The organism is Granulicella aggregans (genome assembly GCF_025685565.1).
Lineage (GTDB): Bacteria > Acidobacteriota > Terriglobia > Terriglobales > Acidobacteriaceae > Edaphobacter > Edaphobacter aggregans_B.
This window is the reverse complement of record NZ_JAGSYE010000006.1, coordinates 1-57,671: the sequence shown is the minus strand read 5'-3', so window position 1 is coordinate 57,671 and position 57,671 is coordinate 1. Positions and strand designations below refer to the sequence as shown.

The following is a 57,671-nucleotide window of genomic DNA, read 5'->3' as shown; positions in this document are numbered from 1 at the left end:
TTTTGGTTTTGATTGGCGGGCTGGTCTATGTAGCTGTGCTGACACATGTGGCTTCGCACTGGATTATCGCGATGGTGATTATTCTGGTCGGGGCGGGGTTGATGGCTGCGGTGAATAACACGAAGCAGCGGGATCCTCGGTAGATCCTGCCACTGACGTTGGTAGCGAGACCCACGCATCGCGTATTGCCGCGATGCATGGGGCAAAGTTTCTTCAAGTACCGATGGGCGATCGCGGGATTTACACTTGAGGGGTGGATACCTCAACGATCGTCATTCTTGATTTTGGTTCGCAATACACGCAGTTAATCGCACGGCGGATACGGGAGTTCAACGTCTTCTCAGTGGTGCTTCCTTGCACGGCTTCACTCGAAAAGATAAAGGCGCTTTCGCCGAAGGGGATCATTCTTTCGGGCGGGCCTTACAGCGTCTACGATGCGGACGCACCCGCGGCTGACCCCGCAGTGCTGGCAATGGGTGCGCCCGTGCTCGGCATCTGCTATGGGCTGCAGTTCATTACGCATCATCTTGGGGGCAAGGTGGTGTCTGCGGCCGCTCGGGAGTATGGGCACGCTGAGGTGAATGTAGTGGCAGAGACGCCGCTTTTCACGGGGCTTCCGGCGACGTTGAATGTATGGATGTCGCACGGCGACCATGCGCAGACGCTGCCAGAGGGTTTTCGGCTGACGGCGGAGACTTCGAATGCCGTGGCGGGCATTGAGGACGCTTCGCGTTCGATCTATGCGGTGCAGTTTCATCCTGAGGTCGCGCACACGCGGGAAGGAATGGAGCTGCTGAAGAACTTCGTGATCGGGATCTGCGGGGCAACCGCGGACTGGACGCCCGAGCACTTTATTCAGGGCACGGTGGAACGGGTGCGGGCGCAGGTCGGTAACGGACACGCGATCTGCGGGCTGAGCGGAGGCGTGGACTCTTCGGTCGCCGCAGTGTTGGTGGCAAAGGCGATTGGCGACCGTTTGACCTGCATCTTTGTGAACAACGGCGTGCTGCGCAAGGACGAGTTTGCTAAGGTGCAGACGACGATGCGCGAGCAGCTTGGTTTGAACGTCGTTGCTGTGGATTCGAGCGAACGGTTTCTATTGAAGCTGGCGGGCGTGACCGATCCTGAGAAGAAGCGGAAGGTGATTGGGAACGAGTTCATCGCGGTGTTTGACGATGAGGCCAAGAAGATCTTTGAAGCTGAGAAGAGCGCGGGCGAGGAGGTTGCATGGCTGGTGCAGGGGACGCTGTATCCGGACGTAATCGAGTCCTCGAGCGTGCATGGGCCTTCGCATACGATCAAGAGCCACCACAACGTTGGCGGCCTGCCTGAGGACATGAAGCTGAAGCTGATTGAGCCGCTGCGCGACCTCTTCAAGGATGAAGTCCGGCGGATTGGGCGGGACCTCGGGATGCCGGACGAGATCATCGAGCGGCAGCCGTTTCCGGGACCTGGCCTGGCCGTAAGAATTCTGGGTGAGGTGACTGCGGACCGCGTAGCCATGCTGCAGGAGGCCGACCAGATTGTGGTCGATGAGATCAAGAAGGCGGGGCTTTATCGCAAGGTCTGGCAGAGCTTCGCGGTGTTGCTGCCGGTGAAGTCGGTCGGCGTGATGGGCGACCAGCGGACCTATGCGAACACCTGTGCGGTGCGGGCTGTGGAGAGCGAGGATGGCATGACGGCCGATTGGGCTCCGCTGCCTTATGAGGTGCTACGGACGATCTCGAGCCGGATTGTGAGCGAGGTGCGGGGGATCAATCGCGTGGTTTATGACATTACGAGTAAGCCGCCGGGGACGATTGAGTGGGAGTAGGCTGGTGCTTAGAAGTCATATATTGGGGGTTGTAAGTGGATATCGAAGAGATTAGCCGCCGTCTTATCGACATAGAAGACTCCCAAACCGAAAGGAAGGAGTCAATATCAGACCTTGATCGAATCAGGGAAGCTATTTGTGCTTTTGCTAACGACATCGACTCTTCACGACGTACCGGGCTGGTCTTTGTTGGCATCCGCGATAATGGAAGTTGTGCTGGAATCGAAGTTACAGACGACCTGATAAAGCGGTTAGCTCAACTACGGCTAGACGGGAAAATTCAGCCCATTCCAACAATTTCCATCAATGCTACAGAGGTGGATGGATGTCGGTTTGTCGTCATCGAAGTTCCTCCTAGCGATATCCCTCCTGTTCGAGTGAACGGTGTTTGCTGGATACGAACGGGCTCAAGCCGAACTCGTGCAACTCCACAAGACGAACGTGTATTAATCGAACGCAGACGGTCGCTGCATCCGTCTTTTGATGCAGAGCCACTTACTGGTTCTACCGTGTCCGATCTCGACCTCACCCGTTTTACCCAAGAGTACCTGCCGGGTGCAGTCTCGTTAGCTACCCGAAGAGAGAACGGGAGATCGATCGAGCATCAGCTTTCCTCATTACGATTAGCGGCACCTGACGGAATACCAACCGTTGCAGGGATGTTGCTTCTGGGCCTTGATTTGCGATTTTGGATAGCTGGAGCGTATATCCAATTCATACGAGTGCAGGGAGAATCACTGACAACTCCAATACTGGATCAGCGAGAGTTTTCAGGAAGTGTCCTCGATCAGCTCCGAGAGATTGAAACGCTGATTTCTCTGCACAACACACGTTCGTTGTCACTCGCGAATGAAACCCACGCGCAAGATGAGGAGTATCCGATTGAGGCCCTCCGACAACTCGTGCGAAATGGAGTGCTTCACCGCCGATACGATGGAGGAAACGCTCCACTACGGGTTACATGGTTTTCCAATAGAGTAGAGATAATCAGTCCTGGCGGGGCTTTCGGCATTCCTCCGGAGCGTTTCGGCGAGCCAGGATATACGAGCTATCGGAATCCGGTTCTTGCTGAGGGGCTAAAAGCATTCGGGTTTGTCGAGCGCTTCGGTTTCGGTATTCAAATTGCAAAAGAGACTCTGCAGCAGAATGGGCACCCACCTCTCGAACTGAGATTTGAAGGCGACTTCGCATTTGTTTGCGTTAGGAGAAGAAGATGAAGGTTCTTGCCTTTTTCAATAACAAGGGTGGCGTAGGCAAGACAACCCTCGCCTATCACTTCGCAAATATGCTTTCCATTCAAGGAATCAAGACTTTAGTTCTTGACCTCGACCCCCAGGCGAACCTAACGAGTATGTTCTTGAAGGACGAGTCTATTGAGCGCTTGTTGGATGAGGAAAACGGAACAATATACAAGGCGATCCTTCCCGTCATAGAAGGACAGGGGCCAGTTGTCTTGCCCAAGTTGCAACAAATTAGGTCGAATTTACGCCTCATCTCGGGTGATCTATCTCTGTCGGAGATCGAAGATACGCTTTCGATCGAATGGGCGAGGGGTAACGATTCGAACCCAACGACATTCAGACGGTCTATTTCGGTTACCACGATTTTCTGGCAGGTCATCCAGGCTGCAAATGGCCCAAACGACGACATCGTGATCTTAGACGTTGGGCCTAATCTTGGCGCGATCAATCGTCTTGCACTTCTTTGCAGCGATTATGTGGTTGTTCCTTTGGCACCTGATTTATTTTCCCTCAAAGGTCTCAGTAACATGGGGCCGAAGATTGCAGAGTGGCAGTTGGATTGGACATCTCGTAGAGAAAAGGCTGAGCGAATCGGTTTAAACGTTCCGAGCGGAACAATGCAGCCAATTGGATATGTGCTCTCCCGATTTTCGGTGCGAGCTGATAGGCCGGCAAAAGCTTTTGCTCGGTGGAGCGCTCGAATCCCGCAAGAATTTCTCAGATTATTGAGGCAGGCGAGTGAATCGGCACCGTCGCTGGACGCCGATCCTTACCGTCTTGCGACAATGAAAGATTATCGGTCTCTGATGCCAATGGCGATGGAGGCGCACAAGCCGATGTTCTCTCTCACTCCCGCCGATGGTGCCATTGGCGGGCATCAGAAGGCTGTCGAAGCGTGTTATGCGGACTATGAAAATCTGGTAACCGCCGTACGGTTCAAGATGGCCACGGATGAGGCGAGCCGTATTTTTGTCGCGAGCTAAGGTGTCCTATCAGTTAGTGGGGCGTGGTTCCTGCTCCTGCGAAGGTGAGGATCAGTTCGACGGTGTGGGCGTCGGGGTCGGCGACGGTCTTGAAGGCTGCGGAGAGTCCTTCGAGACTGCGAACCGCCGAGTTGTTCTTGAGGAAGTCGGTTACATAGCTCTCGTTGTAGATGTCGCCGGGTTTCAAGGTCCAGGCTTTGTCGAAGTCTGCCTTCTGGGTGGGATTCAAGTTGACTGTCGAGACTGCGCTCAGCTTGTAGACTTCGCCCGGAATAACGGCAACTGCGAAGGTGACGGTATGGGCCGTGGTGTCGAGCTGCGGGGTGGAGGTCACGACGACGTCCATGTAGCCCTTGCGGCGGTAAGCAGCTTCGAGCTTACCGAGCGACTGGAGGAGTGTCTTCTGCGAGGCGACGTCGCCGGGATGGAGGTCGGCTTCGGCGTTGAAGGCTTCGGTGCTCATCATGGGCGAGCCGGCCCAGTCGAGTTTTGAGAGACGGTAGACGTCGCCTTCCTCGATGTTGACGGAGACGTCTACGTCGGTGGTTGTGTCGCTCGAAGAGGCGATGGTACGGGTGAGGGAGGTCACCTTGGCGGCCTGGAATCCTGCGTTCTTATACACGTTGAGGAGAACGCTCTGCAGGCTCTTGGGGAGCAGGCCCTCGTTGTAGGCCTTGCCGGTGAGTACCTGCACAAGCTTGTCCTTAGCAGACGCGAAGTTGGGGCGCATGCCATCGACTTTCAGGGAGTGAATGCGGACGGCTGGTTTGGTGAGCCGGAACTCGAGGACGCGAAGGGGTTGGCTCGACGAAGGGGCTACGGACTCTACGGAGATGGAACCGCCGGTGACTCCTTTCGAAGACAGCAATTGCTTGAGAGCGCCAACGATGGCGTCCTGCTCGTTGCCGGCTTCGGGGACAGTGCCATCGAAGAGGGGGACGGTCTTCTGAATCTCGGTAGCAAGCTCTGCGGGTTGATACCAGACGAAGTTGTCGAAGCTGGCGGTGAGGATTCGCGCGGGGTCTTGAGGCTTGACCTTGAAGATGACGGTGATCGACTTGGCGGGGCCGTCGACGGTCGACGACAGGTCGGCGAAGGCTCCGGTGTCGATGAGCTTTTGTGAGGCTGCCTGGAGCTGATCCTTCGAGAGGGTATCGCCGGGCTTGATGCCGGAGGCGGCTTCGAGCGCGGCCTGGGAGTAAGGCATCTTGCCGTCGAAGACGATGTTCTTTACGGTGTACTGCTGGGACAGGGCCGGGGTGGCGGCAAGGCAAAGGAGTGCAAAGGGGCTTAGGAATCTCAGGATGGGCATGTGGATTTACGGTAGAGCAACCTCGCATTGTGGGCAAGTGAAAACGAGTGCCGGTTGGTGCGAAGCCGATGATAGGCTCTAAGGCAATGCGCCTCCGTCGAGCTCTTCCTGTCGCCCTTCTATTGGTATCTGCCGTGCAACTGATGGCGGCTACTTATGCTCCCAAAAAGCTTGTTTTCACTGGTGCAGACCAGTACAAAGCGGCCGACCTGACGACGGTGACTGGGCTGACTCCAGGCAAGCTGGTGACGACGGAAGAGGTCGAAGCTGCGATGCAGAAGCTGGTCGATACAGGGCTGTTTAGCGATATGCGCTACACCGTGAACGATCAGGCGCTGACTTTCATGCTGACTCCTGTAGCTGGTGACCAACTGCTACAGGCGCGCTATAAGAACTTTGTCTGGTGGAGCGATGAAGAACTGAATGCGCTGGTGCATGGTCGCATCCCACTCTTCAACGGTCAGGTCCCTGTAACCGGGACGATGAAGGACGGCGTGGCCAGCGCGCTGACTGAGATTCTGGCCAGTAAGTCGGTGAAGGCTTCGGTGAGCTCGGTCAACTCCGCGAACCTTGGAGGCAAGGTTGGGGGAACGCTCTTCGCGATCGACGATCCGCTGGTCGAGGTCGGAGAGGTGCGAGTCGATCAGGTTTCGGCTGGTGCGGCGGCAAGCATCGCAGACGTGAAGAAGCGCTTCACCGGGCAGGATTACGACGCTTATAGCAGTGGGCCTTCGCTTCGGCAGAACGTTCAAAACGCCTATCTCGATCTGGGCTACCTCGACATCGCTGTCGACCCGCCGGTGCGTGGAACGCCGGATTTGGGACAACCTGCGATTCGTGTCTCGTTGACCACTGCTGCTCATGAGGGATCTACCTACCATGTGTCGAAGATGGAGTGGCCTGAGTCGCAGATTGTGTCGAAGTCAACGTTTGCTGAGGCCTCGCAGTTGAAGAGCGGCGATCTGGCTTCGCGAATGGTGCTGATGAGGACGGAGAACGCTGAGGCGGCGCGATTCCAGGCAGTCGGCTACCTCGATGCCAAGGTATCGTCACAAGGCAAGAAGGATGAGGCGAAGCACGAGATTGCTTATGTCTTTGAGGCAATGCCCGGAGAGCAATATAAGGTCGCGAGCATAAAGACGCCGGGGCTGTCGGCGGATCAGCAGGCGGAGTTCGATAAGGTGTGGAAGCTTGCGCCGGGGCAGTTCTATAACTCTGAACCTATCGGCACGGCGTTGCAGAAACTGGCATCGAATAAGGCGTTTCAGGGGCTTGTGGCGAGGCCCGAGTTGCAGAAGATTCTGCAGACGCACACGGTGGTGTTGACGATCTCGTTTGTGAAGAAGGCGCGGTCCTAGCGCGAACGCGGCCCAAAAACAACACCGCGGCCCTCAATAGCCGCGGTGTTGTCTTGATCGTGAGGTGGCGGTAAGTGACTAGCCCAGTTCGGCGAGGCTGCTTGCGCCGTACTTCAGGTACCAGGGGCTGGCGGCTTGGAGGGCCATGTTGACGTTCTGGATGTTTTCAACGCCGGTGGTTTCCAGCCACTCGCGGAAGGCTTCGGAGCCCTTCTTCGCGTAGATCTCGATGCCGTCGTACCAGGTGGCGCGGCCGCAGAGGACGCCGTTGAACTTGGTGCCGGACTCGCCCGCAAGCTCGAGGGTCTCGATGAAGATGGGGTTGGTGACTCCGGCCGAGAGGTAGATGAAGGGTTTATGTGTGGTGCTCTCGGCGTCGCGGAAGTGCTGGAGCGCTTCGGCGCGGGTGTAGGCCTGTTCGCCCTTGAAGGCGCGGGTGCCAGCGACGTGGGTCATCTCGATAGGAACTTCGACCTTGAGGACATCGACGTTATAGCGGGCCTTGCCGAACTCGGCCATGCAGCCGGAGACGACGGACGGCTTCAGCTTGGCGTACGCAAGGGACTTTTCGCCGACGCCGGAGACGTCGTAGCCGACGAACTCGAGGAAGAAGGGGATGTCGTGCGCGAGGCACTCGTCGCCGATGCGCTCGATCCATGCCTGCTTGAGGTCGTTGATCGAGGACTTCTCGAACGGGGTGTAGTAGAGGAGGATCTTGATGCAGTCCGCGCCAGCTTCCTTCAGGCGGCGAACGCTCCAGACGTCGAGGAGGTCAGGAAGGCGACCGGCGGTGTTGGCGTCGTATCCGGTCTTCTCGTAGGCGAGGAGCAGGCCCTTGCCGTTGCGCTTCTTTGCTGCAGGGAGGCCGTATTCGGGGTCGAGCAGGATGGCCGAGGCGTAGCGGGTGAGGACTTCGGTGACCTGGATCTTGAACTCTTCGAGATCCTGTCCGGTGGCTTCGCCGCCGCGGTCCTTAGCGATGGACTTCTGCAGAGAGCCGCGCTGATCCATGGCTGCGGCTGCGATCACGCCGTGTCCGTTTGAGACGGCCTTAAGTCCGGCAAGTTTTCCTGGGGTCAGCTTCGACATTGATTCTCTCCTTCTTTCATGCAACGCGAGTTAGAGCTATAGAGTACACGCGAGATTTTACACACGGTTGGTTGAGTTGCGGCGGTTCGATTCCAGAGGTGGGCGGGGCGGGACTCTGTGCAGCAACCAACGGAATGCGGGGGTTCTTCGGCTTCGCCTCAGAATGACGGCAATTCTGAGGCGAAGCCGGCGTTCTAGGCGGGTAGGGCCTGCGGGGCTTCTGAGGCGATGGCTTCTTGGTCGCGGTACTGGAGCTGGTAGAGCTTGTAGTACAAGCCGCGTTCGGTAAGGAGCTGCTGGTGGGTGCCGCGCTCGCGGAGGGTTCCCTTGTGCATGACTAGAATGGTATCCGCCGACTGAATGGTGGAGAGCCGGTGGGCGATCAGGATGCTGGTTCGGCCGGTGATCATGCGGCTGAGGGCGAGGCGGACGCGCATCTCGGTCTCGGTGTCGACGGAGCTGGTGGCTTCGTCGAGGATGAGGATGCCGGGAGCGTGGGCGAGGGCGCGGGCGAAGCTGATGAGCTGCTTCTGGCCGGTGGAGAGGGTGCTGCCGCGTTCGGTGACGGGTTCCTGGAATTGTTTTGGGAGGCTGCGGATAAAGTCGCCTACGTTGACCTCGTCGCAGGCTTTTTCGAGGGCCTGATCGGTGATCCAGGTCGAACCCAGGCGGATGTTGTCGGAGATGTTGCCGGTGAAGAGGAACGGATCCTGTAGGACGACGCCGAAGCGCTGGCGGAGGAGCTTGAGGTCGTGACATCGGACGTCCACGCCGTCGATGAGGACTTGGCCGAATTGCACGTCGTAGAAACGCATCATCAGCGCGGTGATGGTTGTTTTGCCGGCGCCGGTGTGGCCTACGATGGCGGCGGTCTCGCCGGGGTCAACGATGAAGCTGACGCCGGAGAGAATCCATTCGATGTCGGCGAAGGTGCGGAGTTCGGCTTCGGTTGCCGTGGCGATTCGTGACTTCTGGGCTTCGTCTAGCTGCTGGTAGGTGAACCAGACGTTTTTGAACTCAATGCGGCCCGATCCATCTCCCTTGATGGGCTTTTCTGGCGAGAGGATTTCGGGTTCTGAGTCGAGGAGCTGGAAGACGCGCTCGGCGGCGGCCATGGCGGCTTGCAGGATGTTGAACTTGTCGCTGAGGTCCTGAATGGGCCGGAAGAATCGCTGGGCGTACTGCATGAAGGCGATCAAGATGCCGAGAGTGACGGCACCGTGGAGGACCGAGTAGCCTCCGCGCCAGATGACCAGGGCGATGGCGGTGGAGCTGAGGAGTTCGACGGCCGGGTAGTACCAGGCGTAGGCGAAGATGGCGTCGGTCCAGGCGGCCATGTGCTGCTTGTTTACGTCGACGAATTCGTTGTAAGCGCGGGGCTCGCGGTTGAAGAGCTGCACGATGCTCATGCCGCTGACGTGCTCCTGGGTAAAGGCGTTGATCTTGGCGATGTTCTTGCGAATTCGGCGGTAGCTCTCGCGAACAGACTTACGAAAGACGCTGGTCAGGAAGAGGATGCCGGGGATGACGGCGAGGGTGAGCAGGGCCAGCGGCCAACTCATGCGCAGCATGATGATGACGATGAAGAGCAGGACGAAGACGTCTTCAAAGATGGCGAGGACGCCGGAGGTGAACATCTCGTTCAGGGCGTCGACGTCGGAGGTGACGCGGGTGACGAGCTTGCCCACCGGGTTGCGGTCGAAGAACGAGGGCGACATGCGCTGGATGTGGCGGAAGATCTGGCTGCGGAGATCGAACATGATCTTCTGGCCGGTCCACTGCATGAGGTAGGTCTGAAAGAACTCGAGGATGAAGCTGATCCCAAGTGCGCTCAGGTACAGGGCGGCGATCTGGGTGATGCCGGTCATCGGCTTGGGGCTGAGGTGGCGGCCGAGCCAGGAGATCTTTTCACCGGGCGTGTGCGACATGTAGGTGTCGACGGCGACCTTGGTGAGAAAGGGGCCGAGGACGTCGGTTGCAGCTTTGAGGAGGATGGCGAGGGCGGAGAGCGCGGTCTGAATTTTGTAGGGAGCTAGATAGGTGAGAAGGCGGCGCATCAGCCGGCCGTCGTAGACTTTGCCGACGATCTCGTCGTCACCCTCGCGCTTCGCTGGTTTTTCTGCTTTCTGCTTGTCTGTTTGCTTGTCGGCGGCCATGTGGTGTCACCATTCTAGATGCTCCAGGGATGGCGTATGGCTCAGAGTTATCGCAGCTGGCAGACCTTGACGGCTTCATTTGTGAACGGGCAGAGAAAAGATGTTTGGGCGTCATGGTTGAGGACGATCCATGAGGCTTTGAACGGTGCGAGACGGCGGAGCCTCTCTGCGTCGCTGATCTGGTTGAGATTGGTGGTGGCGGCCTGTTCGGTGAGCCAGCGGTCGGCGAGCTGGGGAAAGACTGCGGCGGCGCCTCCGTCTTTGGAGCGATCGGCGAGGGAGTCGCGCTCTGCCACGGCGCGGAAGCCGAGGGAGTCTTCGGCTGGGGCGTCGATGTAGTTGGCGTCAAGCGCGAAGACGGCGTTCGCTGGGGTGTTGGCACGGATCCAGTTGAAGGCTTGATGCCACGGATTGTGCGTGGCGACCCCGGGGAACTCAACCTGGGGAGAATCGGGGTAGACGTTGTGCTGGACATAGCCGAGGCAGGCGCCCAGGACGACCGTCAACGCTGTCCATCGCCAAAGGATGCTCTTGAGGAAGAACTCCCCGAGAAGTCCGCCGAGAAATACGAAGAGTGCCAGGTAGATAAAGAGGAAGGGGCGTAGAGGTTGCAGGGGCGAGATGGTCTGAGAGTGTGACGAAGGATGACAGAACAAGGCCGACACACAGACGGAGATCAGGCCCAGGACGACGCAGGTGTTCGCAAGCTTTGCACCTGCGGTGCGGCCTCGCCGGTTCTGCCAGAACGCATAGGACGAAAGCAGAGCGAGCGGCGCGACGATCCCAAGCAGTTCGTACCAGCGCCATTCAGAGAGGAAGAAGTAGGTGCGGGTGGCGACAGCGGCGAGGTGAGCAGGTGATTCCGAGGCGGAGGGACTGGAGAAATGGAGGAGCGCGGCACCCAGCAGGCTGCCCGCGGCTACGGCAATAGCTCCGAGCCATGAGCGGCGGTCTATCGTCCAAAGAGCGAGCACGAAACCGATGGCATACGCTCCCATAAGAGGATGGAAGGTTACGGCCAGCAGAAGGAAGACGCAGGTTCGCCAGAAGCTCTTGTCGAAAGCGGCGCAGACGGCGAAGAGAGTGAACGGCGTGGAGAAGGACCTTCCGGTGAGATAGGGGTCGGCGATCGAGAGAGACGTCCCTGCGACGGGGACGCAGAGGCAGAGAGCGACGAGCAGCGTTCCGGCCCATGTTGCAGAGCGGTCCCGGAAGCATCGTTTGGCGATCCCGTAGCTGCCGCAAAGGAGCAGAAAGACCGTGGCGATGTGGATCTGGAAGAGAACGGCCTCGAGCGGGAGGTGCAGCATTCGGAGCAGCCACGCTCCAAAGTGTGAAAAGAGCGAGAGGCGCACGTAAGGAGCGATGAACGCGCCGCTGGCCGGGTACATGCCGGACGAGGCAAGTTGCTTGAGGCTGGCGACGTAGATTCCGGCGTCTTCGCTATAGGGATGGTAGCCGTCGATGAGGATCGCGAGGAGGGTGAGAGCGAGGATGGTTCCCGAGCTTTGGAATCCTGCGCTTAGGGGGCTGAGCCGGGCAGGGCTTACTGAGTCGTGCGGCAGGGCCGCGACTGCAATCTCTTCGATCTCCAGAGTGGAAGAGGCCTGAACGGTTACTGAAGGCAATCGCCTACCTCGGATGGATGCGTGGAGGGGAAGGCCGTTAGTCCGGGCGCGAATTTGAAGAGAAAGCTGGAGACTGCGGGCATAGGGTCTGGACGCGAGGCGCGGAACGATTTTGAAAGCAGAATTGGTCCGGCTGGAACTATAGACGGAAAAGCCGCCGGCAAGTTGCGGTGGTCTTCTGCCAAGATTTGTAACGTAAACTAAATCAGGCGCAAGTTGCTTCCAAGGAGTCTCTTCGAGATGTTGAAATTGCTTCGTTCGTTTTACGGGGGTGTGCTCGGTCTTACCGTGCTTGCCAGTTTTTCTACCGCATCTTCGCAGACCACAGCGCTTGCACGGCAGCTCGACCGGGTCGATGTAGCTGTGAGCGGCATCGGGGCGATCACCAAGGGCGTATCGGGGAACAATTACATCGATCAGCCGGTGACACTAAACGCCAGCACGACGGTTGGAGCTCTGGTGACGGTGCGGTATACGAAGTCGCCGCTGCTCGGGGCAGAGTTCAACTATAGTTACACCCGTTTTACAGAGAACTTCTCGGGTTCTCCTTTCTCACAGCCCTCCGGGATCAGCACGCCGTTCGGGGTTCAGACGAATGCGTCGGAGTACAGCCTGGGTTATGTGGCTCATCTTCCCAGCCTGCTGGGAGTTCAGCCATTTGCCTCGGTGGGTGCGGGTGCGACGGCCTTCAAACCGACTCCGCTGGGCGGCCAGGGCCTTCCTGAACAGGCGCGGGCGACGTACTACTACAGCGTAGGCGCAGAAGATCAACTGACGCGCTTCTTCGGGGTCCGGGCACAGCTTCGGCAGACGTTTTACAAGTCGCCTGACTTCGGCCAGAACTACCTCACGATCAACCAGCAGACGTTTACACTCGAGCCAGGCATTGGCTTTTACGTCAAGTTTTAGGACGCAAGCTCCGGCTAGAGTTGCGCCTGCATCATCCGAAGCCCCGCGACGAGATTTCCTCGTAGCGGGGCTTTTCTGTGTGAACTGACATTTACGAAAGATGTTGGATAGAATTCGCCAAGCATCCGAAAGGCAAGATTGGCCTTCCAACCTCGTAGGCCTATATTCGTACCAAGGCATCTGCCGGTGACGACGTGTTGCCGGGCGGGAGCGGTGTGATTCAGTAGCGGCCCACGAGCTAACTGCAGGGATAAATAGAAGCGAAGAAGAGGGGCGTCAGGCATGGAATTTCACGTTTCGCGGGCCGTCAGATTGAAGACCGGCGTCGAGGATGTCCTGTTCAACTTCGCGGGCAACGTTGTGTTTGGAAATCTCGCAGCGTGCCGGGAGTTCGCGAAGAAGTTCAATGAGGCTCGAACGGCGAGCGGCGAGGACGGGCCGGTGCTGCACGCGGCGGCGCTGTTCGCGATGGGCCTGATCGATGAGTTGAACCATGCGATGGTGGCGAAGTATCGCGAGTCGCTGGATCCGGAGTTGCTGTCGCAGGCGTTGAGATGGCTTGAGTCGATAAAGGACGCCCCGCATGTCAGGAAGCTGTTGCTGGAGTTCAGCGATGAGTTTCCAAGCGTCTCTGTCTATCGCGGAGAGCAGACTTCTTCGCAGTGGCTAGCCGGTACGACTCCGGCAGCGGTCGCGGGAACGGCATCGGATTTTCCGAACCGTGAGGCTGCGGTTGAAGAACTGTTGATGCTGTGGCTGGCGAACCGGAATCCCGCGTTTATGCCGTTCAAAGAGTTGTTCGACGACAGCCAACTCGAGCAGAAAACGATTTATAAGGAAGCGACGGCTTCGCTGCCTGAGTACTTCGCGACCAGGCCAAAGATGAACGGCAGGGAGACGCTGTTCGAAGCGCTGATCGCGCCTGTACTGGCATCGCCCGACTCGTTGAGCGGGCAGTTGGCGTACATGCGCGACAACTGGGCGGAGCAGCTTGGCCCGGAGTTCAGCGAGACGCTGCGCCGGACGCTGATCGCTGTCAGCGTGCTGAAGGAAGAAGAGATCGCCATCTGGACGATGTTCCACCCGGTGCGGGGTGGACAATACCGGGACAGCGACGGGAAGTGGGTGCAGGAGGGATTTCTCGGCGACGAGTTTGTCGGGTTTGGGGACGGGGCGACGATTGGGGCCGATGGGGCGCGATCTGGGCCGAAGGAGCTGCCTCCGCCGTTGAATGAGTACGAGGCGTTCAGCCCGGACCAGGCGTGGATGCCTACGGTGGTGATGATCGCGAAGAGCACCTACGTTTGGCTGGAGCAGCTCTCGAAGAAGTATCAGCGGCATATCCATCGGCTGGACCAAATTCCGGGCGAAGAGCTTGGGGTGCTGGCGGAGCGGGGGATCAATGCGCTGTGGCTGATCGGGCTGTGGGAGCGGAGCACGGCTTCGCAGACAATCAAGCGGCTGATGGGTCAGCATGATGCGGTGGCCTCGGCGTATTCGCTGAAGGACTATCGGATCGCGGAGGATCTGGGAGGGACGTATGCCTATGAGCGGCTGCGCGATCTTGCGGGACGATATGGGATCCGGCTGGCATCGGACATGGTGCCCAATCACATGGGCATCGATTCGACGTGGGTGATGGAGCATCCGGAGTGGTTTCTTTCGCGGCACGACAGCCCGTTTCCGGTGTACAGCTTTGAGGGGCCGGACCTCTCGGCAGAGGCGCGGTTTGAGATCAAGATTGAGGATCATTACTTCGACCAGAGTGATGCGGCGGTCGTGTTCCGCCTCCGGGAACGGTCCAACGGCGACACGCGATTCGTCTACCACGGCAACGATGGGACGACCTTTGCGTGGAACGACACCGCGCAACTGGACTACTCGAAGGCCTATGTTCGTGAGCACGTGATCCAGACGATCCTGCAGGTGGCGCGGCTGTTCCCGATCATCCGGTTCGACGCGGCGATGACGCTGGCGAAGAAGCATGTGCAGCGGCTGTGGTTCCCGCTGCCGGAGATTGGCGGATCGATCCCGTCGCGGGCGGAATCCGCCATCTCTCAGGCTGAGTTCGATGCGATGATGCCGAACGAGTTCTGGCGCGAGGTGGTGGACCGCGTGGCGGTGGAGGTTCCAGGAACGCTGCTGCTGGCAGAGGCGTTCTGGCTGCTGGAGGGTTACTTCGTGAGGACGCTGGGCATGCATCGCGTCTACAACAGCGCTTTCATGAACATGCTGCGCGACGAGGAGAATGCGAAGTATCGGTCCTATCTGAAGAAGACGATCGAGTTCGATCCGGACATCCTGAAGCGGTACGTGAACTTCATGAGCAATCCGGATGAGAAGACGGCGATTGCTCAGTTTGGAACAGGGGACAAGTACTTCGGAACCTGCACGATGCTGGCTACGATCCCGGGGCTGCCGATGATTGGGCACGGGCAGATCGAGGCGTTCACCGAGAAGTACGGCATGGAGTACAAGCAGGCGCGGTTTGACGAGTGGCCGAACGATGACCTGGTGGCGCGGCACATGCGCGAGATCGCTCCGCTTTTGAAGAACCGGCAGCTCTTTGCGGAGAGCCATAACTTCGTGATGTACGACTTCTGGGCTGGGCCGGGAGATGTGAACGAAAACGTCTTCGCGTACTCCAACATGGTCGAGCATGGCGGGACGGGCTATGGTGGCTCGGGTAAAGAGCGGGCGCTGATTCTGTACAACAACTCGTTCAGCAGCACGCATGGAACGGTGCATCTCTCGGTCTCCGACATGGACAAGTACACCGGGAACCTGCGGCAGAGGACATTGAGTCAGGCGCTCCATCTCGCGTCGGAGGGTGACCTCTATTTTGGTTGGCACGACACAGCGAACCGGCTTGAATATATCTGTCGGTCAACAGACTTCGACCAGAGCGGGTTCACGATTGGGCTGCGTGGGTATCAGTATGCGGTGCTGATCGATTGGCGGGAGTTGCGGTCGACGGAAGATCAGCCGTGGGAGCAGTTGTGCTCGGTGCTGGGGGGCACCGGGGTGTACAGCCTTGACGTTGCGTTGGCGGAGTTGCGGCTGCGGCCGCTGCACCAGGCGTTGAGGCATGCGCTGGAGCCTGAGGTGATTGCGGCGTTCCTTGAACCGATTGCCGCAGAGGATGTCGTGGCCGAGGAAGCGGTGGTGACCTTGCCAGTCGAGGCAGCTGAGGATGAGACGGACGATCTGATCGAAGAGATCGTGGCTGAGGCGGATGCGCTCGCTGTCTATGGGAACGCATTTGCTGAGGAGAGCTCGCTGGTTGGAGCGGAGCGGATCAGCCTGGCTGCCGAGGTCGCTGCTGAGGCCGAGGCGATGCCGGTGGCGCTTCCTCATGCCGAAGTTGTCGATGCGGAGTGCGAAGCTCGGTTTGCGGAGTTCTGTGCGCGGGCGGATTCGTTCTTTGAGCAGGCGAACCTGGCGGAGCCGACGGCTATCGACGCGAAGGTTTCCTCGAGTGGAGAGTTTGCTGAACTGGTGAACGCCTGTGGCCAGCTTACGCAGGTCGAAGCGGAGTTCACTACGCCGTGGCCGGAGTCCGCGAAGAGAGTGCTGCCTTCAGCGATTGCTGTGCCCGGTACGTGGTCTCCAACGCAGAGGTTCGCGCCGGTGCTGGCTTGGCTGCTGATCGATCGGCTGGTGGGGACTGCTATTGACTCAGTGAATGCTGTCGAGCTTTTCGACATGCTGCACTTGAGGTCGGCGCTGGCGGAGATCTTCAGTTCGCTGGGGATTGATCGGGAGAGTGCTTGGAGGGTGGCTGCGCGGGTCCGAATCCTGTTGGCGAACCCTGAGGTGACCACTTCCGCGAAGCTCGCGCAAGAGAAGCTTTGGGCGGATGGAGATCTTCGCTGGTTGGCGTGCCTGACCGAATCGGGCGGCGTCACGTATGTCAACAAAGAATGCTTCGAGGAGCTTGCCTGGTGGCTTCAGGTTCCGGAGCTGATCGTGGCGGCGGGGCTGGAGGGAAGTGCAAGGGCCGAGGCGATTAAGGATGTTGAAGAGTTTATTGCAGCGGTGAATGCGGCTGCGGCAGAGGCTGGATATGATCTTACGAAGATTCTGGCTATTCTCTCGGGTGTGAAGATTGAAGAGGCCGATGTGGAGAAAGAGCCGATCGCGGTGGAACCAGAGGTTGATGTTGTAACAGAGCCGGAGCCGGTGGCGAAGGGGTGAGTGAACTAAGACGTTTGTGGCGAAGATGAGGGCGAAATGCGGACTCTCCACTCCGCTTCGCTCTGGTCGAGATGACTCATTTTTTTGGCGCGCCCGCCACGGCTCCGATCAAGGTGATGTATCTTGCGCACTGGTCTTTGGGTGACTACGTCAGATTGAGGCGACGGGTAGCTTCATCAGGTCGTCGACCAGGCCGATCTCTTTCTGGACGAAGGGTTCGGCGTAGCGGACACCGGCTAACAGGCCGCAGTGGCGGGCCATGGCGAAGGTGCGTTCACGAATCTCTTCCTCGGGGACGAAGAGGCTGCCGCCTTCGGGGCGGTTGGCATACTGGGAGCGGTAGGCCATCAGAGATTGGAAGCGCTGCTCGATGAACGGCGTGATGTCGACGGCAAACGTGGGCCGGACATCTGCGTAGAGACTGGCATAGAGGATCTTGTAGGGACGATGCGGCTTCGCGTCTCCCGGGATATCGAGCTTGGCGAGGCCGCTTACGAAACAGGCCTCGTAGCCGAGAGTTGCGGCCGTGTAGTGGTCGGGGTGACGGCCCTCCCAGTAGGGAAGGATCACTACCCGGGGACGCAATCGGCGCAGGACCTCGGCGATTTTAATGCGATTTTCCAGCGTGTTCTGTACGTTGCCGTCGGGCAGGTCGAGAGCTTCGCGGTGGGATACGTTCAGGATGCGGGCGGCTTCGTTGGCTTCGGCTTCGCGTTCGGCAGCGGTTCCGCGGGTGCCGGATTCGCCGCGGGTCAGATCGAGGATGGCGGTCTTCCAGCCCTTTGCCTGCATCGCCAGGAGGGTGCCGCCGCAGGTCTGCTCCACATCGTCGCGGTGGGCCGCTATGGCGAGAATGTCCATTAAGACAGTGTAAGACAGCGAGGCGCAGCTAAAGGCAGGTTGAAACAGCGAAAGGGCAGCTAAAGCGGAGAATGATTTTGTTCTCGCTGCCTTTCGCTGCCCTTTGCTGCACTTCGCTGGAACTAGTTTGCTTCGTTGGTCAGAGCGTCCATGTAAGCCACGCTGAGGACAGTGCCCTGGATGGTGATATTGGTGTTGTTAATCTCAGATCCGTCGACCGTGTTGAAGGCGTGAATCTGGCCGCCATAGGCGGTGTAGACCTTGTGGTAGTTCTGGATCCAGCAGATGCCGGTGAGACTGCCGTAGTAGTAGAGATCGGCATTCGTGTTGGGGTATCCGACCTGGACCGATCCATTTGTCACAGCCGGTACAATAAAAGGAGTGTGCGCGTTCAGGTCGAAGCGGGTCAGGCAGTTGTAGTTGGCGGCCTGGGTGGTGTTGCCTGCGGCGAAAAGGCTTTGACGAACGCCGTTGGCGCACTGCTGGGAGCCGATCCATAGCGTGTTGTCATCCGCGAAGAGGAACTGATTATGGTTGCCGTCGGAGATCGAGTAGGCGGCCGTGATCTGGTTGGTCGCCAGGCTCATGGTCGAGAGATAGCCGGCGAAGAGGCCATTCGGATTCGCTGTGCCGGTCGGTTGCCCGTTGGTGCCGATGACGTTTTGCGATTGTCCCGCCAGATAGAGCGTGGAACCGTCTGAGATGGCCTCGGTGACGCCTCCCGGAACGGGAACCGTAGCGATGACCGGAGAGACGGTCGGGGGTGCGGTGGGGATGACCGTGTTGACGAGACCACTCTGCGGCATGATGCTGATGCTAGCGGTGGTGCCGCCGGCTTCGGGGCCAGAGTTGAGGATGTAGACCTTCGATCCGTCCAGAGAGAAGTACGCTCCTGAGGGGCGATCGAAGTTGCCCGGAACCGCGACCGCGCAGTAGACCGGCAGCAGAAGCGGCTGGCAATCGACAGATCCTGTGACCGCGATGGCAGCTTGCGCGGTCGGGTACTGGTTCAGGTTCAGCTTGAAGATGCGGTAGAGAACGTCGGAGTTCCGGACCATGGCCAGGGCAACCGTGTCGCCCTGGTTGATCACGATCTGGAAGACGTTGGGGATATTCAGGGCGTAGGCACCGCCGACGCTGGCGTCGTTCACAACGAGAAGTCCCGCCTGCTCTTCCGCCTGGAAGATGCGGGTGAAGTCTGCCGAGACGGCGATGGCGCTGGAGATAGCGGAGCTGGCCGCGGAGCCAGAGGCAGCTTCAGTGCCGTAGTTGATGTTGATGAGCGAGCCGTCAGAACTGGAGTAGACGAGGCCCTTGCTCTGTTCCGGGAAGTTGTAGATCTGGGACGGATATCCGCCACTGTAGCCGGAGACGGGGAAGGTTTGGTTGATGTTCTGGATGGTGCCGCGGAGGTCGCGCAGGCCGTCGAGGATTTGAAGGAAGCCCTGCGAGCCGTTAACCGTCGCGCCCACGAGTACCCGTTCAAACAGCTTGCTCGGGGGGACGGGGCGTCCGCCGAAGGTGTTCGCGGGAACCTTGTAGTACACCTTGCACGAGGTAAGGCCGAACGTCGCCACAGCGAGGAGAACAGCGCAAAATGCAGTTGAGCGCGTGAGATGGAGAGACCGGATAAACCGCGGGCGAAGCGAGATGCTTTGATTCTTCAACTTGGACAAACTCCAACCTTCCATTGCAGGACAGACGCAACTAACCGATTGCCCTGAGTATACCAAAGGACGGCCACCATTCCGGGACGGCTTGCGAGTGTGTCGCCGCGTCTGCCGGGAGTCAATCTTCAAAGTGGCTTAGGATGGAATCTCATGGAAAGACGAAAAGAGCTTAGCCGCCTGGTTGCGTTTGCCCGAGGGGGCCACGGGCATCCAGAGTTGGACGCAAATGGGACCTCCGACTACCAGGAACTTGGTGCAGTGCTGTGCGATGGCGCGATGGGCACGATGTTTTATGGCGGCGGGGTGTTCATCAACCGTTGCTACGACGAGTTGAATGTCTCACAGCCGGACCTGGTCCGGGGCATTCATATGGAGTACCTCCAGGCTGGTGCGCGGATCATCGAGACCAATACGTTTGGAGCGAATGTCGTTCGCCTGGAACGGTATGGGCTGGCCGACAAGGTTCGCGAGGTGAATCTTGCCGGGGTTCGGCTGGCGCGCGAGAGCGTGAACCAGATTCGCGAGAAGCAGGCTTCGGAGGCTTTGGTGGCGGGAGCGCTTGGGCCGCTTGGAGTTCGTCTTGCGCCAGAAGGAAAGCTCACGGCGGAAGAGGCGTTCGAGGCTTTCCGCGAGCAGGTCGCCGCGCTGACAGAGGAAGCTCCGGGCGTGGGGCCGGACCTGTTGATCGTTGAGACGATGGTTTCGCTGGCGGAGACGGAGCAGGCTGTTAAGGCCGCCCAGGCGGTTGCCCCGAATCTTCCTTTGATCGTGATGGTGACGGTCGACGAGGCAGGGAACTGTCTTGATGGAAAGACGGCGGAAGATGCGGCCATAAAGCTGACCGAGTGGGGTGTGGATGCGCTTGGATGCAATTGCAGCTCTGGGCCGGCGGTGGTGCTGAACGCGATCGAGCGCATGCGGGCGGTGACGACCTTGCCGCTTGCAGCCATGCCGAATGCGGGGATGCCGCGATCGGTCGAAGGCCGGAACATCTATCTGACTTCGCCGGAGTACCTGGCGAGTTTTGCGCGCAAGTTCGTGAAGGCGGGTGTGACGTTTATCGGGGGGTGCTGTGGGACGACGCCTGCGCATATCCGCGCGATGCGGGCGGCGCTGCGGGCGCTGGAGGCGCAGGAGACTGCCGTGCAGGTTGCGGCTGCGCCGGTGGCGGCCGAGGCTCTGGAGAACAAGGTTCACCCTCCGGCACTCGGCGAGAGATCGAAGATTGGTTCGATGATTGCCGCAGGGGACTTCGTGACACTCGTCGAGATCGTACCTCCAAAGGGGATTGACTGCTCGAAGGAGCTTGAGGGCGCGGCATTGCTGCATCGGCTGGGAGTGGATGCGATCAACGTGCCGGACTCGCCCAGGGCCAGCGCACGCATGAGTGCGCAGAGTCTGTGCGTGCAGATTCAGCAGCATGTCGGGATCGAGACGGTGCTGCACTATACCTGCCGCGATCGCAATATCCTGAGCATCCAGAGCGACCTGATCGGAGCTTCTTCGATTGGTCTGAAGAATATTCTTTGCCTGACCGGCGATCCTCCGAAGCTGGGGAACTATCCGGACGCGACGGCGGTGTTCGACGTGGACGCGATTGGGCTGGTGAAGATTGTGAAGAAGCTGAACCACGGGCTGGATATTGGGCAGAACTCGATCGGCGGGTCGACCGGCTTTACGATCTCGGTGGCGGCGAATCCGGGAGTTGCTGACATCGACAACGAGGTTCGCAGGTTCGCGTTCAAGGTTCAGGCTGGGGCGGAGTTCGCGATCACGCAACCGGTCTTCGACCTGCGATTGCTGGAAGAGTTTCTCAAGAAGATCGAACAGTTCCGGATTCCGGTGATTGCGGGAATATGGCCGCTCACCAGCCTGAAGAACGCAGAGTTTATGAAGAACGACCTGAAGGTGAGCATGCCGGAGGAGATCATGGCGAGGATGGCTGCGACTGTGTCACCGGAGGCGGCGCGGGCAGAGGGCATCGCGATTGCACGCGAGATGCTGGCCGAGGTTCGTGGACAGGTGCAGGGAGTTCAGGTGAGTGCGCCGTTCGGGAAATACACGGCAGCGGCGCAGGTACTGGGCTTCTCCGATGGCGAGATGGCGTAAGGATTCGAGGGGATTGAGATGGCGAAGTTTGAAGAGAATCTGACCGCACTGGAGACGGTGGTGGAGCGCCTGGAGCGCGGCGATCTGTCGCTCGAAGACTCGGTGAAGCTGTTTGAGCAGGGTGTGGCCCTCTCCGCGGCGTGCAAGGTGGAACTGGACGCGGCGGAAGGGAAGATTCAGATCCTGCTGGACCGGGATGGGCAGAAGGGGGCGACCGCGGATGTCGCGGTCGAGGATAGTCCATTGCTCGACGAGGAAGACGAAGAATAGCAGGACGAACCGAGGTCTTCGCGGGCCGGGTGTACTCTGACTGCATCATGGTGGTTGTTGCCGAAGCCCTCTCCCTGGGTCGCCAGGCCCGCAAGGAGAAGAATCTCTCTGCCGCGCGGGAACACTATTCCGCGGCGGCGAGAGTGTGTCGAGAAGAAAACGATGAACTCGCGTACGCGCATACCATCCGTCATATCGCCGATACCTATCTGGAGGAAGCGAATCTCGATGAGGCGAAGCCTCTCTATGAAGAGGCTCTCGAGATTTATCGGAGCAACCTGAATACGAAGCTGCTTGATCTTGCCAATACTGTGAGGCCGTACGCGCTGCTGAACGAAATAGCGGGTGGGTTCGACCGTGCCAGAGAGTTCTGGCAGGAGGCGAGGAATCTGTATGGTTCGCTCCGAATCGAAGCGGGTGTCGAGGAGTGCGAGTCCCGGCTGGAGAAGCTGCGGCAGGTGTGAGGCGCAGCATTTCAAAGATGAAAACGAAATGCGGGGGCTCTCCACTGCGCGGCGGACGGTAAAGCTGTCCCTGGCTCCGGGCGAGAGGACGTTTTTCTGGCAGGTGCTGCAGCTACTTATGACACCGTTACTCATCGAGTAGAAATGGTCGCCATGAATTCAGCGAAGAGCGTATTATTCTGCCCGTCTTGAGGGAACGCTCCTCCAGCCTCCCGTAAGTTAGCGTGGGGCGTGCGATGGAGACAAAAGAAAGAACGCGGAGAGTGAAATGAAGAACGTCGGATTGAAATTACTCATTGTGGCAGTCTCTATCGGGTCACTGGGATTCACCGGGTGCCAATATCATTCCAAGAAAAATGAGACCTACTATCTCGTTTCAAATAATCTGAAGCTGCCTTACTGGAAGGTCCTGAACGAGGGCTTTCAAAAGGCCGCGGCGGAGTATGACGTTACGGCGCGTCTGGTGGGGCCGGACAACTTCGATCCACAGGCGGAGCTTGACTCCTTTACTCGGGCGGTCAACTCCCGGCCCTCGGGGATACTGATCTCGGTTGCGGATGCGAATCTTATGCGGCCCGAGATTAACTCGGCGATCGAGGCGGGGATTCCGGTCATCACGGTTGACTCAGACGCGCCGACCAGCAACAGGTTGTACTTTATCGGGACAAACAATCTCTCCGCAGGCCATCTGGGTGGGGAACGGCTGGTGCAAAAGCTGAACGGGAAAGGGAACGTGGTCTTCTATACCATCAAAGGCCAGCCCAACCTTGAAGAGCGACTGAAGGGCTATAAGGACATGCTGGCCGACCATCCAGGGATCAAGATCGTGGACGTCTTCGACACCAAGGGCGATCCGGCCGCATCCTTTGACCAGACGGAACAGTATGCCGCGAAGAGCGGTGCGGACAAGATCGACGCGTTCGTCTGCCTGGAGTCGTCGGCCGGAAAGAGCATTGCCGAGGTGTTGAAGCGCAAGGGCGTCACCGACCGCGCGGTCATCGCGATGGACGTGGACTCGGACACGCTCAATCTGATCAAAGATGGGAGTATCGAAGCCACCATCTCGCAGAAGCCCTACACGATGGGATATGTCGGTCTGAAGGCGCTGGATGAGATCCACCACTACCTGCCGAAGCCGTTCCACAACAACTACAGTGTCGATTCCTTTTCTCCGTATCCGGTATTTATAGATACTGGCACGGCGATCGTGGACAAGGTAAACGTGGATATCTATGCTGGGTCCGCGGCTGCGGTGGAAAACAAGTAGGAAACAGGAACCGCTCTTGGGAGCGTGATCCGATCAGCGACCTGGGTGGTTTCCTCCACCCAGGTCGCTGAGGGCTCCCTTTGGGAGTCCGGTGGTCTGTCTCACGATGAGCCGGGTCTGGATGACCGATTTGTCGGCAGAGCCCGTCCGCCCATCCACGGGCTGTATGTGCGATAGGAGGCTTTTTACTGCCCCCTCCGCCAGTTCCCGGCAGGACATGCGGACCGTGGTGAGCGGCGGGATGGTGTACTCGGCGAGGTGGACATCGTCGAATCCGATGATCGAAAAGTCATCGGGCACCTTCAGGTTTGCTTCGAAGAGAGCGTGCTGAACTCCTATGGCGGTAAGGTCGTTCGAGCACATGATGGCGGTCGGCCTGTCAGGGTTTGCGAGAATCTTCTTCATCGCATCGCGACCGCCGTCGAGCGTATGGTTGCCCTCAATCAACCAGTCTGGATTCACTGCGATTCCGACGCTCTTGAGCGAGTCCAGGAAGGCCTGCTTGCGCAGCGCGGCAGAGTGGAGGCTGAGCGGGCCGCTGATGAAGCCAATCCTACGATGGCCCAGAACTGCGAGGTGCTGTACGGCCTCGTGGATGCCGGCGCGATAGTCGACGGCGAGGGTGTCGCTGTTGGGACGATGTGCCCCGGCTTCAATGAAGGTGATGGGAATGTTTTCGGCGGTGAAGCGATCGAGGACGAACTCTTCGACGCCGAAGGTCATGATGGCGACGCCGTCCACCTTTCGCTCCAACATGCGCCGTGCGCAGCGTTCCATGGTCTTCGGTTCGTAGTTGGTGCTGCCGATGAGGATCTCGTACCCGCGTGCGATCGCGACCTGCTCGAACTCATGGATGAGCTCGGGAAAGAAGGGATTGGTGATCTCGGAGACGATCAAGCCGAGCAGCTTGCTCTTGCCGGAGACGAGGGCTCGCGCCTGGGTGTTGGGGAAGTAGTTAAGCTCCTCGACCGCCTTCCATACGCGCGCTGCGAGAGCCGGATCTACCGTTGGGATGTAGTTGATCGTCCGCGAGACGGTTGCGATGGAGACGCGTGCGAGAGCCGCAACATCCCGAATGTCTACCTTTGGCGTTGCACCTTTCGGTTTTGCGGTTTTGTTTGCGGTCCTGGACGATGCCCTCATGGTCTCCGATCCTGAAACTGAACGATCCTGAAGGTTCGATTATTGCAGCAGTTGCCGATAGTTCGAATCTTCGGGAACAAGAGCAGTTATTGGCGGTTAAAGATGGCGTGGAGAATCCGGTTGTGCCGAAAGCTCCAGGCGGATTCGGTGGCTCCCGCCTGGAGCTTTCGGGTTGCTATGAGTGGAGAGGAATATCCACGATCTGGATCGTTAGGGCCGGCACGGTGTGTTTCCATGGGGCGGACCCCACCTGCCGGGTAGCTGTGTGCGGTACGATCTGCTTCGGGTCGGACATAGAGTTCGTCGCCTCGAATGAGGCGGCGTGCAAGGAGATGACTGTGGCTTCACCAGAGGCCTTGATGCCTGCGATGTCCAGCGTCAACGGCTGGTCAACCGTTGAGGCATTGACGAGCTTCAGATGCAGAATGTGATCGCTCGAACCGACGGTTGCGGAGTAGAAGAAACGCTCCTGGGCACCGGAGATCGAAGACTCAGGCGTTCCGTCGCCGAGATGGCCGGCAAAGAGGGATTGGGCGTAGTAGCTTGGCGAACCATAGCTTTCCAGGCCGTCGTAGCCGATGAGGTCGGGCGACCATTGCATGCCGCCAGGGTTTACGTTGACCAGCAGCGGAGCGTAAGCGGAGAGGATGATGAGGTCGCTGTTACGTTCCATGGAGGTCATCCATGCGGCGTCTCCCAGGGCTGATCCGAAGTTCGGCGTAGGCGAGCCGGACATGGAGGCCCATTCGCCGACGAAGATCTTTGGGCCGTTTCTCGGCGCATTGTCGTAGTGGTGGACGAAGTCCATCATCTCTGCGGGCGGCTTGTAGTAGTGATCGTCGATGACGTCGGGCTGTTCCTCGGGATGGTCCGTCTTCACCGGTGTGGTGGCGATCAGCTTGTACTGCGGATACGCCTTGCGAATGGCATGGGCGAACTGCGGATAGCGGGAGTCATAGCTGCCGGATTTGTCCAGCCAATCTTCGTTGCCGATCTCGATGTAGTGGAGCGGAAAGGGCGCGGGATGGCCGTCTTTGGCGCGCTCGGCACCCCACTTGGTCGAGGTGTCGCCGGTGACGTATTCGATCTCGTCGAGCGCCGCCTGAACGAAGGGCTCCATGTTCTTGCCCGCTTCGATGTGCTTTCCGCCGAGAGCGTATCCCGCGTAGACGGCGAGGACCGGCTCGATCTTAAGGTCTTCGCACCACTCGAGGAACTCAAGCAAACCTAGCCCGTCGCTGGAGTAGTAGGTCCACGGGGCCTGATGGCCGGGGCGGTCGACGATCGGGCCGATGGTCTCTTTCCAGTTGTACCAATCTTCAAGGCGGTCGCCTTCGAGGTAGTTGCCGCCGGGGAGGCGGAGGAACTTCGGGTGAAGGTCGGCCATCTTCTCCATCAGGTCGATGCGATTGCCGTTGGGCGTGTTGTGATAGGTCGGAGGCATCAGGGACGCTGCCTGGAGCCAGATGGTTCCGGGATGAGCAACGGTGAGAACGAAGTGGTTCGCGGTCGAGGCGGTAAGCTGGCCGGTCGTGATGGTGAACTCGTAGCGCACCCAGTCGCCGGACTTCAGATCAACCTTCGCCTCCCCAACGGATGCGCCGGACTTGTCATTGACCAGCTTTGCGGTGATCGGGCCGTCACTGTCAGCCTTCGCAAAGAACGATCCCTTATAGGTGGTGTGAGGCTTGACCGGGATCCCCCAGTAGCCGGCGGTGCTGACGCCCGCTTCGGCGCCTTCGGACGCGGAGGTGACCTGGATCTTCATGCTGTGGGGCAGAGCTTTGCTGGGGCCGGAGTGCTCGTCGAAGGTCATCTCGGCGGCGGCGTTTCCGTTGCGGACCAGGTCCCAGTGGTCGATGCCCATCCAACTGCGCCGGAAGGTGCGGTTCTGCAGGAGCTCGGCGTAGAGGCCGCCGTCGAAGGCGTGGTTGATCTCCTCAGTCATCATGCCGTAGAGCATCGGGCTGACGGGGCTGACAATCTTTGCAGTGTCGATCTTCAGTTGTGCCGGATCGGCTGTCGGAGCCTTGGCTTGAGCGTGCGAGAGGGGGCTGTTGAGAAAGAGGGCGGCGACCACGAGAGCAGAGGCGCCGAGAAGGCCGCGGCGTCTGCGGGATGAGCTTGCGAAGCCTGTTTGCATTGCAGAGATCTCCTGAAGTTGAAGAAGGCGGACCGATGGCTCGGGGCGATGCGGAAACGTTTACCTTGATCTGGAAGAGTCTACTCCACAGAGGCATCGGCTGTGGAGAGCAAGAGGACGCGCGCGACCTAAAACTTATCGAACGGGCGGTCGAGGGTGGATTTTAAGAACAACCATGGGTCGAGGTGAGATTTGATTGACGAGTGCCGGATGGCCCATGTATTTTCTCTGGAGTAAACGTTTGCCACTTATTGCCTGGCTCGCAACGAGCGATCCGAGGTTTGGCGCGATCCATTTTCTTGAAGACTTGAGCAATAGGGGGCAAGTATGAAAGTTTCGAAGAACCTTGAGATCTGGTTTGTAACCGGCAGCCAGCACCTCTATGGAGCCGAGGCGATTTCCCAGGTCCGCTCCCATTCGGTGGAGATCGTCGAGTCGATCGACGCGCAGACCTCGATCCCTGTAAAAGTGGTTTTCAAATCGGTGGCGACGACTCCGGACGAGATTCGTGTGCTCTGCCGCGAGGCCAGCAACGCGCCGCAGTGCATCGGGCTGATCTTCTGGATGCACACGTTCTCTCCGGCGAAGATGTGGATCGCAGGGCTGAGCCTGCTGACCAAGCCGTTCCTGCATCTGCACACGCAGTACAACGAGGCGCTGCCGTGGTCGACGATCGATATGGACTTTATGAACCTGAACCAGGCTGCGCACGGCGACCGCGAGTTCGGCTTCATTACGGCGCGGATGCGGCTGGCACGGAAGGTTGTGGTCGGGCATTGGCAGGATCCCGAGACGATTGCCGGCATCGCCGCGTGGTCGCGGGCTGCGATTGGCTGGCATGAGTCGCAGAACCTGAAGGTGGTGCGATTCGGCGACAACATGCGCGATGTCGCGGTGACCGACGGCGACAAGGTCGAGGCACAGGCGAAGTTGGGATTCAGCGTGGATGGATACGGCGTTGGCGACCTCGTAGCAAGGATGAACCAGTTTTCGGATGCCGAAGTTGCGAAGCTGGTGGAGGAGTATCGCGAGGCTTATTCGATTGCGGCGGTGCATGATCGTCCGGAGTCGTTGAAGGTTGCCGCCAAGATTGAGCTTGGCCTGCGGGCGTTCCTTGTGGAAGGTGGCTTTGGGGCGTTTACCGATACCTTCCAGGATCTTTGGGGATTGGACCAACTGCCGGGAATTGCTTCGCAGCGGTTGATGGCCGATGGCTACGGGTTCGCCGGTGAAGGGGACTGGAAGACGGCGGCGCTGGTAAGAATCATGAAGGTGATGGCAGAGGGCATGCCGGGTGGGACCTCTTTTATGGAGGACTACACGTATGACTTCAGCGGGACACCGAAGGTGCTGGGGTCACACATGCTGGAGATCTGCCCATCGATCGCGGCGGACAAGCCTTCGCTTGAGGTTCATCCGCTGGGTATCGGCGGCAAGGCCGACCCTGTACGGCTGGTCTTCACCTCGCCAAGCGGGCCTGCGATCGTGGCTTCGCTGGTTGATATAGGGAACCGCTTCCGCATGATCGTGAATGAGATTGACGTGATTCAGCCGGAGCAGGCTCTGCCGAAGCTGCCGGTGGCGCGTTCGGTGTGGCTGCCAAAGCCGAATCTGAAGGTTGCCGCTGCTGCGTGGATCTATGCCGGAGGAGCGCACCACACTGGCTTCAGCCAGTCGCTGACGACGGAGCATATACAAGACTTCGTCGAGATAGCGGGGATCGAGCTGGTGACGATCGACGCGGATACGAAGCTGACACAGTTCCGGCGTGAGCTGAACTGGAATGAAGTCGCGTTCGGAAGATAGTCGACTTACTTAGATCGCCATGGGCCGGCTCGATTTTCGAACTGATCCATGGCGATTTGCTGTTTGTAGGCGACGAGTGGATGGAATCTTCGGATCGTAGTTGCATGTCGTGTACGATCTCGTGAAGTGGTGGCGGTTTGGCGCCCTTAACTGTCATGGCCCAACGGATTGTCTCTTTATCGCGCGTCTCGCCACGGCTTGCCGAACCGATCCTTCCCACGGTGTGCGTGGTTGCGGCGGATGAAAACTTCCGTGCCGAGCTTATTCCTGAGTTGTCGCCGTGGTTCGAGGTTGAGAGTCGCGCGACGTATCGCGATGTGGCTCGATGGACGCGGGAGATGGGCGCTTCGGCATTGATCCTCGATATCGATACGGACGGGGAGGAGCCGCATGGCGGGCTCGCTGTGCTGAATGAGCTGCGCCGTTCGGATGAGGGGATTGTGCTGATCTCGATCAGTCGATCGAGGACGCGAGCCGTTGAGAAGCTTGCGCACGAGTCTGGGGCGAACGCGCACTTCCGCAGCCCGGTTGATCTTGCTGAACTCCGCCTGACGGTGATCGAGGCTGTACGCGAGAGTGCGGAAGAGTTGACCCGCAGGGAACATCAGGCTCAGGCGATCGAGAGCAGCCGGTTTCAGGACTTCATCGGTGCGAGCGACGCGATGCGGCTTGTCTACGACTCGATCCAGCAGGTGGCCGATAGCAATATCAATGTCCTGGTTCGTGGAGAGAGCGGAACGGGGAAGGAACTGGTGGCGCGAGCGCTGGTTGCATTGAGCAGCAGGGCTACGAAGCCGTATATTCGGCTGAACTGCGCGGCGCTGCCTGAGAACCTGATTGAGTCGGAGCTGTTCGGGAGCGAGAAGGGCGCATACACGGGAGCTACGGAGTCTCGACCGGGGCAGATCGAGCTGGCCGATAAAGGCACGCTCTTTCTCGACGAGATTGCGACGCTGACGCTCCCGCTACAGACGAAGCTGCTGCGCGTGCTGGAAGACCATCAGGTGCAGCGGCTTGGTGGACGGACGCAGAAGAAGATTGATTTCCGTTTGATCTGCGCGACCAACGAGCCGCTTGAAGAGATGGCGAGGACGGGAAAGTTTCGCGAGGACCTCTACTACCGGATTCACGTTGTGCCGATCCAGCTTCCTCCGCTTCGGGAGCGCGACGGCGATATTGCGCTGCTCTGCGACCACTTCCTGCAGATCCACTGCGGAGCGAATGGCCTGCCGTTGAAGCATCTGGCGGCCGAGGCGTTGCAGGTTCTTGAAGAGCATACCTGGCCGGGCAATGTGCGGGAGTTGGAGAATCTGATTCAGCGGCTTGTGTTGACGGTGCGTGGGCAGGAGATCAAAGCGGAGAACCTGCCGCCGGGCCTGCTTGCTCACAGCGTTGCGGTGCAGGAGCAGATTCTGCTGCCTGAGGGCGGGACGGACTTCGACGAGGAGATCGTCCGGCTGGAGATGGCGCTGCTGTCTGCTGCGTTGAATCGGGCGGGCGGCAGTAAGGCTGGCGCGGCTCGGCTGCTGGGGCTTGATGGACAAAGGATCAAGTATCTTTGCCGCAAGTATTCTCTGTAGGCTGAAAACAACAAATGGTTGAATTATTCACCTAGGGGTAAATAATTTTTCACCCATGACGGGATTTTCGAGGCAAAGAGCCTTCTTCTCGCGTTTCCTGCAAGTCCTTGACTTGTAAGGAGATGTAGGGATGCTTCCGGACGCTCGCGAGTTTGGCACGCCGAGTGCTTTGTACAAAAGCGAAACGGTAACTCAAATCAAGTTTAGAGGTTCTCTCAAATGGCAATCCTCAAGAAGTCCATCGTTAGCAAGTCCAGCGTAGCCGCCAAGCCTTCCACCCGCAGCATCAGCACGGTGACCCCTGATGCCACGACTTTGACTGCCGCCAAGCAACTCAACGCGGCTCGTGCGATCCAGGCGTCGAAGTCGACGCTGGCCAAGTCGACGCACCTTGCGAAGTCAACGAACCTGGCGAAGTCGACCAATCTCGCCAAGTCGACGAACCTGGCCAAATCGACTAACTTGGCGAAGTCTACCAACCTGGCGAAGTCGACCAATCTTGCGAAGTCGACGAATCTCGCCAAGCGAGTTCAATAGCTTCTTACTCCGCAGTCTTCGGAGTCTCTCTGGGAGAGAGAGCGGCGGTTGCTTCGGCAACCGCCGTTGTTTTTTGTGGGGAATCGGCTACCAGATATGGGCGCGTAGCAGGTTCATGCCGACCGTCCATGCTCGGGCTACGAGGCTTCGCCGCTGACCCAGGACCAGTGCCTTCCCTGAGAGACCCAAAGGAAGGCTGCCATAGGTTTCGGGGACTGGCAGGCGGGCGACGTAGAAGGTCGGGAGCTTGATGCCTTTATAGTTCTGAGAGGCGATGAGACCGGGCGGCAGGGTCAACGCGTCGCCTTCCAAAGCCGGCAGTTGAAGGCGGAGCCTGCGGAATTGCCCCGGCAGGTCGAGTGAGACCTCCGCATTCGGCACGATCCGATCCAGTGCCGCGGAAGGCACGAAGAGTCGCGCAATCCTGCCGTTGCCATCCGCAATCGCCAGCAACTCTTCGCCGGAGCCGATGTTGCGGCCAGCCAGCGCTTCTGGATCTTCGGTTGTCACGATGCCATCGATGGGAGTGTGAACGGTCAGCGACGACTGCGCCTCTTCGGCGATCTTCTCGGAACGGAACGCGGTCTCGCGAGCGGCGGACGGCATCGAGGCATGTCGGGACACCTGCGCGTTGTAGGCATCGAATCGCGCCGCGCTGGCTTGTGCCTCTGCCGCTGAGCGTAAAGATTCCGTGCTGTTGCTTCGCAGGGTCAGCAGCGCCTCTCCGGCGTGGACCTGCTCTCCCTCGTGTACGGCTATGGTCTGCACGACCCCTGCAGCGGAGGCATGAAGCTTCGCGCTTCGCGATGGCTCAATGACGAAGTAGGCATCTTCGTGGTCGCGGAGGATGGGGGCGAAGAGGATGCAGAGCAACAGAATCGCCACTGCCAGGGACATGATCGGTCTCTGCGATGCTGTGCCAGAGTGCTGCTTCCAGAGGCGGGTCATCACTCCCCAGAACGATTTGATGCGGGAGCGAAAGACGGCGAACGCGAGGGCCCCGGCGGGGATGACCGCGAACTCCGCGAACCAGTTGAAGCCGATGTTGTAGGTGAAGCGGATGACGGCGAAGAGGAGCAGGTAGCTGTAGAGGCCTGAGGCGAAGGCATAGATCATGAAGAAGGGAACACGCTTACGTGCGACGACGGGCAGGTCTACTGGAAGTCCGAGGAGCCTGCTCTGCACCCAGCCTGAGAGCAGGGCGGTGGACCGCTCTTTGAGGTCTGCAATCCCGATCAGTTCGGTGAGGAAGTAGTAGCCATCGAGCTTGATCAGGGGATTAAGGTTGACGACGATGACCGCGATGCCAGTGATCAGAATGATCTCGTAGCTGAAGTCGTGCAACCACTGGCCCGGCTGCGTGTTGGTCCAGACGATCATGGCGAAGCCGCAGAAGATCATCTCGACCCAGATGCCGGCGATGATGGTCGCGAGGCGCTGAATCCGGTTGGCGGAGATCCAGCTTTCGGTCACATCGACATAGAAGGCAGGAGAGAGATAGATCAGCATGAGGCCCATCTTGTGTACCTCGCCGCCATAGTGTTTGCAGGTAAGGCCGTGGGCGGACTCGTGGAAGAAACCGAGGATGAGGAAGAGAACCCAAAACTGCACGAGATCGAGGAAGCTCTTCTTGGTGAAGTTGTAGAAGAGAGGAATGTCGGGGCCGATGACGCTCCACTTTGCCGTGAAGACGACGGCCTCGAAGAGGAACAGAGCGATGACGGAGTAGAAGCACCAGCGACTGTAAACGAAGCCGCCTATCTTGTTGTCAAGGAGCGTGAGATAGCGATTGGGGTCCCATGCGCTGAAGCTGATGTGCACGATGTTGAGGGTCGATTTGCGTTTTGCTCGCCGGGTGCGCTGCGCGGTCAGCTTTTCGTTCAGGGCGATGTTCCGCTCCTGTGGGCTCTGATACCAGAACTCCGATTGATCCATGTTCTGGGCGAGCTGTCGTACGTCCTCCGTGGAGAGCTGGGCGCCGGTCTGTTCTTCGAAGAGCGCGGCAATCTCTTCATAGCTGCGAAGGCCATCGAAGAGCTGGAAGAGCTGCCATTGGATGGGCGGAAACTGGAAGTAGTGGCCCTTGCTTCGCTGGAAGACACCGACGACTTCTTCGCCATCGAGGAGGTCTTCCTTGACGATCAGGTCGGGGTCGAGGCGTGGAGGACGGACGCGGGTCAGGCGAGCCCGAGGGATCTCCGGAAGTGCCGCGTCGAGTGCCTCGCTGAGGTTCATTGCGCGGGGTGGCCTTCCGGATTGATCTGCATCGACATGCCGGGTTTCAGGAGCGGGGAAGGATGGATGAGAGCGCCGACGACCTGCACGCTGTCGCTGGCGGGATCGACGACCGGGCTTACGCGGAGGACTCGCGCGGGCTGATGGAGAGTGGGGTAGCCGGGGCTGGTGAGGTTGAGAGGTGCGCCGGTTGGGTAGGATGCCATCTCTGATTCGGGCACAGTGAAGAGGATGCGCAGGGGAGCTTCGGCGGTGATCCAGAAGAGGACGTCACCCTGCTTCACCTCTTGCGCAAGACGCAGCGACTGGCGGCCGACGACGCCAGCGAAGGGCGCGAGAACATGGCACTGTTCGAGTTGCAATTTCGCCGTCTTCAGTTCGGCGGCTGCTGCGGCTTCATCGGCGCGATAACGGGCGACCTCGGAGGTGACCTCGTCGAGCTTGTACTTCACGTGCTCCCAGCCTTCTTCGCTGAGGATCTTGGCAGCGCGCATCTGGTCGGCACGGCGGAGGTCAGCAGAGTCCATCTTCTCTTCGGACTCCCATTCGCGTACTTGCGCGCGGAGGGATTCGAGTTTAGCGGTCTGCGATTCCACGGAGGAGCGCAGGGCGCGGTCGTCGAGGGCGGCGAGTTCCTGGCCGCGTCTAACGCGGTCTCCGAGGGCTACGGAGATGCTTGCGATGCGTCCATCGCGCTGGGCGGCTACGTCGGATTGCTGTTCGGCGACGAGGGGGCCGGTGGTTCTGTACGGAGCCTTCGCGAGTTCGGTTGCGTGAATGGCCTGAGGCGCCGGTGCTTTCAGCGCGGGAGGGGATGATGCGACGGAGTCATGGGAGTCGCAGCCCGTGGTGGCCGTGACCATGACGATGGCTGCGAGGTAGAGTCGAAGAGGTATCGATGAAGTCTTCACGAGTGTCACCAGCCGAACCAGTTCCAAAGTGTCTGCCAAATCCACAAGGCGGGGCGGCGAAGCAGGACATATCCCGCAGGCCGATAGCCGATGGAGATCTTCGCGCGGCCGGTCATGCCGGCACGCAGGGTTGCGTCTTCGTTGGCGAGGGAGACGCGCGCTGTGAAGGTGCGTTCGCCGTCGCCTGCGGTGGCCTGAGGGCTGACGATGGAGACGCTGCCGTGCCAGGATCGCTGCGGGTAGCTGTCGAGCTTGATCGCGACGGTTTGGCCGGGGCGCAGGAGTGCGGCGTCGGCCTGCGGGATGGCTACGTTGACGACGGCTGACGAGAGGTCGAGGACCTGAGCGAAGGTTGCGCCGGCGTCGAGGTGCTCGCCTGCGGCGTCCTGCAGGGACGGCGTGACGACGATGCCGGAGATGGGAGAGCGAAGCTGGGCGTTATCGATCTTGGCGCGGGCGCGATCGGCTTCGGCGCGGAGGTATTCGGTTTGGGCGCGGTCTGCACCGGCCTGAGCTGCTCCGCGCGCGAGATCGGACTGCATGTTGAGCAAGGCGGTGCGGTAGCGGCCCTCGGCGGAGGCGAGGTCAGTGCGCCACTGGAAGTCGTTCATCGCGCCCAGGACTTGTCCGGCCTCCACTCGTTGGCCTTCGCGGGCGAAGACTTCGGTGATGTTTCCTTCGATCGGCGTGGCGATGGAGACAAGGCGTTGCGGAGCGACTGTGGCCTCGCCGGTGAGGCGCATGGGAAGCGGACAGAAGACGAGGAAAAGCACGGCGAGTGCGCCGCCCGCGATGAAGCCGATGCGGCGGCCCTTGGTCGTGCGAAGGAGTGCTTGCTTCCGCTGCATCAGTGGTTCGAGCAGGCTGATGAGCGGCACTTCGCGATAGAGCAGGGCGTTGCGGATGGCGACCGTCGCCTGACCCGCAAGGATTTTGATCATCTCCGTGTGCGGGAGATCGAGGAACTCGGGATCGAGTCCTTCGTAGACCAGAACGCCGACGCGGCCCTGATCATCGTTGAGCGGAAGAGCGTAGAGGGCGCGGTAGCCAGTGGCTTCGAAGTGCTTCGCTACCGGCTCGGGGAGATCGGCGGAAGACTCTTCATCTTGCTGCTTCAGGTGAAGAGCCTCGGGTTGCGTCGAGAGCCAGCGCACGAGCTCAAGCAGGCCTTCGACCTGAACGTCACCCATCGGGATGCTGGTCATGCCGGAGATGGACTTCAACTGCAGCTTTCCGCGGTTGTCGAGAGCGATGGAGCAGCGTTCGAAGGGGAGGACATTCTGTGGGCTGTTGACGATGATCTGGAGAAGGCGTTCGAGGCGGAGGGTCGAGGTGATCTCGGAGCTGACATGGACCAGGGCTTCGAGGATCTCGAGCTTGCGCTCGGCGTGCATGAGGTTGGCGTTCTTCAGAGCGCTGCTGACGGTCTCGGCGACGGAGCCGAAGAAGAACTCGTCGTCTTCGTCGAAGGGTTCGCCGTCGTTGCGGTTGATCGCCTCGAGGACTCCGACCTCGGCCTCTTCCTGCATCAAGGGGACAAGCATCGCTGTCCACACGGGAGTTTCGCTGCCGGCGTTCCGGACGAGCAGACGCTCATCGTTCGGGTCGGCGATGAGCATGGCGACGCCTTCTTCGGCCATCTGGCCCACGTAGCCTTCGCTCGCGGACTGCGTCATTCCGAGTTCGACTGTGGGGTCTTCGCCGGCGCTTGCCATCAGGGTGAGGTCGTCGCCGTTGAAGAGCCAGAGGTGGACGGCCTGGCAGTGAAGCATGGCGATGACCTTGCGCGGTATGAGGGGCATCAGCGGATCGAGATCGAGCGTGGCGTTGAGCGACTTTTCGAGGTCGTACAGCTGCGTCATGCGGTGTACAGAGTCGAGCAGGTCGGCCTGTTGCCCTTCGACCAGGGAGGCTTCGCGCAACGCCGGCGCGCCAATCTCTGCGAGTGGCTGAAGCGTTTCGAGGTCTTCGAGGGTCATCTTTTTTGAGAAAGAGATGATTTCGATGGCCCCCATAAGCGTCTCGCCGAAGATCATCGGCAGATAGGCGGTCGAGGTGACCGGGCGGGTGATGTCGAGGTGTTGATAGTGTTCGCGGGTGAGGTCGGGTTCGGCGAGGATAAAGGCGTTCTCGGGGTCTTCGAGCAGAGCGGCGAGTGGCGCGACGGTGGACCAGTCGAGCTCCCGCGTGAGGGAGATATCGATCGTGCTTGCGGCCATTCGCCAGTCGGCGGTGTCAGCTTCTGAGCTGAAGAGGTAGATAGCCGCGGCGGCGTCTCCGATAAGATCGGCGGCAGCCGTCGCGAGCAGCCTCGCACGAGAAGCTACCGAAGTGGCCACGAAGAGACGCGCGGCGACATCTATACTCTCGGTGACTGGCGTGGTGGTGACATCAGGCATGGACTGTACTTGGGTCTCCCTTGACGGCAGGTCCCAGCAAGATAGACTCTGAGCAGTCTTGTGGTTGTAGCGAAGTTTCACAAATGTAGAACAATCTGTTGGAAAGGTAAACAACTCCTTGGACCTCGACGTTCTTCAAAGTGGGAAGACCTGTACCATCCGCATCAAGGGCGCGCTGAAGATGGGCGAGCAGTTGGATAAGTTCGACGCGGCGGTGCGAGAGGCGTTCGCTACGGACCACCCTTTTCTGGTTCTCAATCTGGAGGCGATGCCGGTGATCGACTCGTCGGGGATTGGGTCGATCGTGAACGCGCTGCAGCAGTCGAAGAAGCTGGGCGGGGATACGAAGCTGGTGAGCCTTTCTCCGTTTGCGTATAAGACGTTCAAGATGGTGCATATTCTGAATCTGTTCAGCGTCTTCGAGCGAGAGGCCGAGGCGGTTGCGGCTTGTGTGGCTTGATCCCTCGTTCCCAATCGATGAGAGGTGTGCGTATGATTGTCGCGGCCATGATTGAGCGAAGCGGCCAACCATACCGAAGGCGATTGGGAGCAGGCACAGATTTATGGATAAGCGGCAGTTTCTCAAGGGCAGCGCGGCGCTGGCAGCCATGACGGCGGTTCGGGGTGGAGTGGCGCAGGCAGGAAGTGGAGGTCCGCGTGAGAACTGGGCTGGGACGTTTCGCTACTCAACCGATAACGTGCTGCAGCCGGCCTCCGTCGCTGATGTTCAAAAGGCAGTGACGAGCGTTGACAGCGTCAGGGCTCTAGGGACTCGGCACAGCTTTAATGGCATCGCGGACTCGAAGGTCGCGCAGATCAGCACGCTGGGCTTGCATGACTTCAAGCTGGATGCGGCCGCGAAGACGGTGACAGTCGGTGCCGGCATCAAGTATGGCGACCTTGCGGTGCAGTTAGATAACGCGGGGTTCGCGCTGGCGAATATGGCTTCGCTGCCACATATCTCGGTTGGCGGGTCAATCGCTACGGGGACGCACGGGTCAGGTCTGCGGAATGGCGGACTCGCTACCTCGGTGAGTGGGCTGGAGATCGTTGCTGCCGATGGTACGGTGCATACGCTGACGCGGGCGAAGGATGGCGATGCGTTCCATGGCGCGGTGGTGAGCATGGGGTCGCTGGGCGTGGTGACGCACGTGACACTCGATGTCGAACCGAGCTACGAGATGACGCAGATCGTCTACCAGGCGCTGGACTTCCACGAGCTGGAACACAACTTCGAAGCCATCATGAATACGGGCTACAGCCTCTCGCTCTTCACGAACTGGCAGCACCATAAGGCTTGGGAGGTATGGATCAAGCGGCGGGTGGATCAGGGTGGGGGAGCTGCGCCGCCGGAGCTGTTTTATGGAGCGACGCTGGCGAAAGAGAAGCTGCACCCGGTCGTGGGACAGGGGCCGGAGAAGACCACCGATCAACTGAACAGCGTGGGCAAGTGGTATGAGCGGCTTCCGCACTTCAAGATGGAGTTCACGCCTTCAACGGGTCGCGAGATTCAGACGGAGTACTTCGTTCCGTTCGAGCATGCGTATGAAGCTGTTCTTGCTGTCGAGAGCCTGAAGGACCAGATAACGCCGCATCTCTTCGTGACGGAGCTGCGGTCGATTGCGGCTGACGAGCTTTGGATGAGCATGGCGTACAAGCGGCGCTCGTTGGCGATCCACTTTACGTGGAAACCGGAGTGGGATGCCGTGATGAAGGTGATTCCGCAGGTGGAGGCGAAGCTTATGCCGTTTACGCCGCGACCGCACTGGGGCAAGGTAAATACGCTCGCGGCTCCTCAGGTTCGTGCGGCATATCCTCGGGCCGATGATTTCACGCAGCTGCTCAAACAGTATGACCCGAAGGGCAAGTTCGTGAACGAGTATATGCGGCACGAGTTGCTGGGCTAAGACCAATCCAACCTTGAAGTCGAAGAAGAACCGCTGCGGGGCTAAGTCTTACCTTTGCTGCGATCAGAATCTCCAGGAGATGAAATGAAAGCGGTTGCATTCGCTTGGTTTATCGCGGTCACATCGGCCGTTTTCGCGCTGCCTTCCTTTGCACAGAGTGTGCCTGCCTCTTCGAAGGCGATCGAGCTTCGTGGCAAGGCGGTTGTGGTGCACTATCACCGTGATAGCGGGCTGATGGATATCTCGTGGAATGATGGCCACTCGATCACTGGCCTTGCGAGCGGGGCGGTGCTTGAGGATGGAAAGACGGTGTCGTCCACTGCGTACAGCAGCCATGTGCTGGACGCCGGGCAGAAGACTTCCACAGTACCGGGGACTCGCGTTTACGCAGTGAAGAGCACAGCGCCCGGGCTACCCAATCTGATTCAGCGAATCTGGGTGTACGACAAGGTTTCAGCGATTGCCGTGCAGGCGGAACTGCAAGCGAAGACCGGCAGTGTGGGCACGCGGCACTTCGACGCTGTGGTCTTGAAGGGAAGTGGTTCGCTTCGAATCGAGGGCAAAGATCTTCGCATCCTGCATGTTCCGTTCGATAACGACATGTGGTTCCGCTACAACAGCGTGGCTGTGGCGGAGATGAAGCCGGGACAGCTATTTTCCGGCAACGAAGCGACAGCGATCTACGACAATACGACGCGGCAGGCGTTGCTTCTTGGTTCCATTGTTCACGACAAGTGGAAGACTGCGATTGAGGCCCATGCTGCGGATGGGGAACTGACTGATCTGGACATCTATGGAGGCATCACATCGCCAACGGGAGTTCGCACAGACACACATGACACGGTGCCGCATGGGATCGTGCGTGGGGCGCATGTCACTTCGCCTCGCATTTTTATCGGATCGTTCGCGGACTGGCGCGAGGGGCTAGAAGCGTACGGTGAGGCGAATGCTGCGATTCAGCCACCGCTGAAGTGGGCTTCGGGCGCTCCGATCGGATGGAATAGTTGGGCGGCCTATGCGGACAAGATCAGCGACAAGCGTTATCTGGATACGGCAGCATTTGTAAGAGACAAGCTGGTGCCTGAAGGCTTTGGCGACAACCGTGTCGTGTACGTCAATCTCGATGCGTTCTGGTGGAAGCTCGACCCTATACAGCTTGCTGAGTCGGTCTCGATCATTCGAGGGATGAAGAACGCTCAAGGGATGCACTTCGAGCCCGGAATCTACTGGGCTCCGTTTGTGTATCACCTGGATGATCTTGATGCGTATGTCGAAGGCACGGGGATGAAGTATCGCTATCGCGACATCATCCTCAAGGCGCCGGATGGTTCGATGATGCCGAAGGTGGATGGACTTTGGCCGGTCGATCCGACGCATCCCGGAGCGAAGGCGCGGATCAAATACTTCTTCGAGCAGATGCATCGGCTCGATTTCAATTACATCAAGATCGACTTTCTGGCTCATGGGGCGCTGGAGGGAGCGCATTATGATCCTGCGATCCAGACGGGGATCGAGGCTTATAACGCTGGCATGAAGCAGGTCGTTGCGGAGGCAGGGCCGAAGATGTTTCTGAGCCTGTCGATCGCGCCGCTGTTTCCTTCGGGCTATGGCCATGCGCGGCGGCTGGCTTGCGACACGAAGGGACATATTGCCGGGCGCGAGCAGTCGACGGAGTACATGCTGAACTCGCTTACCTATGGATGGTGGTCGAGCAAGAATCTCTACATCACGGATCCGGATCACGTGGTGCTGGGCAGCAAGGCGGATCTTGGTGCGCGGACTGTGGATGAAGGGAAGAGCCGGTTGCTCTCGACGGTGATCAGTGGCGGAATGATCCTCGATAGCTCGCAACTTGCGGACGATCCCGAAGGGCAGGCGCTGGCGAAGGATGTCTATAACAATCGCGCGTGGATGAAGATCGCGGCGGAAGGGAAGACGTTTCTGCCGGTGGAAGGGAATACCGGTGATCAGGGCGCAAATGTCTTCTATCGGCCCACGCTGCACGGAGCGTATGTAGCAATCTTCAACTTCGATGAGAAGAAGAAGCAGAAGGTGTCGGTGTCGCTGGCGCGGATTGATGAGAAGCTGGCCCCGGCGGGGAGTGTCTCGGTAGTCGATGTCGCTTCGGGCACGGCTCTCGAGCCCGCGAAGGGCGAACTGAGCGTGAGCCTCGAGCCTGCGGCGTCGACGCTTCTGGAGTTGCGTTGGAAGTAAAAGAAGGAATGGTGGAGGCGGCGGGAGTCGAACCCGCGTCCGAAACTACCAATAACAGAGAGCTTTCATGCTTTTTCCAGGTTCATCTTTGTCTCGTCACCGGCGCTTAGAACGGACGAAGATGCGACGGCGACCAGCCTGATTGATCTCACTCGCGGTGTACAGACGGAACACGTTGAGCCAGCCTACTGTGCGACGATCGGTATCCGCCCGTAGGCGAAGCGGAAGCGATCGGCTACTTATGATTAAGCAGCAAGAGCGAACTGAGGTTCGGCACTTATAGTTTTGGGCGCGATTACGGGTGTACCCACCCCGGCATGCCTCTCTGCCACAAGCAATCCCGTCGAAGCCGTGACGCCCCCATTGTGGAGCTGGCTCAACATTGCGTTGAAGCGTTACAAAGAACTTTCTCCAGTATAGCGCTAACGTTACATGGGACGAATGCGGGGGTCTCTCCGCTACGCCTCTCGCGATGAGGCTGCGAGAGGCTTCGGTCGAGATGACGGGGTGGAGATTGAGGAGACCTAGGCGAGGGCGATGATGATCGCGCCGACGGTGATGAGCGATCCGCCGAGCAGCTTCATCGCGTTGAGGTGCTCGCCCAGAAAGAGCCAAGCGCAGACAATGACGAGAACGACGCTGAGTTTGTCGATGGGAGCGACGCTCGAGGCCGGGCCAAGTTGGAGCGCGCGGAAGTAGCAGATCCAGGAGAGGCCGGTACACAGGCCGGAGAGGATGAGGAAGATCCAGCTCCGGCGGCCGATCATGGAGATGGCGTTGTGCTTCTCAAGGGCGATGGCTACTGCCCATGCGAAGACGAAGACGACGGTGGTGCGGATTGCGGTGGCGAGGTTGGAGTCGATTCCGGATACACCGACTTTCGCGAGCAAGGCAGTCGCCGCGGCGAAGACGGCTGAGAGAAGCGCCCATGCCAGCCAGCTCAGAGGGCGGCCTTTTCGAGGTCGACCTGCTGCCACTCGCCGCGCTCGATGCCGGCGCGGATCTGGGTCGGGGTCTTGCCAAGCTTGGTCTGCTGATAGGCGTAGACGCCCTCCTTCATGCAGGTGGAGCAAGCTGCGCCGTGGGTTCCTTCGAAACAACTATGCAGGCTGTTGTGGCCCATCGCGCGGTCGCAGCGGCAGTAACAAGGCTGCTGGCTGAGGACGGCGGGAATCTTTGCTGCCATCTTGTAGGCGACAACCTGATAAGGATGCTGGAAGTAGTCGCCCGTGAGCTGGGTCCCGGACATGATCGGCGGCAGCGGCTTCTTGGGAGCTTCGAGATTGTAGGCGGGGACATCCGCGGACGGGTTCGTATACTGAGCCGATGCGGCGAGGGACAAGACGCCAAGGAGAACGCAGCCGAAGAAACGCTTCATACGGATCATATTACCGCTTTTGAGAATGAGGGGGAGTAGGGGGTCAGGGCAAAAAAAGGACGGCACGAACGGTACTCTGCCCGTGCCGGGAGGCCAGTGACGCAACTTGTGCCGGTGGTTGGACGAGAGTCACAACCTGATTTTCCGGCAAATTTTCTGGGTGCCAGACCGCAGCAGCCATACGAAGAATGTAGCACAGAAGCGGGAGAAAGCAACACCAAATGGAAGAAATCTACATTTATCTGTAAGTTTTTCATGGTGCCAAGGCGCCCGAATGGTGGCGCTTGTTGATTCTATGGGGCTTATGCAGCCCCGCCGAAAGATGATGAAGATATGGTTTAGTCCCTGCTAATATCCGTTTCCTCGTAGCTGTGGAATTTCTGAGCGCAGGGACTGAGCTTTTCTTGGGCCTGGAGATGTCGATCGGCTGATCTTCTTTGCTTACCCCCGGCTATATCGCTATGGTCGGCAGCGCAAGGTTCGGAGTATCATTTTTCTTGTGCCTAAGTACTCCATCGTCGTCCCCTTTCATAACGAAGAAGAGAACGTAACGACCCTCTATGACCGCGTAAAGCACGTTATGGAGCAGGTTGGCGAGAGCTTCGAGATGGTCTTCGTGGACGATGGTTCGCGCGACCGGACGTACCGGCTGCTGGAGGAGATCGCAGCGGTCGATAGTCGCGTACTGGTGATCAAGCTTCGCCGGAACTTTGGTCAGACCAGTGCTCTGGCTGCCGGGTTCGATCATTCCCAGGGCGATTTCATCCTGGCGATGGACGGCGACCTGCAACACGATCCGAATGAGATTCCGAACTTCCTCAACAAGCTCGAAGAGGGCTACGACGTTGTGAGCGGATGGCGGAGCCAGCGCGGCGACAACTTTATTCTGCGCCGGATTCCTTCACGCGCGGCGAACTGGCTGATGGCGAAGTTGTCGGGCGTCAACATCCATGACTTTGGGACGACGTTCAAAGCGTATCGCCGCGAGGTGATCCAGAACATTCCGCTTTACGGCGAGATGCATCGGTTCATTCCCGCCCTGGCTTCATGGTTCGGGGCGTCGATCTGCGAGATTCCAATCAGCAACCCGAAGCGGGAGTTCGGCAAGAGCCACTATGGCATCTCGCGAACGATCAGGGTGTTCTTCGATCTGCTTACGATTCGTTTCCTGCTGCGGTATATGACGCGGCCGCTGCACTTTTTTGGAGCGATCGGCGCGTTCGGCGTGCTGGCGGGAGGCGGGCTGTCCTTCTGGTTGCTGCTGCTGAAGATCATCACCGGGCAACACGTCATGGTGGCCCATGGCCCGATGTTCGTGGTGGCGGGAGTTCTGATCCTGGCTGGGATTCAGATGATGGGGATTGGACTACTCGGAGAGTTGCAGGTCCGACACTTCCATACATCAGCGCACCGAGCGCCCTATGCGGTGGATCGCATCCTGCGGCTTCGGTCCTCGGAAGAGAGCCTGCTGCAGTAGCGTCTTTGATTGCAATCCACCGCTGGACGGCGACTACCGGTTCGCCAGTGCCTCATCGACTGTGGGAAAGACGCCGAGCAGGGTCGTGACGTGGGTCATCTCGAGGAGAGCCTGGATGCGCTCGTTGACTCCGGCGAGCCCAATCTTGCGCCCATTCTTCTCGGCTGATACATAGAAGTTTACGAGCACACCCAATCCTGCGGAGTCCATGTACTCGCAGTTCGAGAGGTCGAAGATCGTAACGGGCGGGTGAATGGCGCGCAGTTCGTCTTGAATCTTGAACATGTTGCCGAGTGTTAGAGGGCCGTCAAGCCGAACGATTACCGTACCCTCGCGGGCGCCTTCATTGATCGTATAAACAAGTTCTTTGTCCCGCATAGAGTTGAGCCTAGATAAATCAGGGGATTCGCAGATGAATGGCGAATGAATTTATTTCGGATTTCATTCGGTGAACCTCTTCCAAGTTCTTCTGCAATCGGGTTTTCACCTCGCTACAATCCCTTATATGCAAGCAATATTGATCTCAAATCCCGGGGGGCCGGAGGCCCTCGTGGTGTCCGAGGTGGCTACGCCCATTGCTGGGCCGGGCGAGGTCCTGGTCGCAATTGAAGCGATCGGGGTCAACTTCATCGACGTGTACTTTCGCGAGGGGCGGTACCCGGCGAAACTGCCGTTTATTCCCGGGCAGGAGGCTGCCGGAACGGTGGCCTGCGTCGGCGAGGGCGTGACCGAGGTCGCTGTCGGAGATCGAGTGGCGTGGTGCGGCGTGCAGGGGACGTACGCCGAGTTCGCGGTCGCCCCGGCGGCGCGGTTGATCCGCGTTCCCGATCACGTCACCTCTCAACAAGCCGCCGCCGCGATGCTGCAGGGAATGACGGCCCACTACCTTTGCCACTCCACCTATCCCATCCAGCCCGGCGATCAGGTCCTGATCCAGGCGGGAGCGGGAGGCACGGGCCTTTTGCTGACGCAGATGGCGAAGAAACTGGGTGCCCGCGTCTTTACGACGGTATCGACCGAGGAGAAGGCGGAGCTATCGCGTGAAGCTGGGGCTGATGAGGTATTGGTCTACACCAAGGTCGATTTCGCCGCGGAGATCAAGCGCCTTACCGAAGGCGAGGGAGTCGCTGTTGTCTACGACAGTGTGGGCAAGTCGACCTTCGAACAGTCGCTGACCTGTCTTCATCGCCGGGGAACGCTGGTGCTCTTCGGAGGATCAAGCGGAGCGGTCCCGCCGTTCGACCTGATCCGACTGTCGACGATGGGGTCGCTTTTTGTCACTCGTCCCACGCTGAAGGACTACATCATGTCCCGAGGCGAGCTGGAGCAGCGGGCCGGTGACGTTCTGGGCTGGATCTCAGATGGCAGCCTGAAGCTGCGTGTGGAGCATACCTATGCCTTGCGCGAAGCGGAACAGGCACATCGCGCGCTTGAGTCGCGGAGCACCACCGGCAAGGTTCTCTTGCTGCCCTAAAGATTGCTCGGCGGGACGATCCGTATGCTTCGACCGAGGCTGAAACTCCGCGTATTGAAACTGCGCGCCATGAATGGAGTACGAGATGAAAGAGGTTGGTTTGCGTTCTATAACGAAGTTTTGCGCGGAGATTTACACGCTTGCCACGATGTTTTTTCTGGCAACAAGTGCTCATGCGGTGATTGTGAGAGGAACGGTTACGGACCCGCTGGGCGCTGTGGTGATCGGTGCCAGGGTGCAGTTGATCCAGGGGCAGCAAGCGATCGCGTTGGGTGTGACCAATGTCGATGGAGTCTTTGAGATTCGCAGCACTGCGAAGGGAAGGTTCCGGCTGCTTACGAGCGCCGCTACCTTTACTCCCGGTATCGGCAAGGACTTCTACGGCAATGTGACCGAAGTCGTCTCGCAGAACGTCGTGCTGGAGATCGCATCTGTGACCGAGCAGGTTACGGTGACGGCTACGGGAATCGAGACGCCGATCCAACAGACGAGTGCCGCGCTGTCGTTGGTTTCTTACGACGCATTCTTGGGCCGGCTTGGGGTGATCGATCCGCTGCGGCAGGCTCCGGGCGTGCAATTTGTGCAGCAGGGACAGCTTGGGGGGGTCACATCGCTCTTCGTTCGCGGAGGCAACTCGACGGCGAATAAGGTATTGATCGACGGAACTACGGCTGAAGATGTGGGCGGTACCTTCGACTTCGGCACGGTGACGCAGACGGGGATTGCTTCGGCGGAGCTGTATCGAGGACCGAACAGCGTGCTGTATGGATCGGATGCGGGAGCTTCTGTGGTGTCGTTCAACACTCCAAGAGGCGAGTCGGTTAAGCCGGTGTTCGTTTATACGGGTGAAGGCGGTAACTTCTCAACGTATCGGAATCAGGCAGAGGTCAGTGGGACTCATCAAAAGCTCGACTACTACGCTGCGTTCAGCCGGTTGAACTCATCGAACGCGCTGCCGCTGGATGAGTATCACTCGGTTACCGAGGCGGCCAATCTTGGATATGCCTTGATCCCGGGAGTGCAGGCGCGGTTTACCCTGCGCAATGGTGTCTCGGCCAGCGGTCTGCCGGGAGCGCATGACTTTTTCGGTATCTCGAACAATGGTAAAGAGGCGGACCAGGATCTTTATTCTGGATTGACGCTCGAGAGCTCCAGCTTCGGGGATCGCTGGCATAACCTTGTTCGCTATGGCGTTACGAGGAAGCGTGAGCAGATCTACCAATACGCTTACAACGGGACACCGGTCGATGTCTTCGGATTTACGGAGTACTTCGGAAACGTCGTGACGATACGCGGAGCGAACGGCTACAGTGCAACAGGACAGACCGACTTTTTCGGATCGAACAGCAACTCTTCTTCGAACCGCGACGAGCTGTTCTTTCAGACTGACTTCGCCTTCAGTCATCACTTCACGGGGCTCGGCAGCTTTCGGTATGAAGATGAGCGCGGATCGTTCGTTCTTCCTGACTATGGAGAGAACGAAAAGATCGAGCGTAGAAACTACGAGTACACGCTCCAGTTCCAGGGTGATATTAAGAACCGGCTGTTTTATTCCGCTGGCGGAGCGGTGGAGAAGAACCACCTGTACGGGATCGCGGGAACGCCTCGCATCGGGCTCGCCTATATACCTGTTCGCATCTCAAATGGCTGGTTCAGAGGAACGAAGCTCCGGGCAAGCGCTGCGACTGGGGTGCAGGAGCCAACCCTGGCGCTGGAGTTCCAGAGTCTCTACAAGCAAGTCCTGGAGAGCGATCCAAATGCTGCTGCGGACATCGCCGCCTATAAGATTCGGCAGCCAACGGCGCAGCGCTCGCGCAGCTACGATATTGGCGTCGATCAGAACATCCTAGGGGAGCGGCTGATCCTGAAGGCCGGCTACTTCCATAATGTCTTTGACCGGCAACTGGAAGGCGTCGACTACCACGGGTTGAATGAATACTTCGGAATTCCGACCGATATCGCGAATCCTGATGGGGGTATTTACGAGGCTTACGTGAACTCGCTGGCGTTCCGCGCGCAGGGAGCGGAGATGGAGATTCAGTGGCAGGCGCTGAAGCATCTCTTCGTGCGGGGTGGGTATACCTATCTCGACGCGGTCGTGAAGCAGTCTTTCGCCAGCGATGCGGTCGCGGCAAACGAAGGGGCGGCGACGACCAATCCCAATCTGCCGGGCATCGCCATTGGCGCGCTTTCGCCACTTGTAGGAGCGCGTCCGTTCCGGCGTCCGCCGCATACGGGATTCTTTGCAGCCCAGTATTCCGTAAGCAAGTTTTCAGTTGGCATGACGGGTTCGCTCGCGAGCCGCAGCGACGATTCGACCTTCCTCGACTTTGCTGATTTGAACGGAGACAACACGCTGCTGCTGCCGAACCGCGACCTCGACTTCGGTTACGCGAAGCTCGATGCTCACGCCAGCGTTGCGGCAACGCGGAAGTTGACGCTGTTCACCCAGCTCGACAATCTTCTTGGTCAGCAGCACATCGGACCGATCGGCTATCCGGCGCTTCCATTTACCGCGCGTGGCGGTCTTACTTACAGGTTTGGCGGGGAGTAGACTTCCGCATCGTTTGCGACGCGATTCGACTTAGTTGAGCCGCGCGGGTCGCAAACGCATCGAACCTATGGAGTAGGGAAGGCGGGATACCGCAATGATGAAGGTATTGGTTTCGGCAGCAGCACTTGTACTTAGCGCGAGTGCCGCGATGGCGCAGGTGGAGGGTCCTCGTCAGACAGATGCGCTTGTCGGCGTGAGCTCAAAGGGCGATCAGATCCCGGCCATCTCGGACATTAAGATCAAGGTCAACGGGAAAGAGGAGAAGTTGACCGGCTGGTCGCAGGTGCCGGCGACAGGAGTTCAGGTAGCGATCCTGATCGACGAAGGTCTGCGCCAATCCATCGGAACGCAGCTTGACGCCTTGCAAGGCTTCACCAAGGAGCTTCCTGAGGGATCGCAGATTTATGTGGGGTACATGCGGAATGGGTCCGTCTTCACCGCGCAGAGTTTTACGGCGGATCATGAAGCGGCGGCGAAGAGCTTTCGTCTTCCGCTGGGATCGCCAGGGATCAGCGGAAGTCCGTACTTCTGCCTCTCGGAGTTCGTGAAACACTGGCCAGCGGATTCATCTCGTCCTGGCGCGAGGTTTGTGCTGATGGTCACTAACGGCGTCGATCCGTACAACGGGAGCACCAGCATCATGAACCAGGACAGCCCTTATGTTCAGGCGGCGATACAGGATGCGCAGAGGGCGGGCGTCGCGGTTTCCTCGATCTACTTTGGCGACGCAGGGTTTCGCGGCGGGAGAGCGAGCTTCAGCGGACAAAGTTATCTGACGCAGGTGGCGGATGAGACGGGTGGGCATGCACTCTATGAAGGCACTGGGAACCCGGTGTCTCTGGGGCCTCTGCTGTCAGAGTTTCGCAAAGCGATCTCAGAGACCTATGTTGCCTCGTTCGTGACCTCAGGTTCCTCTGAAAAGCTTCAGCGCATACAGACTGAAAGCTCGCTGCACAAGGTCAAACTGACAGCGCCCCAGTTTGTCCGGGCGGGAAATCTGGAAGGCGTTTTAGCTGAATAATTGACTTGATCCGCCTCGAAGTCGGGAGCCTGGACCACTTTCTGGCACATGCAAATTCCCGCAGTGCGGCCTGTGCATACTCCATTCAAAATCTCGCTGTACCATGAGATTTGAAGTGAGAGGTGTATGAGCGAAGGCCGTTGGGTGTTGCTGATTGCGAGTGAGGTGGGCGGTACGGACTCGGTGTCCGACCGCGCTATGGAGCGTCTGATCAACGCGATTGGTGAAGAGGGTTACGAGGTCGTTCGGACATCCACGCCGGAGGATGGATTGTCGCTGGTTACCAGCGATCCATCGCATAGCGCGATCCTGCTGGATTGGGATCTCGAAGGGGACAATCAGTTCGAAGAGCGCGCAGCGCTCGAGATCCTGCGCGCGGTTAGAAGGCGCAACAAGAAGATTCCGATCTTTCTGATCGCCGATAGGACGCTGGTCAGTGAACTTCCCCTTGAAGTTGTTCAGCAGGTGCATGAGTACATCCACCTCTTCGGCGATACGCCGGCGTTCATCGCAAACCGCGTGGACTTCGCGGTCGAACGTTATCACGCGCAGTTGCTTCCGCCTTACTTCCGCGAGCTGAAGAAGTACAACGACCAGGGAGCCTATTCTTGGGACGCGCCGGGGCATATGGGTGGCGTGGCCTTCCTGAAGCATCCGGTTGGCATGGAGTTTCACAAGTTTTTCGGCGAGAACATTATGCGTTCGGACCTCGGCATCTCGACTTCGCCGCTCGGTTCATGGTTGGATCACCTTGGGCCTCCGGGAGAGTCGGAACGGAACGCTGCGCGAATCTTCGGAGCGGACTGGACCTTCTATGTTCTGGGCGGCTCGTCGACTTCGAACCAGATCGTGGGCCATGGCGTGATTGCACAAGATGACATTGTGCTTGCCGATGCGAACTGCCACAAATCGATCTGCCACTCGCTCACGGTAACCGGGGCACGGCCTGTCTACTTCAAGCCGACGCGCAACGGCTACGGGATGATTGGCCTGGTGCCGATCAAGCGATTCAGCCCGGAGAACATCCAGGCGCTGATCGACAAGAGTCCTTTCAGTGCAGGAGCTCCGTCAAAGAAGCCGACCTACGCTGTTGTTACAAATTCGACTTACGATGGGCTCTGCTACGACGTGAACCGTGTGGCCGAGGTGCTTTCGAAGAGTGTGCCTCGCCTGCACTTCGACGAGGCCTGGTACGCCTATGCGAAATTTCACCAGATCTACCGCGGAAGATTCGCCATGGACGTCCCGGACGACATGCCCGACCGGCCTACGATCTTCTCGGTGCAGTCGACGCACAAGATGCTTGCTGCGTTCTCCATGGCATCCATGGTGCATGTCAAGCTGAGCCCACGTGCGCCGCTTGATTACGACCAGTTCAACGAGTCGTTCATGATGCATGGGACGACCTCGCCTTTCTATCCGTTGATCGCTTCGCTGGATGTTGCTGCGGCGATGATGGACGAGCCTGCCGGCCCGACCTTGATGTCCGAGACGCTGCAGGATGCCATCGCGTTCCGCAAAGCCATGTCTTCGATCGCGCACCGGCTGCTTGCGGCTGAGCAGGGATGGTTCTTCAGCCTGTACCAGCCCGACTCTGTGACCGACCCGCTTGATGGGAAGAAGTATCTGTTTGAGGAGTGCCCAGACGGCGCGCTTACCAATCGTTCGAGCTGCTGGACGTTGAAGCCGGGCGAGGATTGGCACGGCTTCCAGGATGAGGACATCGCCGACGACTACTGCATGCTGGACCCGGCGAAGGTCACCATCCTTACTCCCGGAGTGAATGCGCAGGGCGTGATCGGAGAGTGGGGCATTCCTGCGGCGATTCTTACGGAGTTCCTCGATGGACGCCGAGTAGAGATCGCGCGCACTGGAGACTACACCGTCCTCGTGCTCTTCTCAGTCGGCACCAGCAAGGGCAAGTGGGGCGCGCTGCTCGAGAACCTATTCGAGTTCAAGCGGCTCTACGACTCAGAGGCGTCGCTTGAAGAGGCTCTGCCAGAGCTCGTTTCGAAGTATCCACATCGCTATCGCAACGTCACGCTCAAAGAGTTGTCGGATGAGATGCACGGTGTGATGCAGCAGCTCAATCTTTCGGGACTAGTCAACGCTGCCTGCGACGAAGACTTCGACCCTGTCCTGACTCCGGCGCAGACTTATCAGAAACTGTTGCGAAATGAGACAGAGAAGATTCGCTTTGCCGAGATGGCGGGACGTATCGCAGCGGTGATGCTGGTGCCTTATCCTCCGGGAATTCCGATGAGCATGCCTGGGGAGCGACTTGGCGGGCCGGACAGCCCGGTGATCAAGCTGATTCTTGCCATGGAGGAGTTTGGCAAGAGGTTTCCTGGCTTCGAGCGCGAGACTCACGGTATCGAAGTAGACAGCAACGGCGAGTACTGGATGCGCGCCGTTGTCGAATCGAACGGCAAGAAGAACGGAAGAGGGAAGCAGCGGCCTCCAAGCTCTGCTCCGCCGGTCAAGCGAAGGAAGAAGCCGCTTCCCGGTGATCTCCCCGATCCTGATAAGCCAATCAAAATTCAGCCCGAAAGATAAGCTTTAATCGTCTTCTGCATCTGCAACAAGGAAGTGCCCCGGTTTCGGCCGGGGTCTTTTCTTTTAACCCCGTTTGCCTAACGAGATGAGAGGGGACTCCCATCGAACTCGCGTCTGCGCCCCCCGGTGAATTCCACCAAAGATGTATCTCCCGCGAATCTTCTAACTCACTTTCAAACATGACTCAGCCGATAGGCGCTCCAGAGGACACTATGCAGGCCCTTGCCAGAGTTACCCATGAGACGGCAGTTGCTCCACTTCACCCTCGCGTTGGTAAGGTTCTGCTGGTCGAAGACAACGAGTTCAACCGCGACATGCTCTCACGACGGCTGAAGCGAAGCGGCTGGCAGGTCGAGGTCGCGGTGGACGGGGTACAGGGTCTGGAGCGCGCGCGGGACGGGGCGTTCGACCTGATCTTGATGGACATGAGCTTGCCGGAGATGGACGGTTGGAGCGTAACCCGGCTGCTGAAGGAGAGCCCGCGCACCCGCGCTATCCCCATCATTGCGCTGACGGCGCATGCAATGAACGGCGACCGCGAGAGGGCGATTCTCGCCGGTTGTGACGAGTTCGAGACCAAGCCGGTGGAGTACTCGCGGCTGCTGGGGAAGATGACGAATTTTGTCGCTGGGAAGGAGCTGTAGATGGAATCGGCCACCAAGGTTCTGATCGTCGATGACGAGGATAGCAATGTCGACATGCTGTCGCGGCGGTTGAGCCGGTGCGGATATGAAGTCATTTCGGCGGACAATGGCGAGCAGGCTCTTCGCATGCTCAAGGACTCGAGGGTCGACCTTGTGCTGCTCGACCAGATGATGCCGGGAATGACTGGCACCGAGGTTCTACGGAAGATTCGAATGACCAAATCGGCGCAGCAACTGCCCGTCATTATGGTCACGGCTGTCAGCGACAGCTCTGCGATCGCGCTGGCCCTGGATCTGGGCGCGAACGACTATGTCACCAAGCCTCTCGACTTTCAGATTGCGCTGGCTCGAATTCGCACGCAGCTTGCCATGGGAAGGGAGGAGGACAAGGTCCGGAGGAATGAGGAGCGCCACGTGCTCGCGGCAAGGGGTTCTGGTGAAGGCCTGTGGGACTGGGACCTGGCCAACAACACCGTCTTCTGTACGGCGGAGTTGCACAGCCTGGTCGGTCTTGCCGCGCGTGAGAAGGCCTATCCTCCGCGAAGCTGCCTGGCCTGCGTTCATCCTAAAGACCGTCGCGCCGTCGCGCTGGCCTTTGCTAACCCTATCGGCCAATCGGAGACCACGCAAGCGGCAGGCGGATCTGGCGATGATCCGCTGGATGAGAGTGCAAGCCAGTTCCGTTTTCGCCATGCGAGCGGCCGCTACCGGTGGTTTTCGTTGCGCGGAGTGACGCTTCGAAATCCGGCTGGCGTGCCCATCCGCCGGGTCGGATCCATCACCGACGTGACCGCCCGGCTAACAATCGATACCCTCACAGGTCTTGCGAACAAGCGTTTGCTCGAAGAAGAGATTGAAACGGCGATCCTGAGACAGAAGCACGATCCGTTGAGCAAGTTCTGTGTTCTGTTGTTCGACATCGACCACTTCAAACATCTAAGGCCAAGCCTTACTCAAGGCGCGAGTCAGTTCCTGTTGATCCGCTTTGCCGAGAGAGTTCAGAAGGTGCTGTCTGAGTCTGGAGGACCTGAGCTTGCCAACTCAGCGAACCCGCCCCTGCTTGCGCGGCTTGCAGAGGACGAGTTCGCCATTCTCCTGGATCGGTTGACCGATGTTCCTCATGCGGAGTCGCTCGCGGAGAATCTGACTCGCGCTATGCTACCTTCGTTCTCGATCGAGGAGCGAGAGGTCTTCTGTTCTATAAGTCTAGGGTTGGTGATTGGAGACCCGAGTCACGCGAGCGCGGAGGACGTGCTTCGCGATGCCGACACGGCTAAGTCCGCTGCCGAATTGCGAGGAGTCGGGAGATGGGTGCTGTTCGAAGAGTCGATGCGGAAACTTCGCGATCAGCGACTACAGTTGGACATCGATCTCCGGACCGCAGTGAAGAAGCAGGAGTTCGAGGTCTTCTACCAGTCCCGCGTGCATCTGGATACGGGCGCCATCTGCGGGTTCGAAGCGCTGGTGCGGTGGAACCATCCTACTCGCGGGCAGGTGTCGCCTCTTGAGTTCATCCCCATCGCGGAGGAGAGTGGAATTATCCACGACATAGGTCTGTGGGTTCTTGAGAAGGCCTGCGAACAGACGCAGCTATGGCGGCAGCAGTTCGACCTTGCCGACGACTTTGAAGTCTCGGTGAACCTGTCTCCGCAGCAGTGCAAGGAGCCGAACCTGGTCAGCAGCGTCAGAGAGATACTGCGTCGAACTGGGCTGCCTGCTTCGAGCCTGAATCTCGAACTGACAGAGAGCCTGCTGATGGAGGACATCGACCAGGCCAAGGGGGTGTTGCAGGCCCTAAAGCGACTCGGTATCGGCTTGAAGATCGACGACTTCGGCACTGGATATTCGTGTTTGAAGTATCTCTGCCAGTTTCCCTTCGACTCACTCAAGATCGATCGCTCTTTCACGAAAGAACTGGATCAGGACAGCGTCGAGATTGAGGAGATTGTGCGGACGATCGTGCAGATGGCCGGCAATCTCAAGATGGAGGTCGTCGCGGAGGGAGTTGAGAACGCAGCGCATGTCTCACGATTGCGGGAACTCGGCTGCAAATATGGCCAGGGTTTTCTCTTTTCCCGCCCGGTCAACGCGGCGACAGCGGAGCGCATGCTGGGCCCGCGGAGGGTTCAAGAGAACCATCGAATTGGCGGAGCGGTCATCGCGGCCGTGCACTCCTCGCGGGAGAAGCCGATCTAATGTCCTGGAGTTCAGGTGAGGGCAGCGCAGGCAGCATCTGCGGTCGGTACCGGACGATCGTGATGGTATTGCGGTGACCTCCTCATCCGGCAAGGAACGATTTTCCATGCGGAGTTTGTGGTCCCGGTCCATCAAGACGAAGCTGATGCTGCTGTTTACAGCTAATACGGTGGTCGCTCTCAGTCTCGCATGCATCGTCTTCTGGATCTATCTGACGCTTTCGTACAGGCAAACCCTGGTGGAGGAGGTCTCAACGATGGCCCAGATGCTGGGCCGATCGAGCGCGTCCGCTCTGACGTCTTCCAATCACGATGCGGCGGCAGGGGCGCTGGCTGTACTCCGAGCCGATTCGCGCATGGAATCTGCGTGCCTTTATGACAAGCACAGGAGCCTGTTTGCGAGTTACGTCAGAAACTCCTCGGATCACGCATGCACCCAGCATCAGATTGCTGCGCCGCTTCGCTTTAACTTCAGGAGCTTCACTGTCCTAGAGCCGATCGCGACGAATGGCGAATTTAACGGAAGTCTGCTTCTGCGGGTGAGTCTCGTAGAGATGTACTCTCACTTGCGCAGGTTTGGGGTGATCGGCGCGGGTGTGCTTTTCGTTTCTACAGGACTGGCGATGCTGTTGTCGTTGCGTCTCCAACGTCTGATCTCGGATCCGATCCTTCACCTTACCCACGTTGCAAAGCGAGTCTCTAAGGGAGGCAACTACTCGATTCGAGCGGCTTCAGGATCGGAAGACGAGACCGGAGTCCTGATCGATCAATTCAACTCGATGATGGAGCAGGTGAGTCAACGCGACCTTGAGTTGCAGCGCGCCCAGGATGAACTGGAAGCTAGGGTGGCCGATCGCACGCGAGAGCTACAGAATGAGATTGCGGAGCGCGAGGTGATTCAACAGGACCTGTTGAACGCCAAGCTGATCGCGGAAGAATCGAACCGTGCCAAGAGCGCTTTCCTGGCAAATATGAGCCATGAGCTGCGGACCCCGCTCAACGCAATCCTTGGCTATAGCGAGATGCTGGAAGAGGACGCGAAGGCGGCAGGGAACCAGTCGGAGGTTGACGACCTGAAGAGGATCGAGTCGGCGGGACGTCATCTGTTGATGCTGATCAACGATGTGCTCGATCTGTCGAAGATCGAAGCTGGACGGGTTGAACTGTTCTCCGAGCCCGCGCAGGTGGGGACGCTGGTGAACGATATTGTATCGACGATTGAACCGCTTGCCCGGAAGAACAAGAATGTCTTTCTCGCCTCTGCGGAGGACGCGAACGCCACGATCTACGTGGACGTGACGAAGTTCCGCCAGTGCCTGCTCAACCTCCTCAGCAACGCCTGCAAGTTTACGGAGGGTGGCATCGTGCGTCTGCGCGTAGAAGAACGCGCAAGGAACGGCGACATATGGAGTTGCTGGGAGGTAAGCGATACAGGAATCGGCATCGCGGACAGCGACCAGGCGAAGCTCTTCCAGGCATTTTCGCAAGTGGATTCGTCTGCGACCCGCAGGCATGGGGGAACGGGCCTTGGTCTTGCGATCAGCCAGAGACTGACCCGCATGATGGGAGGATGGATCGAGTGCGAGACCCAGCTTGGTAAAGGCTCCACATTCACCATTTACCTGCCTCGTGTTGCCGAAGGAGAGATTGCAAGGACAACCGCCGCAGCGCGAGTCGCGTAATCGTCGATTCGTCTTGCTCCTGCGAGGCTCAATTGGATACTATGAAGCTCCTCCCTTGTTCCACTCAGGACCCTTTTATCGTATGGATTTGCCGCTTCCTCATCTGTCACAAGAAACATTGCCTCTCGAGCAGCAGGTGGCGCGTCTTCAGGCGCTGCTGGAAGCCACTCGGCAGATTCACTCCACTATTCTTCCTGATGAAGTGATGGACCGGACGGCAAAGATTCTGGTGCGCGAACTTGAGATGGAGGGCGCGCTGTTTCTTTCGCCTTCGCAGAAGCTCATGTCGAAGATCTGGGGACAGATGCCCGCGGAGCCTTTTGAGGGCTGCCGGCGGTTTCCACTCCTTTCGAAGGAGAACCAGGTGCTCGCGGAGCTTGTGTTGGCGACGCCGTCCCACGGTTCTTTCTCTCTCTATGAGCAGGACTTCGTGGAGGGCTTGGTGCTGCAGGCTGCGGTTGCGCTCGAGAACGCCACGCTGCATGAGCGCGACCTGCACTGGGCGAGGGTGCAGCAGGATCTCGATGCCGCACGCAGGATCCAGCGCTCACTCTTGCCACGGAGTATGCCGGAGATCGAAAGCTACTCGATCGCCGGGCAGTCGAGTACCTGCTATGAGGTAGGCGGCGACTATATGGACACACTGACTCTGCCCGACGGCAGCGAGCTGATGCTGGTAGCCGACGTCGCGGGTAAGGGACTTGCATCGGCCATCGTCGCCACGAGCTTCCGGGCGGCGTTTCGTTCGCTCGCAAGCCAGCCAATGCCGCTGAAGGAGCTCGTAAGCCGAATCGGCCAACAGCACTGGGACGAGGGAACTGAAGCGCAGCGACGTTACGTCACTGCGATCTTTGTGCGACTGGATGCGAAGAGCGGCGTGGTCGAGGTCGTCAACGCGGGCCACAATCCCGGCGCACTGGTTCTTCCGGACGGCACGCTGCGGACGCTGGATGCCTCTGGCACCCCTCTCGGTATGCTGCCGGGCATGGTCTATGCCGCAGAGACGTTTCCGTTCCCACCCGGTGCCCGCATTCTGCTCTATACCGATGGGCTCACGGAGGTCTTCCAGGGGGATGACGAGTTCGGTACAGATCGCCTGATGGAAGCCTTCCGCGATCACTCTTCTCCGCAGGCAAGCGACATTCTCGATACACTCTGGGAGACGCTGGCCGTATTTTCCGATGGCGCGCCGCAGACCGACGACATGACCGCTCTCGCCATCTACCGTCTCGATTCCTCTTCGCAGGAGCATGCTGCCTTATGAAAAGCGGAAGTTCCGTCGAAGTCCGTATCCCTTCAGAACTCGGCTTTGAGAAGGTCGCGATGAGCACCGCCTCCAGCATGGCAGCTCTGATGGGATTTTCGAGCGACCGGATCGAAGATTTGAAGACTGCGGTAGCCGAGGCTTGCATCAATGCCATCGAACACGGCAATCAGCTCGACAGCTCGCTTAATGTGGGCGTGGTGATGTCCACCACCGACGACGAACTTGAGGTCAAGGTGATCGACGACGGGGCAGGCATCGCGAAGGCACCAGCCTCGCCCGATATCGATCGGAAGATGCACGGAGAGGAAGATCCGCGCGGCATGGGCATGTTTCTTATTCAGGCATTAGTGGATGAGGCGGAGTGGCACCAGGGGCCTCCTGGAAAGAGCTTTGTTCGACTCGTTATCCGTCTCGACGCCCATCAAGTTAAGGAGAGTCAATAAATGCAGGCGACTACAAAAGTCACCCAGCGCACCGCAACCTCCACCGCAGGCACATCCATTGCTGTCCTTGCATTCTCGGGCGATATCTCGTCAGCTTCGAAAGACGCCATCCTCAACGCCTATCACGGCCTTGACACAGCGACCACCAAAGTATTGCTGGACTTTACTGCCGTCGACTACATCAACTCCTCCGGCATCGCGATCATCATCCAGCTGCTGCTGGAGGCGAGTAAATCGGGCACGCGGAGGGTCGGTATCTTCGGGCTGAGTGCACACTTTCAGAAGGTCTTCACGATGGTGGGTATCAACAAGTACGCATCGCTCTATCCCAATGAGCAGGAAGCCCTGGCCTCGCTCTAGGGAGGGTGTCAGGGAATGCCCGGTTCGCACCGGCGGACGCCCACCGTGTGGTAAAGTGAGACTGGCTCGTAGTTTGCGGAGAGATGGCCGAGTGGCTGAAGGCGCACGCTTGGAAAGCGTGTATACCGCAAGGTATCCAGGGTTCGAATCCCTGTCTCTCCGCCATACACCCTCCAGTCAAGCCAATACTCTTCAACAGTTCAAACGGAAACGCCCATCTTCCAAGTTGCTCTGACTGCTCAATAATGTCCGATAACACATATTATGTATATCATTGTTGTAGCGGCTCGTTAGAAATGTCATGGTCTGGCCCGATAGAAATGTCAGGGTCTAAGGATGGCATGGATTTCTATGAGCGAACGCGATCTTAGGCGGATTGAAGTGTTGAGCGACGTGCGGGCCGGACGTCGCACGGTGG

The 57,671-nt window shown here is 58.9% G+C and carries 42 protein-coding genes, 1 tRNA gene and 1 other RNA gene (1 of these 44 running past the window's edge); 29 read left to right on the top strand and 15 right to left on the bottom strand.

Going from position 1 to position 57,671, the window contains the following annotated elements; all coding sequences use genetic code 11:
* The 4 genes from OHL18_RS21640 to OHL18_RS21625 form a co-directional block, all read left to right on the top strand.
* Positions 1-143, top strand: partial view of a hypothetical protein gene (locus tag OHL18_RS21640; protein WP_263376967.1) — the 3' portion only. 28 nt of this gene lie to the left of the window's left edge; the window shows 143 of its 171 coding nt (coding positions 29-171); its start codon lies off the left edge, out of view; the stop codon is at positions 141-143.
* A 110-nt stretch (positions 144-253) separates the two neighbouring features.
* Positions 254-1,813, top strand: coding sequence for a glutamine-hydrolyzing GMP synthase (guaA, locus tag OHL18_RS21635; protein ID WP_263376966.1), 1,560 nt, complete (start codon positions 254-256; stop codon positions 1,811-1,813).
* 35 nt (positions 1,814-1,848) lie between these two features.
* On the top strand, positions 1,849-3,030 hold the full coding sequence (locus OHL18_RS21630) for an RNA-binding domain-containing protein (protein WP_263376965.1): 1,182 nt from the start codon (positions 1,849-1,851) through the stop codon (positions 3,028-3,030).
* Positions 3,027-4,037 carry a ParA family protein gene (locus OHL18_RS21625; RefSeq protein WP_263376964.1) on the top strand — a complete coding sequence of 337 codons (1,011 nt, stop codon included), beginning with the start codon at positions 3,027-3,029 and terminating at the stop codon, positions 4,035-4,037. The genes OHL18_RS21630 and OHL18_RS21625 overlap by 4 nt, the downstream gene beginning before the upstream one ends.
* Positions 4,038-4,050: 13 nt before the next feature.
* On the opposite strand, the gene OHL18_RS21620 is transcribed toward OHL18_RS21625, so the two are convergent.
* The gene (locus OHL18_RS21620) at positions 4,051-5,349 is read right to left on the bottom strand and encodes a POTRA domain-containing protein (RefSeq protein WP_263376963.1); all 1,299 of its coding nucleotides are present in this window, start codon (positions 5,347-5,349) and stop codon (positions 4,051-4,053) included.
* 86 nt (positions 5,350-5,435) lie between these two features.
* Here OHL18_RS21620 and OHL18_RS21615 point away from each other — a divergent pair, with 86 nt between their 5' ends.
* Positions 5,436-6,707: a BamA/TamA family outer membrane protein gene (locus OHL18_RS21615; RefSeq protein WP_263376962.1), complete on the top strand. Its 1,272-nt coding sequence runs from the start codon at positions 5,436-5,438 to the stop codon at positions 6,705-6,707.
* A 78-nt stretch (positions 6,708-6,785) separates the two neighbouring features.
* Here the strand turns inward: OHL18_RS21615 and OHL18_RS21610 are convergent, their stop codons facing one another.
* The 3 genes from OHL18_RS21610 to OHL18_RS21600 all read right to left on the bottom strand — a co-directional run bounded on the left by OHL18_RS21610 (position 6,786) and on the right by OHL18_RS21600 (position 11,580).
* Entirely contained in the window at positions 6,786-7,796 is a 1,011-nt protein-coding gene (locus OHL18_RS21610; RefSeq protein ID WP_263376961.1) for a tagatose 1,6-diphosphate aldolase, read from the bottom strand.
* Between the two features lie 194 nt (positions 7,797-7,990).
* Positions 7,991-9,952 (bottom strand): ABC transporter ATP-binding protein, encoded by a 1,962-nt coding sequence (locus tag OHL18_RS21605; protein ID WP_263376960.1) that lies wholly within the window; start codon positions 9,950-9,952, stop codon positions 7,991-7,993.
* A gap of 47 nt (positions 9,953-9,999) precedes the next feature.
* Positions 10,000-11,580, bottom strand: coding sequence for a hypothetical protein (locus OHL18_RS21600; RefSeq protein WP_263376959.1), 1,581 nt, complete (start codon positions 11,578-11,580; stop codon positions 10,000-10,002).
* Positions 11,581-11,820: 240 nt separating this feature from the next.
* Between OHL18_RS21600 and OHL18_RS21595 the strand changes: the two genes are divergently transcribed.
* A complete protein-coding gene (locus OHL18_RS21595; protein WP_263376958.1) occupies positions 11,821-12,489 on the top strand; it encodes an outer membrane beta-barrel protein in 669 nt (222 codons plus the stop codon).
* 282 nt (positions 12,490-12,771) lie between these two features.
* Entirely contained in the window at positions 12,772-16,686 is a 3,915-nt protein-coding gene (locus OHL18_RS21590; RefSeq protein ID WP_263376957.1) for an alpha-amylase family protein, read from the top strand.
* 150 nt (positions 16,687-16,836) lie between these two features.
* On the opposite strand, the gene bshB1 is transcribed toward OHL18_RS21590, so the two are convergent.
* Both bshB1 and OHL18_RS21580 read right to left on the bottom strand, forming a co-directional pair.
* Complete coding sequence (bshB1, locus tag OHL18_RS21585; RefSeq protein ID WP_263376956.1) at positions 16,837-17,547, bottom strand: bacillithiol biosynthesis deacetylase BshB1; 711 nt, start codon at positions 17,545-17,547, stop codon at positions 16,837-16,839.
* A 122-nt stretch (positions 17,548-17,669) separates the two neighbouring features.
* Entirely contained in the window at positions 17,670-19,223 is a 1,554-nt protein-coding gene (locus tag OHL18_RS21580; protein WP_263376955.1) for a hypothetical protein, read from the bottom strand.
* 144 nt (positions 19,224-19,367) lie between these two features.
* On the opposite strand from OHL18_RS21580, the gene OHL18_RS21575 reads away from it, so the two are divergent.
* The 4 genes from OHL18_RS21575 (at position 19,368) to OHL18_RS21560 (ending at position 23,327) form a co-directional block, all read left to right on the top strand.
* A complete protein-coding gene (locus OHL18_RS21575) occupies positions 19,368-21,326 on the top strand; it encodes a bifunctional homocysteine S-methyltransferase/methylenetetrahydrofolate reductase (RefSeq protein WP_263376954.1) in 1,959 nt (652 codons plus the stop codon).
* An 18-nt stretch (positions 21,327-21,344) separates the two neighbouring features.
* Entirely contained in the window at positions 21,345-21,596 is a 252-nt protein-coding gene (locus OHL18_RS21570; RefSeq protein WP_263376953.1) for an exodeoxyribonuclease VII small subunit, read from the top strand.
* A gap of 47 nt (positions 21,597-21,643) precedes the next feature.
* Positions 21,644-22,060 (top strand): tetratricopeptide repeat protein, encoded by a 417-nt coding sequence (locus OHL18_RS21565; RefSeq protein ID WP_263376952.1) that lies wholly within the window; start codon positions 21,644-21,646, stop codon positions 22,058-22,060.
* Positions 22,061-22,328: 268 nt separating this feature from the next.
* The gene (locus OHL18_RS21560) at positions 22,329-23,327 is read left to right on the top strand and encodes a substrate-binding domain-containing protein (RefSeq protein ID WP_263376951.1); all 999 of its coding nucleotides are present in this window, start codon (positions 22,329-22,331) and stop codon (positions 23,325-23,327) included.
* Positions 23,328-23,360: 33 nt separating this feature from the next.
* On the opposite strand, the gene OHL18_RS21555 is transcribed toward OHL18_RS21560, so the two are convergent.
* The gene (locus OHL18_RS21555; protein WP_263376950.1) at positions 23,361-24,470 is read right to left on the bottom strand and encodes a LacI family DNA-binding transcriptional regulator; all 1,110 of its coding nucleotides are present in this window, start codon (positions 24,468-24,470) and stop codon (positions 23,361-23,363) included.
* 175 nt (positions 24,471-24,645) lie between these two features.
* Positions 24,646-26,613, bottom strand: coding sequence for an alpha-L-arabinofuranosidase C-terminal domain-containing protein (locus OHL18_RS21550; RefSeq protein WP_263376949.1), 1,968 nt, complete (start codon positions 26,611-26,613; stop codon positions 24,646-24,648).
* A 327-nt stretch (positions 26,614-26,940) separates the two neighbouring features.
* On the opposite strand from OHL18_RS21550, the gene araA reads away from it, so the two are divergent.
* The 3 genes from araA (at position 26,941) to OHL18_RS21535 (ending at position 30,536) form a co-directional block, all read left to right on the top strand.
* On the top strand, positions 26,941-28,419 hold the full coding sequence (gene araA / locus OHL18_RS21545) for an L-arabinose isomerase (RefSeq protein WP_263376948.1): 1,479 nt from the start codon (positions 26,941-26,943) through the stop codon (positions 28,417-28,419).
* Between the two features lie 155 nt (positions 28,420-28,574).
* The gene (locus OHL18_RS21540) at positions 28,575-29,999 is read left to right on the top strand and encodes a sigma-54 interaction domain-containing protein (RefSeq protein ID WP_263376947.1); all 1,425 of its coding nucleotides are present in this window, start codon (positions 28,575-28,577) and stop codon (positions 29,997-29,999) included.
* Positions 30,000-30,218: 219 nt separating this feature from the next.
* Positions 30,219-30,536, top strand: coding sequence for a hypothetical protein (locus OHL18_RS21535; protein ID WP_263376946.1), 318 nt, complete (start codon positions 30,219-30,221; stop codon positions 30,534-30,536).
* 87 nt (positions 30,537-30,623) lie between these two features.
* Here the strand turns inward: OHL18_RS21535 and OHL18_RS21530 are convergent, their stop codons facing one another.
* The 3 genes from OHL18_RS21530 to OHL18_RS21520 are packed head-to-tail and all read right to left on the bottom strand — an operon-like array spanning position 30,624 to position 36,081.
* Entirely contained in the window at positions 30,624-32,771 is a 2,148-nt protein-coding gene (locus tag OHL18_RS21530) for an HlyD family efflux transporter periplasmic adaptor subunit (RefSeq protein ID WP_263376945.1), read from the bottom strand.
* Entirely contained in the window at positions 32,768-33,682 is a 915-nt protein-coding gene (locus tag OHL18_RS21525) for an efflux RND transporter periplasmic adaptor subunit (RefSeq protein WP_263376944.1), read from the bottom strand. Before OHL18_RS21525 ends, OHL18_RS21530 begins: the two co-directional genes overlap by 4 nt.
* Positions 33,683-33,687: 5 nt before the next feature.
* Complete coding sequence (locus OHL18_RS21520; RefSeq protein ID WP_263376943.1) at positions 33,688-36,081, bottom strand: efflux RND transporter periplasmic adaptor subunit; 2,394 nt, start codon at positions 36,079-36,081, stop codon at positions 33,688-33,690.
* Positions 36,082-36,199: 118 nt separating this feature from the next.
* On the opposite strand from OHL18_RS21520, the gene OHL18_RS21515 reads away from it, so the two are divergent.
* From OHL18_RS21515 to OHL18_RS21505, 3 genes are all read left to right on the top strand, one after another.
* Positions 36,200-36,541, top strand: coding sequence for an STAS domain-containing protein (locus OHL18_RS21515; protein ID WP_263376942.1), 342 nt, complete (start codon positions 36,200-36,202; stop codon positions 36,539-36,541).
* 103 nt (positions 36,542-36,644) lie between these two features.
* A complete protein-coding gene (locus OHL18_RS21510; protein ID WP_263376941.1) occupies positions 36,645-37,988 on the top strand; it encodes an FAD-binding protein in 1,344 nt (447 codons plus the stop codon).
* Between the two features lie 84 nt (positions 37,989-38,072).
* Complete coding sequence (locus OHL18_RS21505) at positions 38,073-40,202, top strand: alpha-galactosidase (RefSeq protein WP_263376940.1); 2,130 nt, start codon at positions 38,073-38,075, stop codon at positions 40,200-40,202.
* A 9-nt stretch (positions 40,203-40,211) separates the two neighbouring features.
* On the opposite strand, the gene ssrA is transcribed toward OHL18_RS21505, so the two are convergent.
* From ssrA to OHL18_RS21490, 3 genes are all read right to left on the bottom strand, one after another.
* Positions 40,212-40,564: a transfer-messenger RNA gene (gene ssrA / locus OHL18_RS21500) on the bottom strand.
* 162 nt (positions 40,565-40,726) lie between these two features.
* Complete coding sequence (locus OHL18_RS21495) at positions 40,727-41,179, bottom strand: EamA family transporter (protein WP_449727824.1); 453 nt, start codon at positions 41,177-41,179, stop codon at positions 40,727-40,729.
* Complete coding sequence (locus OHL18_RS21490) at positions 41,143-41,580, bottom strand: CYCXC family (seleno)protein (RefSeq protein ID WP_317890520.1); 438 nt, start codon at positions 41,578-41,580, stop codon at positions 41,143-41,145. Before OHL18_RS21490 ends, OHL18_RS21495 begins: the two co-directional genes overlap by 37 nt.
* Before the next feature lie 499 nt (positions 41,581-42,079).
* On the opposite strand from OHL18_RS21490, the gene OHL18_RS21485 reads away from it, so the two are divergent.
* On the top strand, positions 42,080-43,057 hold the full coding sequence (locus tag OHL18_RS21485; RefSeq protein WP_263376938.1) for a glycosyltransferase family 2 protein: 978 nt from the start codon (positions 42,080-42,082) through the stop codon (positions 43,055-43,057).
* A 33-nt stretch (positions 43,058-43,090) separates the two neighbouring features.
* Here the strand turns inward: OHL18_RS21485 and OHL18_RS21480 are convergent, their stop codons facing one another.
* Positions 43,091-43,435, bottom strand: a complete 345-nt coding sequence (locus OHL18_RS21480; protein ID WP_263376937.1) for an STAS domain-containing protein — start codon at positions 43,433-43,435, stop codon at positions 43,091-43,093.
* 172 nt (positions 43,436-43,607) lie between these two features.
* On the opposite strand from OHL18_RS21480, the gene OHL18_RS21475 reads away from it, so the two are divergent.
* The 11 genes from OHL18_RS21475 (at position 43,608) to OHL18_RS21425 (ending at position 57,418) form a co-directional block, all read left to right on the top strand.
* Positions 43,608-44,531: a quinone oxidoreductase family protein gene (locus tag OHL18_RS21475; RefSeq protein ID WP_263376936.1), complete on the top strand. Its 924-nt coding sequence runs from the start codon at positions 43,608-43,610 to the stop codon at positions 44,529-44,531.
* Between the two features lie 85 nt (positions 44,532-44,616).
* Positions 44,617-47,085 carry a TonB-dependent receptor gene (locus OHL18_RS21470; RefSeq protein ID WP_263376935.1) on the top strand — a complete coding sequence of 823 codons (2,469 nt, stop codon included), beginning with the start codon at positions 44,617-44,619 and terminating at the stop codon, positions 47,083-47,085.
* Between the two features lie 94 nt (positions 47,086-47,179).
* A complete protein-coding gene (locus tag OHL18_RS21465; protein WP_263376934.1) occupies positions 47,180-48,106 on the top strand; it encodes a vWA domain-containing protein in 927 nt (308 codons plus the stop codon).
* A gap of 126 nt (positions 48,107-48,232) precedes the next feature.
* On the top strand, positions 48,233-50,662 hold the full coding sequence (locus OHL18_RS21460; RefSeq protein WP_263376933.1) for an Orn/Lys/Arg family decarboxylase: 2,430 nt from the start codon (positions 48,233-48,235) through the stop codon (positions 50,660-50,662).
* Positions 50,663-50,874: 212 nt separating this feature from the next.
* Positions 50,875-51,306: a response regulator gene (locus OHL18_RS21455; RefSeq protein WP_263376932.1), complete on the top strand. Its 432-nt coding sequence runs from the start codon at positions 50,875-50,877 to the stop codon at positions 51,304-51,306.
* On the top strand, positions 51,307-53,502 hold the full coding sequence (locus OHL18_RS21450) for a putative bifunctional diguanylate cyclase/phosphodiesterase (protein WP_263376931.1): 2,196 nt from the start codon (positions 51,307-51,309) through the stop codon (positions 53,500-53,502).
* A 106-nt stretch (positions 53,503-53,608) separates the two neighbouring features.
* Positions 53,609-55,183 carry an ATP-binding protein gene (locus OHL18_RS21445; RefSeq protein WP_263376930.1) on the top strand — a complete coding sequence of 525 codons (1,575 nt, stop codon included), beginning with the start codon at positions 53,609-53,611 and terminating at the stop codon, positions 55,181-55,183.
* Positions 55,184-55,301: 118 nt separating this feature from the next.
* Complete coding sequence (locus tag OHL18_RS21440; protein WP_263376929.1) at positions 55,302-56,447, top strand: PP2C family protein-serine/threonine phosphatase; 1,146 nt, start codon at positions 55,302-55,304, stop codon at positions 56,445-56,447.
* Positions 56,444-56,893 (top strand): ATP-binding protein, encoded by a 450-nt coding sequence (locus tag OHL18_RS21435; protein WP_263376928.1) that lies wholly within the window; start codon positions 56,444-56,446, stop codon positions 56,891-56,893. The genes OHL18_RS21440 and OHL18_RS21435 overlap by 4 nt, the downstream gene beginning before the upstream one ends.
* Positions 56,894-57,253 carry an STAS domain-containing protein gene (locus tag OHL18_RS21430; protein ID WP_263376927.1) on the top strand — a complete coding sequence of 120 codons (360 nt, stop codon included), beginning with the start codon at positions 56,894-56,896 and terminating at the stop codon, positions 57,251-57,253.
* 77 nt (positions 57,254-57,330) lie between these two features.
* A tRNA-Ser gene (locus OHL18_RS21425) sits at positions 57,331-57,418 on the top strand.
* The last annotated feature ends 253 nt before the right edge of the window (positions 57,419-57,671 follow it).

Coding starts and splice junctions, on each gene's coding strand:
- OHL18_RS21625 (WP_263376964.1), top strand. CDS start 3,027: ATGAAGGTTCTTGCCTTTTTCAATAACAAGGGTGGCGTAGGCAAGACA.
- OHL18_RS21620 (WP_263376963.1), bottom strand. CDS start 5,349: ATGCCCATCCTGAGATTCCTAAGCCCCTTTGCACTCCTTTGCCTTGCC.
- OHL18_RS21615 (WP_263376962.1), top strand. CDS start 5,436: ATGCGCCTCCGTCGAGCTCTTCCTGTCGCCCTTCTATTGGTATCTGCC.
- OHL18_RS21610 (WP_263376961.1), bottom strand. CDS start 7,796: ATGTCGAAGCTGACCCCAGGAAAACTTGCCGGACTTAAGGCCGTCTCA.
- OHL18_RS21605 (WP_263376960.1), bottom strand. CDS start 9,952: ATGGCCGCCGACAAGCAAACAGACAAGCAGAAAGCAGAAAAACCAGCG.
- OHL18_RS21595 (WP_263376958.1), top strand. CDS start 11,821: ATGTTGAAATTGCTTCGTTCGTTTTACGGGGGTGTGCTCGGTCTTACC.
- OHL18_RS21590 (WP_263376957.1), top strand. CDS start 12,772: ATGGAATTTCACGTTTCGCGGGCCGTCAGATTGAAGACCGGCGTCGAG.
- bshB1 (WP_263376956.1), bottom strand. CDS start 17,547: ATGGACATTCTCGCCATAGCGGCCCACCGCGACGATGTGGAGCAGACC.
- OHL18_RS21575 (WP_263376954.1), top strand. CDS start 19,368: ATGGAAAGACGAAAAGAGCTTAGCCGCCTGGTTGCGTTTGCCCGAGGG.
- OHL18_RS21570 (WP_263376953.1), top strand. CDS start 21,345: ATGGCGAAGTTTGAAGAGAATCTGACCGCACTGGAGACGGTGGTGGAG.
- OHL18_RS21565 (WP_263376952.1), top strand. CDS start 21,644: ATGGTGGTTGTTGCCGAAGCCCTCTCCCTGGGTCGCCAGGCCCGCAAG.
- OHL18_RS21560 (WP_263376951.1), top strand. CDS start 22,329: ATGAAGAACGTCGGATTGAAATTACTCATTGTGGCAGTCTCTATCGGG.
- OHL18_RS21555 (WP_263376950.1), bottom strand. CDS start 24,470: ATGAGGGCATCGTCCAGGACCGCAAACAAAACCGCAAAACCGAAAGGT.
- OHL18_RS21550 (WP_263376949.1), bottom strand. CDS start 26,613: ATGCAAACAGGCTTCGCAAGCTCATCCCGCAGACGCCGCGGCCTTCTC.
- araA (WP_263376948.1), top strand. CDS start 26,941: ATGAAAGTTTCGAAGAACCTTGAGATCTGGTTTGTAACCGGCAGCCAG.
- OHL18_RS21540 (WP_263376947.1), top strand. CDS start 28,575: ATGGCCCAACGGATTGTCTCTTTATCGCGCGTCTCGCCACGGCTTGCC.
- OHL18_RS21535 (WP_263376946.1), top strand. CDS start 30,219: ATGGCAATCCTCAAGAAGTCCATCGTTAGCAAGTCCAGCGTAGCCGCC.
- OHL18_RS21530 (WP_263376945.1), bottom strand. CDS start 32,771: ATGAACCTCAGCGAGGCACTCGACGCGGCACTTCCGGAGATCCCTCGG.
- OHL18_RS21520 (WP_263376943.1), bottom strand. CDS start 36,081: ATGCCTGATGTCACCACCACGCCAGTCACCGAGAGTATAGATGTCGCC.
- OHL18_RS21510 (WP_263376941.1), top strand. CDS start 36,645: ATGGATAAGCGGCAGTTTCTCAAGGGCAGCGCGGCGCTGGCAGCCATG.
- OHL18_RS21505 (WP_263376940.1), top strand. CDS start 38,073: ATGAAAGCGGTTGCATTCGCTTGGTTTATCGCGGTCACATCGGCCGTT.
- OHL18_RS21490 (WP_317890520.1), bottom strand. CDS start 41,580: ATGAAGCGTTTCTTCGGCTGCGTTCTCCTTGGCGTCTTGTCCCTCGCC.
- OHL18_RS21480 (WP_263376937.1), bottom strand. CDS start 43,435: ATGCGGGACAAAGAACTTGTTTATACGATCAATGAAGGCGCCCGCGAG.
- OHL18_RS21470 (WP_263376935.1), top strand. CDS start 44,617: ATGAAAGAGGTTGGTTTGCGTTCTATAACGAAGTTTTGCGCGGAGATT.
- OHL18_RS21465 (WP_263376934.1), top strand. CDS start 47,180: ATGATGAAGGTATTGGTTTCGGCAGCAGCACTTGTACTTAGCGCGAGT.
- OHL18_RS21460 (WP_263376933.1), top strand. CDS start 48,233: ATGAGCGAAGGCCGTTGGGTGTTGCTGATTGCGAGTGAGGTGGGCGGT.
- OHL18_RS21455 (WP_263376932.1), top strand. CDS start 50,875: ATGCAGGCCCTTGCCAGAGTTACCCATGAGACGGCAGTTGCTCCACTT.
- OHL18_RS21450 (WP_263376931.1), top strand. CDS start 51,307: ATGGAATCGGCCACCAAGGTTCTGATCGTCGATGACGAGGATAGCAAT.
- OHL18_RS21445 (WP_263376930.1), top strand. CDS start 53,609: ATGCGGAGTTTGTGGTCCCGGTCCATCAAGACGAAGCTGATGCTGCTG.
- OHL18_RS21435 (WP_263376928.1), top strand. CDS start 56,444: ATGAAAAGCGGAAGTTCCGTCGAAGTCCGTATCCCTTCAGAACTCGGC.
- OHL18_RS21430 (WP_263376927.1), top strand. CDS start 56,894: ATGCAGGCGACTACAAAAGTCACCCAGCGCACCGCAACCTCCACCGCA.